The organism is Pseudomonas defluvii (assembly GCF_001695625.1).
In the GTDB taxonomy this organism is placed as follows: domain Bacteria; phylum Pseudomonadota; class Gammaproteobacteria; order Pseudomonadales; family Pseudomonadaceae; genus Aquipseudomonas; species Aquipseudomonas defluvii.
Genome location: NZ_MBPN01000006.1, coordinates 56,629 through 98,220 on the forward strand (window position 1 = coordinate 56,629; position 41,592 = coordinate 98,220).

Annotated in this window: 45 protein-coding genes and 1 pseudogene (1 of these 46 only partly in view); 22 read left to right on the forward strand and 24 right to left on the reverse strand. The window is 60.2% G+C overall.

Features of this window, described 5'->3' with window-relative positions:
• Nucleotides 1-1,796, reverse strand: the 5' portion of a protein-coding gene (locus EKA13_RS02825) for a cytochrome c/FTR1 family iron permease (RefSeq protein ID WP_065758071.1). Its footprint begins 103 nt before the window's first position; only the first 1,796 of its 1,899 coding nucleotides appear in the window; it begins with the start codon at nt 1,794-1,796; its stop codon lies beyond the left edge, outside the window.
• 348 nt (nt 1,797-2,144) lie between these two features.
• Between EKA13_RS02825 and EKA13_RS02830 the strand changes: the two genes are divergently transcribed.
• The 4 genes from EKA13_RS02830 to EKA13_RS02845 are packed head-to-tail and all read left to right on the forward strand — an operon-like array spanning nt 2,145 to nt 5,282.
• Nucleotides 2,145-3,536, forward strand: coding sequence for a COG3014 family protein (locus EKA13_RS02830; RefSeq protein WP_065758027.1), 1,392 nt, complete (start codon nt 2,145-2,147; stop codon nt 3,534-3,536).
• A 15-nt stretch (nt 3,537-3,551) separates the two neighbouring features.
• Nucleotides 3,552-3,926 carry a YcfL family putative periplasmic lipoprotein gene (locus tag EKA13_RS02835; protein WP_065758028.1) on the forward strand — a complete coding sequence of 125 codons (375 nt, stop codon included), beginning with the start codon at nt 3,552-3,554 and terminating at the stop codon, nt 3,924-3,926.
• Nucleotides 3,927-3,950: 24 nt separating this feature from the next.
• Nucleotides 3,951-4,538, forward strand: coding sequence for a penicillin-binding protein activator LpoB (gene lpoB, locus EKA13_RS02840; protein ID WP_065758029.1), 588 nt, complete (start codon nt 3,951-3,953; stop codon nt 4,536-4,538).
• Between the two features lie 3 nt (nt 4,539-4,541).
• Nucleotides 4,542-5,282, forward strand: a complete 741-nt coding sequence (locus EKA13_RS02845; protein ID WP_065758030.1) for a penicillin-binding protein activator LpoB — start codon at nt 4,542-4,544, stop codon at nt 5,280-5,282.
• 65 nt (nt 5,283-5,347) lie between these two features.
• Here the strand turns inward: EKA13_RS02845 and EKA13_RS02850 are convergent, their stop codons facing one another.
• From EKA13_RS02850 to EKA13_RS02860, 3 genes are all read right to left on the reverse strand, one after another.
• The gene (locus EKA13_RS02850; RefSeq protein ID WP_065758031.1) at nt 5,348-5,980 is read right to left on the reverse strand and encodes a LysE family transporter; all 633 of its coding nucleotides are present in this window, start codon (nt 5,978-5,980) and stop codon (nt 5,348-5,350) included.
• Between the two features lie 83 nt (nt 5,981-6,063).
• On the reverse strand, nt 6,064-6,651 hold the full coding sequence (locus EKA13_RS02855; protein WP_065758032.1) for a mechanosensitive ion channel family protein: 588 nt from the start codon (nt 6,649-6,651) through the stop codon (nt 6,064-6,066).
• Nucleotides 6,651-8,561 carry an ATP-binding cassette domain-containing protein gene (locus EKA13_RS02860; RefSeq protein ID WP_065758072.1) on the reverse strand — a complete coding sequence of 637 codons (1,911 nt, stop codon included), beginning with the start codon at nt 8,559-8,561 and terminating at the stop codon, nt 6,651-6,653. The genes EKA13_RS02855 and EKA13_RS02860 overlap by 1 nt, the downstream gene beginning before the upstream one ends.
• 50 nt (nt 8,562-8,611) lie before the next feature.
• On the opposite strand from EKA13_RS02860, the gene EKA13_RS02865 reads away from it, so the two are divergent.
• Nucleotides 8,612-9,094 carry a TIGR02444 family protein gene (locus tag EKA13_RS02865; RefSeq protein WP_065758033.1) on the forward strand — a complete coding sequence of 161 codons (483 nt, stop codon included), beginning with the start codon at nt 8,612-8,614 and terminating at the stop codon, nt 9,092-9,094.
• Here EKA13_RS02865 and EKA13_RS02870 read toward each other — a convergent pair.
• Nucleotides 9,070-9,969: an AlgP family protein gene (locus tag EKA13_RS02870; RefSeq protein WP_065758034.1), complete on the reverse strand. Its 900-nt coding sequence runs from the start codon at nt 9,967-9,969 to the stop codon at nt 9,070-9,072. The genes EKA13_RS02865 and EKA13_RS02870 overlap by 25 nt on opposite strands.
• A 226-nt stretch (nt 9,970-10,195) precedes the next feature.
• On the opposite strand from EKA13_RS02870, the gene EKA13_RS02880 reads away from it, so the two are divergent.
• Nucleotides 10,196-10,861 carry an FKBP-type peptidyl-prolyl cis-trans isomerase gene (locus tag EKA13_RS02880; RefSeq protein ID WP_065758035.1) on the forward strand — a complete coding sequence of 222 codons (666 nt, stop codon included), beginning with the start codon at nt 10,196-10,198 and terminating at the stop codon, nt 10,859-10,861.
• Between the two features lie 4 nt (nt 10,862-10,865).
• On the opposite strand, the gene EKA13_RS02885 is transcribed toward EKA13_RS02880, so the two are convergent.
• From EKA13_RS02885 to EKA13_RS28255, 8 genes and pseudogenes are all read right to left on the reverse strand, one after another.
• Nucleotides 10,866-11,336, reverse strand: coding sequence for an Rsd/AlgQ family anti-sigma factor (locus EKA13_RS02885; RefSeq protein ID WP_065758036.1), 471 nt, complete (start codon nt 11,334-11,336; stop codon nt 10,866-10,868).
• A 264-nt stretch (nt 11,337-11,600) separates the two neighbouring features.
• Complete coding sequence (locus tag EKA13_RS02890) at nt 11,601-12,128, reverse strand: disulfide bond formation protein B (RefSeq protein ID WP_065758037.1); 528 nt, start codon at nt 12,126-12,128, stop codon at nt 11,601-11,603.
• 223 nt (nt 12,129-12,351) lie between these two features.
• Nucleotides 12,352-13,593 carry a heme biosynthesis HemY N-terminal domain-containing protein gene (locus EKA13_RS02895; protein ID WP_065758038.1) on the reverse strand — a complete coding sequence of 414 codons (1,242 nt, stop codon included), beginning with the start codon at nt 13,591-13,593 and terminating at the stop codon, nt 12,352-12,354.
• On the reverse strand, nt 13,590-14,711 hold the full coding sequence (locus EKA13_RS02900) for a uroporphyrinogen-III C-methyltransferase (protein WP_065758039.1): 1,122 nt from the start codon (nt 14,709-14,711) through the stop codon (nt 13,590-13,592). Before EKA13_RS02900 ends, EKA13_RS02895 begins: the two co-directional genes overlap by 4 nt.
• Before the next feature lie 46 nt (nt 14,712-14,757).
• On the reverse strand, nt 14,758-15,525 hold the full coding sequence (locus tag EKA13_RS02905) for a uroporphyrinogen-III synthase (protein WP_065758040.1): 768 nt from the start codon (nt 15,523-15,525) through the stop codon (nt 14,758-14,760).
• Nucleotides 15,522-16,463, reverse strand: a complete 942-nt coding sequence (hemC, locus tag EKA13_RS02910) for a hydroxymethylbilane synthase (protein WP_065758041.1) — start codon at nt 16,461-16,463, stop codon at nt 15,522-15,524. The genes EKA13_RS02905 and hemC overlap by 4 nt, the downstream gene beginning before the upstream one ends.
• Nucleotides 16,464-16,581: 118 nt before the next feature.
• Entirely contained in the window at nt 16,582-17,328 is a 747-nt protein-coding gene (locus EKA13_RS02915) for a LytR/AlgR family response regulator transcription factor (RefSeq protein ID WP_065758042.1), read from the reverse strand.
• Nucleotides 17,325-17,432 (reverse strand): annotated as a pseudogene (locus EKA13_RS28255) (sensor histidine kinase); the annotation flags it as partial. The pseudogene EKA13_RS28255 and the gene EKA13_RS02915, both read right to left, overlap by 4 nt.
• 221 nt (nt 17,433-17,653) lie before the next feature.
• On the opposite strand from EKA13_RS28255, the gene argH reads away from it, so the two are divergent.
• On the forward strand, nt 17,654-19,048 hold the full coding sequence (gene argH / locus EKA13_RS02920; protein ID WP_065758043.1) for an argininosuccinate lyase: 1,395 nt from the start codon (nt 17,654-17,656) through the stop codon (nt 19,046-19,048).
• A gap of 45 nt (nt 19,049-19,093) precedes the next feature.
• Here argH and EKA13_RS02925 read toward each other — a convergent pair whose 3' ends face one another.
• Nucleotides 19,094-19,756, reverse strand: a complete 663-nt coding sequence (locus EKA13_RS02925) for a glutathione S-transferase family protein (protein WP_065758044.1) — start codon at nt 19,754-19,756, stop codon at nt 19,094-19,096.
• 144 nt (nt 19,757-19,900) lie between these two features.
• On the opposite strand from EKA13_RS02925, the gene EKA13_RS02930 reads away from it, so the two are divergent.
• From EKA13_RS02930 to EKA13_RS02940, 3 genes are all read left to right on the forward strand, one after another.
• Entirely contained in the window at nt 19,901-20,188 is a 288-nt protein-coding gene (locus tag EKA13_RS02930; protein ID WP_065758045.1) for a hypothetical protein, read from the forward strand.
• Nucleotides 20,189-20,257: 69 nt separating this feature from the next.
• Nucleotides 20,258-20,506, forward strand: a complete 249-nt coding sequence (locus EKA13_RS02935) for a TIGR02647 family protein (protein ID WP_065758046.1) — start codon at nt 20,258-20,260, stop codon at nt 20,504-20,506.
• Nucleotides 20,507-20,706: 200 nt separating this feature from the next.
• A complete protein-coding gene (locus EKA13_RS02940; protein ID WP_065758047.1) occupies nt 20,707-23,544 on the forward strand; it encodes a class I adenylate cyclase in 2,838 nt (945 codons plus the stop codon).
• A gap of 7 nt (nt 23,545-23,551) precedes the next feature.
• Here EKA13_RS02940 and rnk read toward each other — a convergent pair whose 3' ends face one another.
• From rnk to cyaY, 3 genes are all read right to left on the reverse strand, one after another.
• Entirely contained in the window at nt 23,552-23,962 is a 411-nt protein-coding gene (rnk, locus tag EKA13_RS02945) for a nucleoside diphosphate kinase regulator (protein WP_065758048.1), read from the reverse strand.
• A 144-nt stretch (nt 23,963-24,106) separates the two neighbouring features.
• Nucleotides 24,107-24,328, reverse strand: a complete 222-nt coding sequence (locus EKA13_RS02950) for a DUF1289 domain-containing protein (RefSeq protein ID WP_065758049.1) — start codon at nt 24,326-24,328, stop codon at nt 24,107-24,109.
• A gap of 1 nt (nt 24,329) precedes the next feature.
• Nucleotides 24,330-24,662 (reverse strand): iron donor protein CyaY, encoded by a 333-nt coding sequence (gene cyaY / locus EKA13_RS02955; protein ID WP_065758050.1) that lies wholly within the window; start codon nt 24,660-24,662, stop codon nt 24,330-24,332.
• Between the two features lie 177 nt (nt 24,663-24,839).
• On the opposite strand from cyaY, the gene lptM reads away from it, so the two are divergent.
• From lptM to EKA13_RS02985, 6 genes are read left to right on the forward strand one after another with little or no spacing between them, the layout of a single operon-like run.
• Nucleotides 24,840-24,977: an LPS translocon maturation chaperone LptM gene (gene lptM / locus EKA13_RS02960; protein ID WP_009395706.1), complete on the forward strand. Its 138-nt coding sequence runs from the start codon at nt 24,840-24,842 to the stop codon at nt 24,975-24,977.
• A gap of 9 nt (nt 24,978-24,986) precedes the next feature.
• Nucleotides 24,987-26,234, forward strand: coding sequence for a diaminopimelate decarboxylase (gene lysA / locus EKA13_RS02965; protein WP_065758051.1), 1,248 nt, complete (start codon nt 24,987-24,989; stop codon nt 26,232-26,234).
• A 4-nt stretch (nt 26,235-26,238) separates the two neighbouring features.
• Complete coding sequence (gene dapF, locus EKA13_RS02970) at nt 26,239-27,069, forward strand: diaminopimelate epimerase (RefSeq protein ID WP_065758052.1); 831 nt, start codon at nt 26,239-26,241, stop codon at nt 27,067-27,069.
• A gap of 13 nt (nt 27,070-27,082) precedes the next feature.
• On the forward strand, nt 27,083-27,817 hold the full coding sequence (locus EKA13_RS02975; protein WP_065758053.1) for a DUF484 family protein: 735 nt from the start codon (nt 27,083-27,085) through the stop codon (nt 27,815-27,817).
• Between the two features lie 2 nt (nt 27,818-27,819).
• Entirely contained in the window at nt 27,820-28,719 is a 900-nt protein-coding gene (gene xerC / locus EKA13_RS02980) for a tyrosine recombinase XerC (RefSeq protein WP_065758054.1), read from the forward strand.
• The gene (locus tag EKA13_RS02985; protein WP_065758055.1) at nt 28,716-29,411 is read left to right on the forward strand and encodes an HAD family hydrolase; all 696 of its coding nucleotides are present in this window, start codon (nt 28,716-28,718) and stop codon (nt 29,409-29,411) included. The genes xerC and EKA13_RS02985 overlap by 4 nt, the downstream gene beginning before the upstream one ends.
• Before the next feature lie 56 nt (nt 29,412-29,467).
• On the opposite strand, the gene sutA is transcribed toward EKA13_RS02985, so the two are convergent.
• The 3 genes from sutA to glnK form a co-directional block, all read right to left on the reverse strand.
• On the reverse strand, nt 29,468-29,788 hold the full coding sequence (sutA, locus tag EKA13_RS02990; RefSeq protein WP_065758056.1) for a transcriptional regulator SutA: 321 nt from the start codon (nt 29,786-29,788) through the stop codon (nt 29,468-29,470).
• A 467-nt stretch (nt 29,789-30,255) separates the two neighbouring features.
• Complete coding sequence (locus tag EKA13_RS02995; protein ID WP_065758057.1) at nt 30,256-31,587, reverse strand: ammonium transporter; 1,332 nt, start codon at nt 31,585-31,587, stop codon at nt 30,256-30,258.
• 41 nt (nt 31,588-31,628) lie between these two features.
• Nucleotides 31,629-31,967: a P-II family nitrogen regulator gene (gene glnK, locus EKA13_RS03000; protein ID WP_002555808.1), complete on the reverse strand. Its 339-nt coding sequence runs from the start codon at nt 31,965-31,967 to the stop codon at nt 31,629-31,631.
• 408 nt (nt 31,968-32,375) lie between these two features.
• Here glnK and EKA13_RS03005 point away from each other — a divergent pair, with 408 nt between their 5' ends.
• From EKA13_RS03005 to EKA13_RS03015, 3 genes are all read left to right on the forward strand, one after another.
• Nucleotides 32,376-32,651: an accessory factor UbiK family protein gene (locus EKA13_RS03005; protein ID WP_065758058.1), complete on the forward strand. Its 276-nt coding sequence runs from the start codon at nt 32,376-32,378 to the stop codon at nt 32,649-32,651.
• A 267-nt stretch (nt 32,652-32,918) separates the two neighbouring features.
• Complete coding sequence (locus EKA13_RS03010) at nt 32,919-33,167, forward strand: hypothetical protein (protein WP_065758059.1); 249 nt, start codon at nt 32,919-32,921, stop codon at nt 33,165-33,167.
• Nucleotides 33,164-33,895 (forward strand): ATPase, encoded by a 732-nt coding sequence (locus EKA13_RS03015; RefSeq protein WP_065758060.1) that lies wholly within the window; start codon nt 33,164-33,166, stop codon nt 33,893-33,895. Before EKA13_RS03010 ends, EKA13_RS03015 begins: the two co-directional genes overlap by 4 nt.
• Before the next feature lie 103 nt (nt 33,896-33,998).
• Here the strand turns inward: EKA13_RS03015 and EKA13_RS03020 are convergent, their stop codons facing one another.
• The 3 genes from EKA13_RS03020 to EKA13_RS03030 form a co-directional block, all read right to left on the reverse strand.
• Nucleotides 33,999-34,484, reverse strand: a complete 486-nt coding sequence (locus EKA13_RS03020; RefSeq protein ID WP_065758061.1) for an ester cyclase — start codon at nt 34,482-34,484, stop codon at nt 33,999-34,001.
• Nucleotides 34,485-34,562: 78 nt separating this feature from the next.
• On the reverse strand, nt 34,563-35,288 hold the full coding sequence (locus EKA13_RS03025) for a cache domain-containing protein (protein ID WP_065758062.1): 726 nt from the start codon (nt 35,286-35,288) through the stop codon (nt 34,563-34,565).
• On the reverse strand, nt 35,285-36,040 hold the full coding sequence (locus tag EKA13_RS03030) for a FadR/GntR family transcriptional regulator (protein ID WP_065758063.1): 756 nt from the start codon (nt 36,038-36,040) through the stop codon (nt 35,285-35,287). The genes EKA13_RS03025 and EKA13_RS03030 overlap by 4 nt, the downstream gene beginning before the upstream one ends.
• Nucleotides 36,041-36,284: 244 nt before the next feature.
• On the opposite strand from EKA13_RS03030, the gene EKA13_RS03035 reads away from it, so the two are divergent.
• The 3 genes from EKA13_RS03035 to EKA13_RS03045 all read left to right on the forward strand — a co-directional run bounded on the left by EKA13_RS03035 (nt 36,285) and on the right by EKA13_RS03045 (nt 40,999).
• Complete coding sequence (locus EKA13_RS03035; protein ID WP_065758064.1) at nt 36,285-37,778, forward strand: aldehyde dehydrogenase; 1,494 nt, start codon at nt 36,285-36,287, stop codon at nt 37,776-37,778.
• Nucleotides 37,779-37,833: 55 nt separating this feature from the next.
• On the forward strand, nt 37,834-39,312 hold the full coding sequence (locus tag EKA13_RS03040; RefSeq protein ID WP_065758065.1) for an APC family permease: 1,479 nt from the start codon (nt 37,834-37,836) through the stop codon (nt 39,310-39,312).
• A 193-nt stretch (nt 39,313-39,505) separates the two neighbouring features.
• Complete coding sequence (locus tag EKA13_RS03045; RefSeq protein ID WP_065758066.1) at nt 39,506-40,999, forward strand: YifB family Mg chelatase-like AAA ATPase; 1,494 nt, start codon at nt 39,506-39,508, stop codon at nt 40,997-40,999.
• 213 nt (nt 41,000-41,212) lie between these two features.
• On the opposite strand, the gene EKA13_RS03050 is transcribed toward EKA13_RS03045, so the two are convergent.
• The coding region (locus tag EKA13_RS03050) for a Na+/H+ antiporter NhaA (RefSeq protein ID WP_245704298.1) at nt 41,213-41,592 on the reverse strand (380 nt) is incomplete at its 5' end.

Here is a 41,592-nt window from a genome sequence, read left to right on the forward strand (position 1 = left end):
GCGTGAATGCCCAGCCAGTCGAACTCAAAGAACGCCACAGGCCGAGTACCGAAGACACCGGCCTCTTGCAGCGCCTTGACCCCATGCCCGGCAAACACCACCGAAAGGGCGCAGAGCAGGCCGGCATTGATGCTGAAGAACAGCGCCAACGGCAGCTTCGCCGAGCCACGCAGAATCACCCAGGCCAAACCAACCAACAGCACCAGTGCCGTGGCCCCACCAGCCAGCACCGCGTTGTGGCCCGCCGGGCCCGCTTGCAGCCAGAGGGTTTCGTAAAACAGCACGACCTCAAACAGCTCGCGGTAAACCGAAAAGAATGCCAGCAAGGCAAAGCCAAAACGCCCACCGCCACTGACCAGGCTGCTCTTGATGTAATCCTGCCAGGCCGCCGCATGACGACGATCATGCATCCACACGCCAAGCCAGAGCACCATCACACTGGCAAACAGTGCCGTGCAGCCTTCAAGCAGTTCGCGCTGGGCACCGCTGACATCAATCACATAGGCGGCCAATGCCCAGGTTGCCAACCCTGCCAGCAACGCCAGCCCCCAACCCATGTTCACCCCGCGCACCGCTGCGGCCTGGCCGGTGTTGCGCAAAAAGGCAATGACCGAGGCCAACACCAGAATGGCCTCCAGGCCCTCGCGCAGCAGAATCAACAGACCGGAAACAAAGCTCAACGACTGGCTCAGGCCGCCGCCACCGAGCAGTTCTTCGGCTTTGGCCAGCTTGCTCTTGGCAACCTCAAGCTTCTGGGCAGCCTGAGCCACTGGCAAACCGTCCTGCAGCGACTGCCGGTAAGCCATCAACGCCCGCTCGGTGTCCTTGCGCGCGTTGGTGTCGAGGTTATCAAGCGAGCTTTCGACCAGTTCGAAGCCCTCCAGGTAGGCGGCAACGGAAAGGTCGTAGGCCTGTTCGCGATCACCGGCCCGGTAAGCTGCCAGGCTCTTGTCCAGCGTACTGGCGGTATAGCCCAACAGCTGAGAGGCGCCACGCTGCACCTGCGGCGGCTGGGCTCGCTGGGCGCGGAACACGGCGACGGCCTCAGCCCCTTCGTTGGCCTGGACCTCCAGAGGGGTATGCCGCGCCAGATCAGCGAGGTTGAATTTCCTGTCACTCTTGGCCTTGGCCGGGTCGGCGGTGAAGCCTGCGATGTAGGCAGCCAAATCCCAACGCTGACGCTCATCAAGCTGATCGGCAAACGACGGCATGTCCGTGCCTTCGATACCCAGGCCGAGGGTGTTGTAGAGGTCAAACAGGCTCAAGCGATCCAGCCGTTCGCTGCTGGTCAGGTTGGCAGGCGGCGGCGTCAGGCCTACACCTGCCGGGCCGTCACCCACACCGTTGTCACCATGACAGACAGCACAATGCTGGGCATACAACGGGGCGCCACGAACAGGGTCAGGCGTGATGACCGGTGCCTGGCTTACCTCGTACGCCGCCGCCAACTGAGCCCCCAATTGCCGGGCCTGAGTGGCCACCACGGTTGCTTCCTCACGCTGGCTGACCGCCTCACGCAATTGCGCCACACCCTGCTCCAGTGCCTGGCGCTCAGGACGCTGCGGCAGCGCACTGATCAAACCCTGCAACACCCCCAGGAATTCAAGCTGCTCACGGTACTCAGAAGGGTCAACCACCTTCCCTGCCTCAACGGTTGCCGGGTAATCGGCGCCAATGTAATCGAGCAGGTGCAATGCCTGGGCGGCGCCCTCAACCGTACCGGCAAACAGAGAGGTGCTGCTCAACGCCAACACTGGCCAAAGCAGCCAGGCAAGTAAACGGAAGCGGGAAGTCATGAGCGAATCTCGAACAAGAATGCGTGGCATTACATTGTTCACTTCCATTGATTCACACTCAAGGCTTGCGAAGGTCTGCCTTGAAAAAAATTGTCACAAAATCAGGGGTAAACGCCCTGCGTGTAATCCGCCGCCCGTCGAGTCGTATTCTCTGATGGCAAAACAGGAAGACCCCGAGTCAAAACGCCATTAATTAGCCAGCAAATTGCGCTTATAATGCCGCGCCATTTCATATAGCGAATGGAAATTTAGGCTCCTCTGTTAATGAGGATTTGGAACTAGCCGTTCAAAGGGATAACAGCCTCCCGCCTGTTGTGGCTCTTCATTGATCAGGGAAGAAGGTTTCAGATGGCATCCCGTGTCCTTACCGTCGCATCACTCTGTGCGATCGTCCAACTCACTGGTTGCGCGGCTTTTCGCAACTACGACAGTGAACTCCAACAAACCAACCAACACTTGAGCAGTGGCAACGTCGATGCGGCCCTCGCTTTGTTGGAAAAAAACAATAAAGGCGAAGACAAGGACCTGCTCTACTACTTCGAGAAAGGCGAACTGCTGCGCTCCAAAGGCGATCTGGCGGCCAGCCAACAGGCGTGGCACCAGGCCGACAATGTCGTGTTCAAATGGGAAGAGTCGGTAAAGCTGGACACCGGCAAGTACCTGGCCCAGTTCGGCAGCTACCTGGTCAATGACAAGGTGCGCCGTTATGAAGGCTACGACTACGAAAAAGTCATGCTCAGCACCCAGATGGCGCTGAACCTGCTGGCCCTGAATGACTTCGATGCTGCCCGTACCGAAATCAAGAAGACCCATGAGCGTGAAGCGGTCATTGCCGAACTGCGCGACAAGGAATACCTCAAGCGCGAAGAAGACGCCGAGAAAGAAGGCATCAAGACCGAGTACAAAGACCTGCAGGGTTATCCGGTTGCCGCGCTCGACGCGCCAGAAGTGGTCGGTTTGAAAAACAGCTACCAGAGTGCCTTCAGCCACTACCTGTCCGGTTACGTCTATGAAGCCTTGGGCGAACGTGGTCTGGCCGCGCCTGGCTACCGCAAGGCTGCCGAATTGCGCCCGAACACCCCACTGTTGGAGCAGGCGCTTCTCGACCTGGACAAACCTGCGGCCAAAAACAACGACAGTGACGTGCTGATCGTGGTGCAAAGCGGTCTGGCGCCAGCCCGTGACTCGATTCGCGTGCCGTTGCCACTGCCCATCAGCGGTAATCTGGTGATCACCCCGCTCTCCTTCCCGATTATCAAGGAAGACACTTCCACTCCGCGGTTTTCGCAGATCGGGCTGGACAGCAACACCCTTGAGCTGACGGCCCTGAACAGCACCACCGCCATGTCTCGCCGCGCCCTGCGCGATGACATGCCCGGTATCATCCTGCGCACCAGCGTGCGTGCGATCAGCCGCGGTGTCGCCCAGAAGCAGCTCAACGACACCAACCCGCTGGCCGGCCTGGCCGTCGGCATCGCCTCGGCTGTCGTCGAAGGTGCCGACACCCGCACCTGGCGCACCCTGCCAGACGATACCCAAGTGGTCCGCGTACGCATGAGCCAGGGCGAGCATACCCTGAGCCTGCCTTCGAACCTGGGCGGCACACAGGTCAAGGTCAAAATCGAGCGGCCCTATCAGGTTGTGACTCTGCGCGTGGTCGGCAGCCAAGTCTACGCCGGCGGCCCTGCTACCCAAGTCATCCCGAACACCGCTGCCCAGGCTGTCGCCAGCATCAAGTAACCCAAAGGAAGCGCCATGCGAATCAAACTCCTCGCCGCCTTGACCACCGTTGCCCTGCTGGCCGGCTGCGCGACCCCGCCGCCACCAGCACCCGGCAGCGCCGCCAGTAAAGTCGTGGTCATGGGCAAGTTGAAAAACATTGAGGTCGGCCAGATGCGGGTTGCCCGCGAGAACGGCTTTCTCACCGTCAAGGTGTCACTGAACAACACCAGTAGCAGCAACAAGGCGATGTTCTACCGCTTTGCCTGGCTGGGTAACGATGGCTTCCCTGTAGCCGACGAAGAAGGCTGGAAAACCCTGACCCTGTACGGGTCGCAATCCAGCATTCTGCCGGCCATCGCGCCCGTGCCACAAGCCACCGACTTCCGTCTCGAAGTCCAGTCGCAGTAATTCGATTTTCAGGAGATCCATTTTATGTTCGCACGTTTTTCGATCCTCGCCGTTGTCGTCGCCCTGGCCAGCGGTTGCGCCAACAACTCCCCTGTTCTGGGTGGCAAGAACATTGGCTACGGTGACAGCAAGGCCGTCGAGCTGGTCACCAACGAGTTCGGCTCCACCGACTTGCAAATGATCGCCGAGAGCATGACCCGGTCACTGGCACAGTCCGGCATCCTTCAAGGCCGCCCTGTCGTGCAGGTCTACGATGTGAAGAACAAGACCAGCGAGTACATTGATACCCGCGAAATCACCACATCGATCAAGACCCAGCTGATGAAGTCCGGCACTGCACGCTTCGCCAGCGACAACACCCAGATGCAAAGCCAGGTCGACCAACTGAAACTGCAGAACCAGAGCGGCCTGTACAAGAAAAACACCGTGGCCAAGACCGGCAACATGATCGCGGCCAAGTACCGCCTGGAAGGCTCGATCAGCTCGATCGTCAAACGCAGCAGCGACTACAAGGACGTCTTCTACAAGTTCAGCCTGCAACTGATCGACGTCGAAAGCGGTCTGGCCGAATGGATGGACGAAAAAGAAATCCGTAAGACCACGGAGCGCTAAGCAATGCGTGCATGGATTGCAAGCCTCGGCCTGGCGTGTGCGTTCAGCGCACACGCGGCCCCTAAAGTCGCGGTCACCGACCTCGCCTATCAGGAACGTGTGGAGGAATACATCCACACCGTTTCCGCGCAACAGAGCTCCAACGCAAGCATGTACTCGGCCAACAGCTCATCGAGCTACAACGAGTACGAGAGCAGCCAGAGCTACGTCGAGCAGACTGAACTGCGCAAGTTCAGCGGTGACATCAAGGGTGAGATTCTCAAGACCGGAATGTTTCAGCTGGTACAAGGCACACCCTATACCGCCAAGGCCAAGGAAGACGTCTACGACGTCATCAAACGGATCAAGAACGGTAATTTCAAGGGTGCTGACTATGTGCTGTTCGGCACCTTGTCGGACATCGACTTCCAGCGTGATATCACCTCGCTGGATCGCACTGACAGTTACTCCGCAGTGCTCGGCCTGACCCTGGTCGCCGACTTCAGCCTGATCAACACCAAAACCTTCGAAATTACCTCGGCGTTTACCGCCATGGGCGAAGGCCAGGACACCAAGCTGGTCAATGGTGACGATGTGCGGGTCACCCTGAACCGGCCACGTGTGGTCCGTGAAGTCTCCAAGGAGCTGGGCATGGATGTGGCTCGGCAACTGAGCGAGCAGCTTGGCCAGGCAATGCCGGAACACGAGCGGCGCCCGATGCGCAACAACCTGCCGCCGGACGAACCGGCGCAGATCCTGCGCTAAACAACAAGAAAGGCGACCCTGGGGTCGCCTTTCTTGTTTCTACCGGGGCAGTTGGCGCCCGGAACTCAGACCGGCGCCCGACGCAGGGTCGCCAGCAGCGCAGCAGCGCCCACGAACAAGCCGGCAAAGGTACGGTTCATGCGCCGCTGCTGCTTCGGAGTACGCAGCAAACGCAGCACCCGTGCCGCCAAGCCGGTGTAACCCGCCATGACCAGCAGGTCGACCGCCACCATGGTGGCCGTGATGATCAGGTACTGCGGCAGCAGGTCCAGGTGCGGGTTAATGAACTGTGGCAGTACCGCCAGCATGAAGACCAGCGCCTTGGGGTTGCTGATGTTCACCAGAAAGCCGCGGAACACCAGGCTCAGTGGCTTGCCAATCGGCCGCACGGCGGCGTTGTCACTGAGGTCGGCGGGCAACGCACGCCATTGTTTGACGGCCAGGTAGACCAGGTAGCAGACCCCGAACCACTTGATGAACTGGAAGGCCGTGGCGGATGCCGCCAGCACCGCCCCCACGCCCGCGGCGATGATCGCAATCTGCATGATCAACCCCAATTGCAGGCCCAGCGCATTCCAGTAGCCCCGCCAGAAGCCATACTGCAGGCCACAGGACATCGAGGCAATGGCGCCAGCGCCCGGAGACAGGCTAATCACCCAACATGCAACAAAGAACGCCAACCATGTTTCCAGCGACATGACACACCTCAGCGGGGACTCTAGTACAAAGCCCAACGCTAATGCGCCGCTGGAAAAAACGCCACGGTTTTTTTGACCGCCGATCAGTTGCCCTTCGGCGCGTCCTCACCCACCAACGGTAGTGCATCAGCGCCGCGCCAACGCCGTACCGACTTCTGGAAGAACTGGCTGTTGGGCACCTGCACCAGTGCACCGCCGGTCTCGGGCAGCTCGACCAGCGTGGTGAACAACAAGTTGATGGCAATGACACGGCCTTTGACACCCGGCTTGTCAGTGGTATCCACCAGCTCGACCACATCACCCAGACGGAACGGCCCAACAGTGAAGATCAGCACCGCGCAGAGCAGGTTGGACAGCACACTCCACATGGCAAAGAACGCGACTGCTGCGACGGCGACAAACCCCGACAGTGCGGTCCAGAGCACGGTGGCCGACACCCCCAGACGCTCCAGCACGACAATCAGTGCGCTGCCCATGATCAGCCAGCGCAGGCCACCGCGCAGCGGCATTATCAACTCTGGCGGCAACGGGTAGCGTTGCGCCAGTCGGCTCAAACAGCGTGCGACCACACGCTGCAGGAAAAAGGCCGCGACCAGGATCAGCAGGATCTGCAAACCGAGCCACAAGGGCTCGATCCACTCCACCGGCAGTAACTGTCGCAACGCCGCCATCACGACAGTGCCTCCAGCTCCGCCTGCATGGTCTCCAGCACTTCCAGCGCCTCCATCCAGGCCTCCTCCAGCTCGGCCTCACGGCCCTTGAGCTGGGCCTGGCGGGCCAGCAGCTCACGCAACTCATCCTTGCGGGCAGCTTCGTAAAGGGCACTGTCGCCGAGGCTGGCTTCGACTTTCGCCAACTGCTCATGCACGGTGCCCAGCTCACGCTCGAGCTTTTCCGCTTCGCGCTTGTGCGGCGCCAACTGCTGGCGCAGCGCTGCCGCCGCCTGACGCTGGGCTTTTTTGTCGCTCTTGTCGGCGTTGGCCGGTGCACTGCTGACCGGGGCATTACGCTGACGGTACTCCGCCAGCCAGCGGGTGTAGTCGTCCAGGTCTCCATCGAAGGTGTCGACCTTGCCGTCGGCCACCAGCAGGAACTCGTCGGTGGTGCTCTTGAGCAGGTGACGGTCGTGGGATACAACCAACACTGCACCGCTGAACTCCTGCAACGCCATGGTCAACGCCAGGCGCATTTCCAGGTCCAAATGGTTGGTCGGTTCGTCGAGCAGCAGGAGGTTCGGCCGCTCCCAGGCAATCAACGCCAGCGCCAAGCGGGCTTTCTCGCCACCGGAAAAATTCAGTACCGGCTCGTCGAGTCGACCACCACGGAAGTCGAAACCACCCAAGAAGTCGCGCAAGGTCTGCTCACGCTCGGTCGGTGCCAGGCGTTGCAGGTGCAGCAATGGGCTGGCTTTGCTGTCCAGCGAGTCGAGTTGGTGCTGGGCGAAGTAGCCCACCACCAGGTTCTCACCGCGCACCAGGCGTCCAGCCAGCGGCTCAAGCTCGCCTGCGAGGTTCTTGATCAGGGTCGACTTGCCCGCACCGTTAGGGCCAAGCAAGCCGATGCGCGCGCCTGGCGTCAACTGCAGCTTGACCTTCTCCAGAATGGTTTTATCGCCATAGCCCAGCCGCGCTTCAGAAAGGTCGAGCAAGGGGCTGGAGATTTTCTCTGATTCGCGGAAGGTGAAGTCGAACGGCGAGTCGACATGGGCCGCCGACAACTCCTCCATCCGCTCCAGGGCCTTGATCCGGCTTTGTGCCTGACGAGCCTTGGTGGCCTGTGCCTTGAATCGGGCGATGTACTTCTCCATGTGCGCACGTTGGGCCTGTTGCTTCTCATAGGCCTGCTGTTGCTGCGCCAGGCGTTCGGCACGGGCACGCTCGAACGCGCTGTAACCACCCCGGTAGAGGGTCAGTTTGCACTGCTCGACGTGGGCTACATGGTCGACCACCGCATCAAGGAAATCGCGGTCGTGGGAGATCAACAGCAAGGTGCCAGGGTAACCCTTGAGCCAGTCTTCCAGCCAAAGGATTGCATCCAGGTCAAGGTGGTTGGTCGGTTCGTCGAGCAGCAACAGGTCAGACGGACACATCAGCGCCTGCGCCAGGTTCAGGCGCATCCGCCAGCCGCCGGAAAAGTCACCTACCCGGCGTTCCATCTGCTCATTGCTGAAGCCAAGGCCCGCCAGCAACTTGCGGGCACGGGCATCAGCCGTGTAACCGTCGGCACTGTCGAGTTCGATATGCAGGCGGGCCACTGCTGTACCGTCGTGAGCCGACTCCGCTACCTCCAGATCGCGCTGGATGGTGCGCAGGCGCTCATCACCATCGAGCACATAGTCCACGGCCAGGCGCTCGAGGGTATCGACCTCCTGACGCATATGCGCGATACGCCAATCGCCTGGCAGCTGACAGTTACCGGCGTCGGGCGTCAGCTCACCGCGCAGCAATGCGAACAGGCTGGATTTACCGGCACCATTGGCGCCGATCAGGCCGGCTTTCTGGCCGGGGTGCAGCGTGAGCTCAGCGCCTTCTAGCAGGCGCTGTGGACCACGCTGTAAAGTGAGGTTCGATAGTCTGATCATAATGGCCGCGAAGTCTACCAGCTTCGCCGCCAACTGGCGCGAGTGGGACCATGTACACCGACCTGTGGAATTTTGCCGTGAACCTCTATGCCCGTCCAAGGGTGGAAGCGGCCTGCCTGAGCCTGCAGCACCAGGGGGGGAATGTCTGCCTGCTGCTCTGTGCTACCTGGCTGGAAGCCCGTGGTGTAAAGCCCGATGCCTCACGCGTGGCACAGTTGCAACAGTTGGCCGAACCCTGGCACCGTCAAGTGGTGACGCCACTACGCTCACTGCGCCAGCAATGGCGCGAAGCGGCAAGCCTGGACCCAGCGCAGGCTCGCCTGCGCGAACAACTCAAGGCACTGGAGTTGGCCGCTGAACGCGAGCTGCTAGAGCGCCTGCAAGCGGCCTCGCTGGCGTGGCCAGTCGCAGAAGTGACTGAGTCGGATTGGCTGGAACGACTGTCGCCGGATGGCGTTAAGGCGTACCGCGACGCGTTGCAGAAGCTACGCGTCGCGGCAGCAAGCACTCAAGACGCGGTCGACGGCGACTGAGCAGCAGGGGCTACCGGGCTTGCAGGTGCAGCCGGTTGTGCAGCGGCGGCTGGTGCTGGCGTGGCCGGACTTGCAGGCTTGGCAGCGACAGGCTTGGCTGGGGCTTTGGCAGCAGGTTTCGCAGCCGCTCGAACTGGAGCCTTGGCCGCGGCTGGTTTGGCGGCAGGCTTGGCTGGGGCTTTCGCAGCGGCAGCTGGTTTGGCAGCAGCCTTGACTGGCGCCTTGGCGGCGGCAGGTTTAGCGGCAGGCTTGGCAGCAGCGCGAGCGGGGGCTTTGACCGCAGCAGGCTTGGCAGCAGCAGTTTTAGCGGCAGGTTTGGCCGGGGCCTTCACCGCTGTGGCTGGCTTGGCTGCAGCTCGGGCAGGTGCCTTGGCGGTCGCAGGTTTGGCCGGCGCTTTGGTTGCAGCCGGTTTGGCAACTGCTTTGGCAGTGGTCGGTTTGCTGGCGGCGGTAGCGGTAACCGCTGCCTTGTCGCTACGCAGGGTCAGGACTTTGCTGGCAGCCTCTTTTACTTTACCCACGCCCTGGGCAAGCTTCAGGCTTTCCTGAGCATCGCGCTTGAGCTCAAGGATATAGGTGCGGGTTTGTGCCTGACGCTCCTTCAATGCATCGAGCAATTCCTCAAGCTCCGCTACGGCATTCTTGGCCTTGTTCTGTGCCTTGGCCTTGCCTGCAGTGGCAGCGTCCTGAAGTTTGAGGCGCGCTTTATGAAGTTTTTCCTGTGCCTTGCCACGTTGTTTTTCCAACTTGGCCAACAGTTTTTCTGCATCAGCCAGCGCTTGCGAGCAGGCGTTTTCCAAATGCTCAAGCAGGCTGCTGGAGAGTTGATGGAGCAGGTGTAACGGCGTACTTACTGGCTTCTTATTGGCCGACATGGCTTACCTCCTGGCTGATGTAGTTGCGGCTCATACTAGTCTTCTGCTGCTATCGCCGCTAGGGCATGTTGACCGTAATGGATGCGCCGCGTTGCATGCCTGGGCAAAGTGCGTATCGTTGCCGCTGGAGGCAAGTGTAGATGCTGCTGGAAACACTGCCGATAAAGCCTTGGACAATACCTTCAGGCTGGCATAATTGTGCTTCTCCGAAACCTGGACCCTTGCCATGCCGCGCTACTTTCTACTGCCGTTTCTTGTCTTGCTGTCACCGGCCATGGCGCAGGCAGATGGCAATGCCAACGACGCTCATGACCTTGCTTACAGCCTGGGCGCCAGCCTCGGAGAACGCCTGCGCGAAGAAGTCCCGGACCTGCAACTCAAGGCATTGATCGACGGCCTGCAACAGGCCTATCAGAACAAGCCACTGGCCCTGAGTAAAACGCGTATGGAGGCACTGCTCAGCCAGCACGATGCCCAGGCCAACGACGCCGCAGAACAGGCGCAGAGTGAACAGCTACTCGGTGTTGAACGCCGCTTCATGGCCACTGAACGTGCCAGGGCCGGCGTACGAGAGTTGCCGGAAGGTGTCCTGGTCAGCGAGCTGGTAGCAGGCACTGGGGCCAAGCCCACCAGCGGCGGCAAGGTTCAGGTTCGCTATGTCGGCACACTTCCAGACGGTACGGTCTTCGACCAAAGCGAACAACCGCAGTGGTTCAGCCTGAACAGCGTGATTGAAGGGTGGCAGGTGAGCTTGCCGCAGATGGCGACAGGCTCAAAATGGCGGCTGGTCATTCCTTCAGCGCTCGCATATGGCGCTGAAGGTGCCGGGGACTTGATTGCGCCGTACACGCCTCTGACGTTCGAGATTGAACTGCTCGGCGTAGCAAATTGACGGTTCAGGCCTGAACCGCGCCCTCTTCCTTGTGCGCGTTGTGCAGCACCTCGATCAGGCAGTCTTCCAGCTCAAAACGCTCATGCAACAGGCCGCCCAGTTCCTGGAGTTTCTTGGCGAAACGCTCGGGGTCGTTGCAGTTGCCTTTGTCGCAGTGATCGTTAAAGGCAAGGGCAATCTGGGTAATGTCGTCGATACGCGGGCTGATCTGTTCGGCCAACTCCAGGCTGCGGTTATCACCAAAAGCCTTGGCCTCGCTGACCAGTTGCTCCTGCACCTCGAAGTGCCAGGCCGACACATAGTCCACCAGCACCGCACAGAAATCCCGATTCATGTCCTTGTCGGCGAAGGCCGGCTTTGCATCGCGCAGCTTACGGAAGGCTTCCACCAGTTCCGCCCGCTCCTCCAGCCAGCGGTCAATCAGCCGATGAACCCCACCCCAGCGTTCCTGAGCATTCTGACAACTGTCGAGCATGGCGATCTCTTCCCTTCAGGGTCGTGCTGCACTACACCGCGTCACGCATTGTTGTGACCGGTTGAAAGCAGCAAACCGGCATAGCGTAGTTTTTTTGTCTGCGTGCTGGGGAGATTATTCCCGTGCGCCCATGCCTTCAAGGTACGCAGGCGACAAAGTTCATACAAGTGTTTAATCCTGCGACGTAGCGCCGCTCATCTACAAAGCTGTTCCAGGTCAATCGAATCAGCGACTTGCGATACTGCCGAGCATGCTGCCAAGGGGTCAGAGGCGTGCCATTCGCCTACGGACCATCCGTATACGCAGGCCAACAAACGTCACGGTCAGGGTAAAAAGCGTCAAGACCATGAACGCCAGCAGGCTCCATTCAGGAACACTCAGGTCCATGAAGGTCCAACTGATTCGCACGCAGTCCGGGCTCCCCAGCAGCATGGCCTCCAGTACCTGACTCCAGGACCGTGTGTAGACCAGGTAGCCCAAGGGCGGATGACACTCCATTTCAGGCACGAATGAAGCACTTTGCAGCCAGATATGCCGGGCCGCCAGCAAGACCCCGAGCACGGCACACACCAAGGCCACAGCAGCGTAGCGACACAGCCCACGCAGTCGTGGTCGCTGCAGTAACGCGCCCAGACAGATAATGGCGAACAACGACAGCAGGATGCGCTGGCTCAGGCACAAGGGGCACGGCACCAGGCCGAGACCTAACTCCAGGTAGAACGTCCCCCCCAATATGGCCAGCGATGCCACAAAGGCCAGGAGGAACAAGGAGCGCAAACGAACCAACGGCATGAAGAATTCCAAGGGCGGAATGAAGGGGCATCAACGGTAGAGGAAAGCCACAACCCCTTTCAATACGAGCCCTTCGGGACTCTTCGCCAACAAAAAGCAGAAAGTACGGCAAACCAGAAGGGACTGACGAGAGGCCGCCGAAGGCACAATAAACCACACGCCGTAGGAACAATTACCCAGTCGTACAGACCCGCCGTGCCAGGCGGGCCTGCACACAGTGTTGCTAGCTGCGAACACCCTCAGGCAAGGGTAGCGCCAGCAGACGCTCGTCCAGCAGCACCAAGCCTTCCTGAAACAACTGATTGCTGCGCTCGGTATCACCCAACCCCGCCAGCAAACGCGCCAGCTCGGCACAGGTCTCGGGGTTACGCTGCAGGTTCAGGCTGCTTTCCAGGTAGTCACGTGCCTTGCCCCACAGGCGGTTTTGCAGGCACAGACGACCGAGGGTCAACAACAGGCTTGGGTCATCGGGGTGCAGCTTCAACCAGCCTTCGGCTGTCTGCAACTGACGTACAGGATCTTCACCCCGGACCAGCCCATAAAGACGGGCGAGATGGCTCTCGTACTGACGTTTGAGTGCCGTACGCAACGCCTTTTCAGCCTGAGCCTCGGCACCCAACTGGCGCAGTTGCTCGGCGTAGGCCAGCACCAGTTGCGGCTCCTGCCGCTGCGCCGAGGTCAACTGTTCCCAGGCACGCGCCAATGATTGAAGCCCGGTCTGGTCGTCGTTTTCACGGCGGGCTGCCAGTGACAGGTTCTCACCCCAGGCGCGCTGCTCCAACTCGCTCAGCTCGGCAGCCGGCAGGGCTTTTTCCTTGCGCAAGGCCGGAAACAAACGGATCAAAGCAGACCAGTCGCCGCGCTGTCGATGCAGGCCTTGCAACTGGCGCAGCACCTGAACACTGTGCGGATGGCGATCATGCATGGCTTGCAGGGTCTCCAGCGCTCCATCGAGGTCGCCACGGTCGGTTTGCAACTGGGCATGACTCAGGGCGATGGCCAGTTCGGCCTGGGGCTGACGCTCCAGGGCACGCTCCAGCAGGTTGTCGCAGTCTTCGGTACGGCCAAGTTCGTTGGCAGCACGGGCAGCACCGAGGTAGTAGAGCAAGGGCTGACGCTCAGCTTCGGCGGCACGGTGCAGGTTGCGCTGGGCGCTGGCCCAACGGCCTTCGGCCAGATCCAGTTGGCCCTGTTCGATGGCCAGGCGAGTACGCCGGTCGCGGTTGCGCCGAGACCATGGGTTGACCACCCCACCAGAGACGAACACCACACTGATCAGGTAGCGAACAAGCAAAAACAGCAGCCACACCCCAAGCAACACCGCCAGCGTTGCCCACACACTGGACTCATAGCGGAAGAAGTTGCCGTAGGAAATCAACACGTAGCCACTGTGGTGTGCCATGCCGATACCTACCAGCGCGGCCACCGCAATCGCCACGACCGTCAACAGGTAGACACGCTTCATGGGCGCGCCTCCTCAGCTGCCTTGCCGGCTGGCACTTCTTCGGCAGGCAGATGACGACGCTCGATATACGCCTGAACCGCACTCAGGCTTTGCGCCAGATCCGGCGTGACAACCGATACCGGCGCGTCAGCCAAGGCCTGCAAACGCTCAAGCATGATCCGGCTTTGTGCATGATCAGGGTTGAAGTTGGCCAGCAGCACGCTGCGCGCTTCTGCCAGCGCCTGGGCATACACTTTCGGCTCACCATTGAGCGCAGCCCACTGGGCTTGCTCAAGCGTCAGGCTCAAGGCCAGACGAACCTGATTCAGCGCCTGCCCGGCCAACAATGGCCGGATGTTTTCATCGGCATTGAAATCGATGCGAATGTAGCGGGAAATCTTGTCCCACCACTGCGACCAACGGCTTGCGCCATCACCATCGGCGATCAAGGCTGAATCGCCTTCAGCCTTGACCTGGAAGTCTGGGGCCAGTGCGCTCAACTGCACCACTTGATCACGCAGCGCGGCCAATTGCAGGAACAACCCAGTGCGGTCTGGCTGCTCTACGCTGTGCAGTGCGGCCAGGCTATTGGCCAACTGCTCGCGGGCAGCGAAAGCACCCGGGTCGCTTTGCTCACGCAGAATGTCATCAGCACCCTGAACCAGGGCGCGGGCACTGGCAATGTCCTGCAGCGCCGACAAACGCAGGCTGGCCAGACGCAACAGGTGCTCAGCCTCTGCCAGCCGCCAGTCTTTGCGGCTCGCCCCCAACACACTTTCCAGGCGCTGACTCAAGCGTTGCTGGTCGCCCTGCAACTGCGCGACCAGGCGGCGACGGTCTTCCAGCTCGGCGGCCGGTGGCAGGCCGGCAAGCTGCGCCGAAAGCTGCTGCTCACGTGTTTGCAGAGCCTCGGCCAAGGTGTTCAGCGCTTGCAAGTGTTCGCCCTGGGCCTGATCGGCGCCTTGAAGCTGACGTACTTGCCATACGCCCCAGCCCCCCACGGCTACACCCGCGGCACCCAGCAACAGCGCGAGAATCGCCAAACCATTACCGCCGCGCTTTGCCGCCGCGGCAGGCGTTTGTTCTGGCGCCTCGGGCGCCGACTGCACTTCATCGTTGGGCAAGACAGTTTCGCTCACGTATCCATCCTTTGCATTGAGGCACGTCGCCAATCAGCTTAGCGCCTTAGAGGGCAGGTGCAGGAGTTTCCCGCAACGCCGCCAGCAAGGCCGCGGCATTGGCACCGCGACAATCTATTACATTCAGGGCACCGGCTGCACGGGCCTGGGCTGCCACCCGAGGGCTCGGCACAAAAATAGGCAACCGCGCCAACTGCGGCCAGTCCTCGCCGGCCAATTGCTGCAAATGTTCAAACCCTTGGCCGCTGCTGACCACCAGGCCATTCAAACGCTCTTCCTCGACACGCTGCTGCAATGTCGACGGCGGGTAGACAGGCAGGCAACGTCGGTACAATTCGAGGTAGTCGACACTAGCACCTTGTTCGGCCAAACGCTCGGCCAACAACTCACGCCCGCCCTCACCGCGCATGATCAATACACGCGCATCGGGCCGGTTAATCGCCTCATGCAAGGCGGGCAACTGCAAAAGTGCCTCGCTGTCATCGCCAGTGCGGGGGTAATGCACCTCCCGGCCATGCGCTTCCAGAATCTGCGCCGAAGCAGCGCCGACCGTGAACCAGGCTTGCTGCGGCGGTTGTGGCCAGTAGTGATCCAGCTGCGCCAAGCCCAGGCGCGCCGCCGGTTTGCTCACGACGATAACCGCACAGTAGCGATCCAGGTGAGCCACCGTGCTGCGCTGCGCGGCATCAAGCGCCAGTGGTTCGATTTCCAGCAAAGGCAAACTGCTGCTGAAGACGCCGCTCTGCGCAAGCGTTTGCGCCAGCGCTGCACCGTCTTCGGCCGGCCGCGTAAGCAGCAGACGCCAGCTGCTCACGGGTGACCGGCCTCGCCATAAACAGCCTTGAGGATCTCACCGGCCCCCTGCTTGAGCAGGTCTTCGGCGACCCGAACACCCAGCGCCTCGGCATCGGCGCGTGGCGCACGCGCTTCGGCGTTGAGCAACGTGCCACCGCTGGGTTGACCTACCAGGCCGCGCAGCCATAGCTGATCACCTTCAAGCACGGCATAACAGGCAATCGGTACCTGACAACCGCCGTTGAGGTGCTTGTTCAACGCCCGCTCGGCGCTGACACGGTCGGCGGTGTCGCGATGGTGCAGCGGCGCCAGCAACGCATGGATTTCACTGTCGGCACTGCGGCATTCGATACCTACGGCACCTTGGCCGCCGGCGGGCAGGCTGTCATCGACACTGATGGTAGAGCTGATACGGTCTTCAAAGCCGAGGCGGATCAAGCCGGCAGCCGCCAGGATGATCGCGTCGTACTCACCCGCATCGAGCTTGGCCAGGCGGGTATTGACGTTGCCCCGCAGGAAGCGGATTTGCAGGTCGGGGCGACGCGCCAGCAACTGTGCCTGACGGCGCAGGCTGGAGGTACCGACCACGCTGCCCGCCGGCAGGCTTTCGAGGTTTGGGAAGGTATTGGAAACAAACGCGTCGCGCGGGTCTTCGCGCTCGCAGATGCAATACAGGCCCAGGCCTTCGGGGAAGTCCATGGGCACGTCTTTCATCGAGTGCACCGCAATGTCGGCTTCGCGCTCAAGCAGTGCAGTTTCCAGTTCCTTGACGAACAGGCCCTTGCCGCCAATCTTCGACAGCGGCGAGTCAAGCAGCTTGTCACCGCGGCTGACCATTGGCACCAGCGTCACCAGCAGGCCGGGATGGGCTTCCTCTAGACGGGCTTTGACATATTCAGCCTGCCAGAGGGCAAGGGCACTTTTGCGGGTGGCAATGCGGATTTCGCGAGTGGACATGGAACGATCCGTACGAGAGAGTTGCTACGGATGATAACAGCTCAGTCCAACGCGCTAGCAGATCTAAATCATCGGATAAGGTCGCCGTCCTTGGCACGATTCGCTCCAGCACTGTCCTTTAGAGCTGCTGCATCATCTTGCGCACGCCCGCCACATGCCGACGGCTGACCACCAGCGCATCGCCATTGAGCCCTTTCAGATAAAGCTGGAAATGCCCTAGCGGCGTGCGCTGCAGGCGTTCGATACGGTTACGCGCGACCAACGCATTGCGGTGGATACGGACAAAGCGGTCACCGAACTCATCCTCAAGGGCCTTGAGTGGTTCATCCAGCAAGACTTCGCCGGACTCATGGCGCAGGGTGACGTATTTGTGATCGGCGATGAAGTAAATGACTTGATCCAGCGGGATCATTTCGATGCCTTTGCGGGTTCTCGCACTGATATGACTGCGAGGCCCGATGCCGCTCTCAGCGGCCGGGCGCGTCAACGCCGCCAACTGCACCCGGCTGGGACGCTCGGCCCTGCGCAAGCTGTCCCGCAACTCCTCGGCGCGTACCGGCTTGATCAGGCAGCCCAGGGTACTGTCTTTGAATACGTTTACCGCGAACTCATCATCCGCCGTACAGAACACCACCGCCGGTGGTGCTTCACGCTCGCACAAGCGACCTGCCACCTGCAGGCCATCCAGGCCTGGCATACGAATGTCGAGCAGGACGACATCAGGTTTAAGGCTGTCGATCAGTGCCAGGGCCTCTTCACCATTGGTGGCGCTAGGCTCCAGCACGGTATAGCCCTCAAGCTCGCCGAGCATGCGGCTCAAGCGTTCGCGGGCTTGGGGTTCGTCATCAACGATCAGGACATTCATATTGCGCTGGATTCCTGCGTGAGTCTCGCACAAGGATAGCGTAGACAGGTGAAGTGACGACCGTCACGGCGATCCACGCTCAGACTCGCACGATGGCTAAAAATTCACTGGGTCGGCAGTAAAGATGCCAATCCTCAGTCCAACTGTAGACGGTTGCCGGAACGCTGCCGTTCATTCGCCAAATATCCTGTCAAGAACACACCTTCAACGGCGACAGCCAGAACCTCGATCACCCATTTATGCCGACCGCCGAACGCCGTCAATGCTGCCAATCCTGCTATTATCGGCGCCACTTTTCCCGTTCACGCCTTCAACGAGCGAATCCATGAGCACTGACAAGACCAACCAGTCCTGGGGCGGCCGCTTCAGTGAGCCCGTCGACGCTTTCGTCGCCCGCTTCACCGCTTCCGTCAACTTCGACCAGCGCCTGTATCGCCACGACATCATGGGTTCGATCGCCCACGCCACCATGTTGGCGAAGGTCGGCGTTCTCACCGATGCCGAGCGCGACAGCATCATCGACGGGCTGAAAACCATCCAGAGCGAAATCGAAGCCGGCAACTTCGACTGGCGCATCGACCTCGAAGACGTTCACATGAACATCGAGGCGCGCCTGACCGATCGCATCGGGATCACCGGCAAGAAGCTGCACACCGGGCGTAGCCGTAACGACCAGGTTGCCACCGATATCCGCCTGTGGCTGCGTGACGAAATCGACCTGATCCTCGCTGAGATCACCCGCCTGCAACAAGGCCTGCTGGAGCAAGCCGAGCGCGAAGCGGAAACCATCATGCCGGGCTTCACGCACCTGCAGACCGCGCAACCAGTGACCTTCGGCCACCACCTGCTGGCCTGGTTCGAGATGCTCAGCCGTGACTACGAGCGCCTGGTCGACTGCCGCAAGCGCACCAACCGCATGCCGCTGGGCAGTGCCGCACTGGCCGGTACCACCTACCCGATCGACCGTGAACTGACCTGCCAACTGCTGGGCTTTGAAGCCGTGGCCGGCAACTCGCTGGACGGCGTCTCTGACCGCGACTTCGCCATTGAATTCTGCGCTGCCGCCAGCCTGGCGATGATGCACCTGTCGCGCTTCTCCGAAGAGCTGGTGCTGTGGACCAGTGCGCAATTCCAGTTCATCGACCTGCCTGACCGCTTCTGCACCGGCAGCTCGATCATGCCGCAAAAGAAAAACCCGGACGTGCCAGAGCTGGTGCGCGGTAAGAGCGGCCGTGTATTCGGCGCCCTGACCGGCCTGCTGACCCTGATGAAAGGCCAGCCACTGGCCTACAACAAGGACAACCAGGAAGACAAAGAGCCGCTGTTCGACGCCGCCGACACCCTGCGCGACTCGCTGCGGGCCTTCGCCGACATGATCCCGGCCATCAAGCCGCGTCATGCGATCATGCGCGAAGCCGCACTGCGCGGCTTCTCCACCGCCACCGACCTGGCTGATTACCTGGTACGGCGCGGCCTGCCGTTCCGTGACTGCCACGAAATCGTCGGCCATGCAGTGAAATACGGCGTCGACACCGGCAAGGACCTGGCGGAAATGAGCCTGGACGAACTGCGCCAGTTCAGCGACCAGATCGAGCAAGACGTATTTGCCGTCCTGACCCTGGAAGGCTCGGTCAACGCCCGTAACCACATTGGCGGTACCGCTCCAGCCCAGGTACGGGCTGCGGTGCAACGCGGCAAGGCCCTGCTGGCCAGCCGTTAAGCCTCGATACAGGCTCACCGGGCAGCACGGCGAGCCTGTTTCAACTCAGCGCTTGCCGCTGCGAATCATCTCGAGGAAGGCGGGCATCTGCGCTTCCTTGTCCGCTGCGATCTTCTGCACATGCGGGCTCTCCTTGAGCCGGGCGAACAGCGCCTTGGCCTGCGGGAAGTCTTCCAGCAAGTCCTGACCAAATATCTTGAGGCCGACACCGCGCGCCAGATCGACACTGTAGAAGAAATACAGGTCGGCCAGGGTCAGCGTGTTACCAGCAACGTAAGGCGAGAACACGCCGTTGCGCTTGAGGGTATCGAGCCCCGCCAACAGTTCGCGCTTGGCCTTTTCCTTGATGACCGCATCCACCTGCATGCCGAAAAACGCCTCGGGGTAACAAGCTCGCGCCGGCAGTTCGATATACAGCTCGATTTCCTTGGCCAGCTCGCGCACCTTGGCACGCGCATAGGCCTCGGCAGGCAGCAAGGCATGCTCAGGATGCACCTGCTCGATGTACTCGAGGATCACGCTGGTCTCACTGATAAAGCCGTGCTCGGTTTCCAGTACCGGGACCTTGCCGCATGGGCTGATCTGCAGAGCGTCATCGCTCTGGCCGCCGTTGAACAGTACCTCGTCAAAGGGCAGGCCCTTTTCCAGCAGTGCCAGTTTGACCATGTTGTAGTAGTTGCTGACTGCAAAACCATGAAGCTTGAGCATGAAAACAGCCTCCAGGCCGTAAGGAGTTGGCGCGGGGTGTTATAGAACGATTGGCCCGGGCTGACCAGCATCATGGATAGTGTCGATACTGCGACATGACCTGTGCGCTCATGGCAAACTGCAGGCTCAACGCGAGGAATCACCATGAGCGAACAGAACAAAATCGACAGCGACGACGAAGAAACCTTCGCCGAAGCCACCCTGACCCAAGCCATCGAGAACCAGATCGAGTCCGGTGAGCCGCCGGCCGCCAAGGCGGCTTTCAACAAGCTGACACTGGTGGGCTATGAGCGCGAAGACATCCTCAACCTGATGGCTCATGTGCTGGCTGTCGAGATTGACGCCATGCTCGATGAAGACCGTGCATTCAACACCGAATGGTACGAAACTGCACTGCGCGCACTGCCCGAACTACCGCCGGAAAAAGACTGAACTACACTCCAAATCCAGGCATCAGTTACCAAGGTGCCAACCGCAAATTCAGGAAATGTCGGAGTACCTATGTCATTTACCCCCGAGTTGGTTGCCGAACTGGAAATACTTGCACTGTTCAACCTGGCCAATACCCAGGAAGGCCTGAAAATTCACACCAAGACGGCAGCGCCTCAAGCCATTGCCGCCGCGAAACGCCTGCATGACAAGGAACTGATCACCCAACCCGATGGCGGTTACCTGACCAGCCTGGGCCTGGACGCCGCCGAGCATGCACAGCAGCTGCTGACCATCCTTAACGTGACCGAAACAGCCTGAATACCCGCCGACACCTTCACCGGCAAGCCTCACGCGCCAGCGTCTTGCACGACCTTCGGGCCGTACACGACGCTGCACCGCCCACGAAAAAATGGCGTCAAAAACCAAATACGGCTTAAACCGACTGCATTACTAGGGCTAAACTCGCCAGTGCTAACTGACGTTCCCTTGTCGAGCCTGTAGGCCGGTTTGAATCCATAATGAACCACCCCTATGAAATCCGCCCGGACCTGGATGCAGGCATCGACCGCAAGGTGCTCAATCAGTTGCGCGCGCGTTTTCTGCGCCTGAACGAAGGTCGCCTGGCACGCGCAATGGACGGTTTGTCGAGCAGACAGCAACTCGTCCTTAACCTGCTACCGCTGCTCTTCCACGTCAATCACCCACTGTTTCCCGGCTATGTCTCAGGCTCTACCCCAGCGGGTGTCTCCGGTTACGAGCCCGATGCACAGCAGCTGACTGAAGCGCAGCGCCTGACGCGCTCGTTCAGCTACCGGCCTCGCCACGGCAACCCGCCACGCCCCATTCATGGGCTATTCCTGATGGGCAGCCTCGGCACCCTGGCCCAAGCCGAACAAAGCGACATGGATGTGTGGGTATGCCACGCTTGCGACCTGGACGACACCGCCCTGGCCGAGCTGCGCAAGAAGTGCACGTTGCTGGAGATCTGGGCCGCCAGCCAGGGCGCCGAAGCACACATGTTCCTGATCGACCCGCAGCGATTTGTTCAGGGCGAACGCAACACCAGGCTCAGTTCGGAAGATTGCGGCACCACTCAGCATTACCTGCTACTTGATGAGTTCTACCGCACCGCCATCTGGCTGGCCGGCCGCACACCGCTTTGGTGGCTGGTACCTGTGCACGAAGAAGCGCGCTATGCCGAATTCACCCGCACGCTGCTGTCCAAACGGTTTGTCCGCGAAGAAGAGGTTCTGGATCTTGGCCATCTGGCCCATATCCCGGCCGGCGAGTTCATCGGTGCCGGGCTCTGGCAGTTGTACAAAGGGATTGAGTCGCCCTACAAATCTGTACTTAAACTGCTACTGACCGAAGCCTATGCCAGCGAGCATCCACAGGTACACTGCCTCAGCCTGCAGTTCAAACAGGCCGTGTTCGCCAACCGCCTGGACCCAGACGAACTCGACCCCTACGTGATGGTTTACCGGCGCATCGAGCGCTACCTGAAGGCCAGCGGCGACAGCCAACGGCTGGAGCTGGTGCGACGCAGCCTGTACCTGAAGGTCAACAAGAAACTCAGCAACCTGGCACGCCAGCGCGTGAGTGGCTGGCAACGCGAGCAGCTTGCACGCCTTTGCCAGGAATGGGGTTGGGACGAACGCCAATTGGCCCTGCTCGACAGCCGCAGCCAATGGAAAGTTCGTCAGGTCGAGAGCGAGCGGCGGGTGCTGGTCGATGAGTTGAACTACGGCTACCGCTTTCTCAACCAGTTCGCACGCAGCCAACAGGCGAGCAATCGCATCGACCAACGCGACCTCAACGTGCTTGGCCGACGCTTGCATGCAGCTTTCGGGCGCCGGGCCGGCAAAGTCGACTTCATCAACCCAGGCGTGGCCCCTGACCTGGCCGAAGACACCCTGACGCTGGTCCAATCAAGTACCGGCAACGCACCGGAGCGGGTTCAATGGACACTCTACAGCGGCAACCTCGGCCCACAGGAGTGGGAGCACTTCGCCCCGATCAAACGGTGCCGCGGGTTGCTTGAACTGCTGACCTGGGCCCATCGCAATGGCGTGATCGACAGCAGTACGCGGCTAGCGCTGTATCCAGGCAGCAGCGACCTGAGCGAGTACGAGCTGTTCAACCTGCTCGGCAGCCTGCAGCACAGCGTAGCCCTGCCACTGCCCCGTGTCAGTGAGGAACGCCTGCTGCAACCCAGCGTAGCCGAGGAGGTACTGTTGCTGGTGAATGTCGGCATCGACCCACTGCGCCAACACCGCGACCTGAACATCCTGATGACCACCGAGCGTACCGACTCGCTGAGCTACGCTGGCGTGCGCGAGAACCTGGTACTGACCCTCGACCAGGTCACACTCAACAGTTGGAACGAAGTGCAGGTTCAACGCTATGACGGCGAACATGCCCTGCTGCGCTGCCTGCGCGATTACCTGAGCAGCCTTGAGCGCGGCGCACCTGCGCCACGCTTGAGGGTACGCTGCTTCTGTCATAACCGGGCCCAGGCCATTGCCCTGCGTGTCGAAGAAGTGTTCATGAGCGCTCAGGCACTCCTTGAGCAACCCCTCGAGTACCGCTACCTGATTCAGGTTCAGCAGCATACCCACGTGCTCAACCTGCAACCTGGCGCAACCGAAATAGCCACACTGAACGACCACGCGGCCCTTATGGCGTATCTGGGCCAGGAGCGGAGCAGTTACAGCCACCTGCACCTGGATGCCAATGCACTGCAGGAGCATGACCTGGCACAAGTGCTTGCGCTTGGCCAGCCGCACGCCCTTCAGGTGTTCTACCGCCTGTGGGATGACTGGGCCGATGTCTACGTGCTGGATGAGCATAACGTGTTGTGGCAGCAACGCCTGCCGATGCATGACGAGAGCAGCCTGCTGCTGCCCTTGCAGCGCTTTTTGCAGGCGGTGGTTTTTCGTCAGAACGCGCGTCGGCCACTGGCGCAAGGCTCGCTGGCAATCCATTACTACCAGATTATGCCCTCGGGCGGAGGCCGCGCGCGCCGGGTCGAACCCCGCCCCGCGCCACAGGACAGCAGCGGCAGGTTTTTCTACGACGTACAGGCGATCCTACAGACGAGCGCAACCGAGTCAGCCCACGTCACGCTGTACTGTAATCAAAAGGAATTTTCAGCGCTCGACCATGGCGACCAACTGTATGCCATGGTTGCGCGCGAGATCGTCGAGCAGCGCCGTGAAGCTGCGCCCTACCGCTGCTACATCACTGACCTGGACCTCTCCGACCTGCTCGCTGAAAGCCCAGGTTCAAGCATCCGCTACCTGCGCTACAAGGACGAACTGGAGGCGCGCCTGAACGACGCCATGGCCCTGCTCTAAGACAGGCTCAGAGGTCAAAGTCACCAGCGGCTTCCGGCTGGTACTCAACCTCCAGCAGCTTGAGCTTGAGGGTCTTGCCGCCCGGTGCTGGCCAATCGATCTGCTCGCCGACCGACAGGCCCAGCAATGCGCAGCCAATCGGCGCCAGGATCGATACGCTGCCTTCGGCACCCGCATCCTTCGGGTAGACCAGGGTCAGGTGATAGTCCTTGCCACTGGCTTCCTCACGGCAATGCACGCGGGAGTTCATGGTCACCACACCGGCCGGGACCTCCTCGTGACCGACCACCTGCTCGGCGCGGTCCAGCTCGTCCTGCAAGGCGAGCACACCCGGCACGTTTTCGTCGAGGCTATCGATCAAACGCTCAAGACGTTGTACGTCCAATCGGGTGAGGATAAGGGAAGGCTTGGTGCTCATGATCCAGTCAGACTCCTTTTTCTAGGCGATATAAAGAAAAACCCCGCCCAAGGGCGGGGTTTTCAGGAATTCGGCAGTGCCGATATACGTTCGACACTACCACAGCCCGGCAAATACACAAGAGGGGAGGCAGGCAGCCCTGGCTCAGCGAGCCTCGGCCTGGGTGCGCCGGGCACCTGCTTCGCGGCAAATCTGACGACGCTGCTCGTCATCCGCCGAACGCCACTGGCGAATATCCTCGACATGCCGGAAACAACCCAGGCAGACCTTCTGCTCATCGAGCCGGCACAGGCTGATACACGGCGAAGGCACCGCCGGGCTGACATTGCTGTACAGCGGCTTGGCCGGTTTGCTGGCAACACTCATTTCAAATCTCGTCGAAGTCGAGCTTCTCGCCAGACTGCTCAAAGACGATGCGCACCAGCATTTCGCCCAACAGTTCGTCAGTGGTATCGCACATCCACTTCTTGCTTTCCGGGTCGTAGTCGAAATGGAAACCGCCGCTACGGGCAGCCAGCCACAGCTGACGCAAAGGCTCCTGCCGGCTGAAGATCAACTGGCTGCCATTATCGAACTTGATGGTCAGGACACCGGCCGAATTTTCCATGTCCAGGTCCAGGCCGCTTTCGTCGAACAGGTCTTCCAGCGCCTGCTGGGTGGCATCGACCAGGTCATGAAAACGTGCTTCGCTCAAACTCATTGCAAGAACCTCGAAATTTTCTGCTCACGCGCAAGCCGGGCACGATACGAGGCCAGCGCGACGAATGCAAAGGATACCGACCACCGCCCCTGTCCGATGGCGGGCAAGCCACATAGGCAAGGCGCTGGGCGCTCGGTATACTCGGGCGCAATACTGCTTATTTCAAAGGATTTCGCCATGAAGCGCCTGATCTCCTCCCTCGCGGCGCTCGTCGCGGTTGCCTGCCTCGTCTCCGCCTGTGGTCAAAAGGGTCCTCTGTACCTGCCTGACGACAGCAAAGATGGCAAAAAATCGCAATCGCACCAGCACCAATAAGGGAATCCCATGGACGCTTTCAGCTACCGCGAAGGTGAACTGTTCGCGGAAGACGTAGCGCTGTCAGCCATCGCCGCGCGCTTCGCAACGCCGACGTACGTTTACTCGCGCGCCCATATCGAAGAGCGCTACCGCAGCTATACCGATGCCCTGGAAGGCGTATCGCACCTGGTCTGCTTTGCAGTCAAGGCGAACTCCAACCTGGCCGTGCTGAACGTGCTCGCCCGCTTGGGCGCAGGCTTCGACATCGTCTCCGGCGGTGAGCTGGAACGCGTCCTGGCCGCTGGCGGACGCGCCGACCGCGTGGTGTTCTCCGGCGTCGGCAAGACCCGTGAAGACATGCGTCGGGCCCTGGAAGTCGGCGTACACTGCTTCAACGTCGAGTCCACTGACGAACTGGAACGCCTGCAGGTCATCGCCGCCGAGATGGGCGTACGCGCGCCGATTTCGCTGCGGGTCAACCCTGACGTCGATGCCGGTACCCACCCGTACATTTCCACCGGGCTGAAAGAGAACAAGTTCGGCATTGCCATCGCCGATGCCGAGGCCGTCTATCTGCGCGCAGCTCAACTGCCGAACCTGGAAGTGGTGGGTGTCGACTGCCATATCGGTTCGCAGCTGACCACCCTCGCCCCGTTCCTCGACGCACTCGACCGCCTGCTGGCGCTGATCGACCGCCTGGCCGAATGTGGCATCCACCTGCGTCACCTGGACCTGGGTGGTGGTGTTGGTGTGCGTTACAACGACGAACAGCCACCGCTTATTGCCGACTACATCAAGGCCGTACGCGAGCGTGTCGGCGAACGTGACCTGACCCTGGTCTTCGAGCCGGGTCGTTACATCGTCGCCAATGCCGGCGTGCTGCTGACCCGTGTCGAGTATCTCAAGCACACGGAACACAAGGATTTCGCCATCGTCGATGCGGCGATGAACGACCTGATCCGCCCAGCTCTGTATCAAGCCTGGATGGACGTGACGGCCGTGCAGCCGCGTGCGGGCGAGCCACGCACCTATGACGTGGTCGGACCGATCTGCGAAACCGGCGACTTCCTGGCCAAAGCGCGTCAACTGAACCTGGCCGAGGGCGACCTGCTGGCTGTGCATTCAGCGGGTGCCTATGGCTTTGTAATGAGCTCGAACTACAACACCCGTGGCCGCTGCGCCGAAGTTCTGGTCGATGGCGACAAGGCCTTTGAAGTGCGTCGTCGCGAGACCGTAGCCGAACTGTTCGCAGGCGAAAGCCAGTTGCCGGAGTAACCCCATGCTGCTGCGTTTTACCAAAATGCATGGCCTGGGCAATGACTTCATGGTCCTCGACCTGGTCAGCCAGCATGCACACATTCTGCCCAAGCACGCCAAGCAATGGGGCGACCGGCATACCGGTATCGGCTTCGATCAGTTACTGATCGTCGAAGCACCGAGCAATCCGGACGTGGACTTTCGCTACCGGATCTTCAACGCCGACGGCTCCGAAGTAGAACAGTGCGGTAACGGTGCACGTTGCTTCGCCCGCTTCGTGCTGGACAAACGCCTGACCGCCAAGAAACAGATCCGCGTCGAAACCCGTAGCGGCGTCATTGAGCTCAATGTCCGTAGCGATGGGCAGATCTGTGTCGACATGGGCCCACCACGGCTGGTCCCGGCCGATATTCCGTTCCAGGCCCCCGAACAAGCCCTGAGCTATTCGGTGGATGTGGACGGCCAGCAGGTCGAAATGGCCGCCGTCTCCATGGGCAACCCGCACGCCGTGCTGCGTGTCGATGACATCAACCAGGCACCGGTACATACCCTGGGGCCGAAGATCGAACACCACCCACGCTTCCCGCAACGTGTGAATGTCGGCTTTATCCAGGTCATTGATCGGCACCGCGCACAACTGCGGGTCTGGGAACGTGGCGCCGGGGAAACCCAGGCCTGCGGTACCGGCGCCTGCGCTGCTGCAGTGGCCGCGATCAGCCAAGGCTGGATGGATTCACCCCTGCTTATCGACCTGCCAGGCGGGCGCCTGTCGATTGAATGGGCAGGACCTGGCCACCCGGTGATGATGACCGGGCCGGCCGTGCGCGTTTTCGAAGGACAGGTTCGTCTATGAGTGAGTATCAGCCATGACCGATCAGCCCCAGGCCCCCGTCGAACACCCCGCCCCGAGTGATCAGGGCATGACACCGGCCCTTGGGGCCGAGGCCGTGGCCGCCTACTTGCGCGCCAACCCGGCATTTTTCACCGAGCATGATGAACTGCTGGTGGAACTGCACGTCCCTCACCAGCGTGGCGATAGCGTCTCGCTGGTCGAGCGCCAGCTCAAGCTCCTGCGTGATCGCAACATCGAGATGCGCCATCGCCTGTCACAGCTGATGGACGTCGCCCGCGACAATGACCGCCTGTTCGACAAGACCCGCCGCTTGATCCTCGACCTGCTCGATGCCAACAGCCTCGAGGAAGTGGTCATGGCCGTCGAAGACAGCCTGCGCCAGGAGTTCAAGGTGCCGTTTGTCAGTCTCATACTGTTCAGTGACAACGCCACTTCGGTGGGCCGCTGGGTCAACAGTACCGAGGCCCAACAAGCCATTGGCAGCTTGCTCTGCGGCGGCAAGACCGTCAGCGGCTCGCTGCGCGACCATGAGCTGGACTTCCTGTTCGGTGAAGAGCAGCGTAAAGAAGTCGGCTCCAGCGCCGTCGCCGTACTCAACCATCAGGGCCTGCATGGCGTGCTGGCGATCGGCAGCCGAGATCCGCAGCACTACAAGAGCAGTGTCGGCACCCTGTTCCTGGGCTACATTGCCGAAGTCCTGGGCCGTGTCGTTCCACGCTTCACGCAAACCCTGCGTTCGGTGCGCTAACCATGCAACGCCAGTTGGACGCGTTCTGTGCATACCTGCGTAACGAACGTCAGGTGTCACCGCATACCCAACTGGCCTACCGGAGCGACCTCGACAATGTCCTGGCGTACTGCGCCAAGGCCGGCATCAACAGCTGGAACGACCTGCAGATCCAACAGCTGCGTCAGTTCGTTGCCCGTCAGCATCAACACGGGCAGTCCTCACGTAGCCTGGCCCGCATGCTCTCGGCCGTGCGCGGTTTCTATCGCTACCTCAACCGTGAAGGGTTATGCAGCCACGACCCGGCCACCGGTCTGTCGGCCCCCAAAGGCGAGCGGCGCCTGCCCAAGACCCTGGACACCGACCGCGCCCTGCAATTGCTCGACGGAGCCGTTGAAGACGACTTCATCGGCCGGCGCGATCAGGCCATCCTGGAGTTGTTCTACTCCTCCGGGCTGCGCCTGTCGGAGCTGACCAGCCTGAACATGGAGCAACTGGACCTCGCCGCAGGCCTGGTACAGGTGCATGGCAAAGGCAGCAAGACCCGCGTACTGCCGGTGGGCCGCAAAGCCCGCGAGGCCCTGCAACAGTGGTTCAAATTGCGCGGCATGAGCGCGCCTGAAGATGGCGCGGTGTTTGTCACCCGCCAGGGCCGTCGCCTTGGCCGTCGGGCGATCCAACTGCGGGTACAGGCCGCCGGCGTAAGGGAGCTGGGGCAAAACCTACACCCACACATGTTACGGCACTCTTTTGCCAGCCACCTGCTGGAGTCCTCCCAAGACCTGCGCGCCGTCCAGGAAATGCTCGGCCATGCCGACATCGCCACCACGCAGATCTACACTCACCTGGACTTCCAACACTTGGCTGCGGTTTACGACAGCGCCCATCCACGGGCCAAGCGCAGTAAGGACAGCGACACATGAGTATCGAGCTGATCACCTTCGACCTGGACGACACCCTGTGGGACACCGCCCCGGTTATTGTCAGCGCCGAAGCCGTACTGCGAGACTGGCTGGCGGCCAATGCCCCCAACCTGGGCCCCGTGCCGGTCGAGCACCTGTATGCCATTCGCGAGCGCCTGGTACAGGCCGAACCGGGGCTCAAGCACCGCATCAGCGCACTACGGCGTCGGGTGCTGTTCCATGCACTGGAAGAGGTTGGCTACAGTGAGGCGCACGCCCGGGAGCTGGCCAACGAGGGCTTTGAAGTCTTCCTACATGCCCGCCATCAGATCGACATTTTCCCGGAAGTGCAGCCGGTACTGGAATTGCTCTGCCGTCACTACAGCTTGGGCGTCGTCACCAACGGCAACGCCGATGTGCGCCGCCTGGGGCTGGCTGACTATTTCAAGTTCACCTTGTGCGCAGAAGACCTGGGCATCGGCAAACCCGACCCGCAGCCCTTCCAGGAAGCCCTTCGCCGTGGCCAGGTAGAAGCCAGTGCGGCGGTACATATTGGCGATCACCCCGGCGACGACATCGCGGGCGCCCAACAAGCAGGCCTGCGGGCGATCTGGTTCAACCCTCAAGGCAAGACCTGGGAGGCCGAACAACACCCGGATGCCGAAATTCAGCGCCTGTCGCAGCTTCCTGAAATCCTGTCCCGCTGGCGCTAAAACAGCGCACACAAAAAAGCCCGCAGCGACAGCGGGCTTTTTGTTACGACAACCACTCAGATAGGGCGGCTACCGTATTTGTTGTCCGGCTTCTTGGGCGGGTCAGCGACCACATTCGGCTCAACTTCCTGCACCTTGCCACCGCGAGCCAGGAACTCTTCCATGGCCTTGGCCAAGGCATCACGCTCTTTCTGCTTGGCTTCCATGCTTGGCATCTCGTCAACCGAGACAGCCGCCTTGGATTTGCCTTTGGCGACCGGTACGGGACTGTCGTCACTGTCGTCTGCCACGTCTTCGGCAGCGGCTTCCAGGCCTTCGTCGCCTTCGTCTTCGTCGCCTACTTCGAGGTCATCATTTTCCAGATCGTCGTCGCTCATGTTCTACCTCATGACTTGCGAAAAGCACATTAGTTATGGACCCGCGGCGCAAATAGCGCAGCCGCCGGGCAAAATTCAAAGGTGATGAAGCCCCATCACCTGCAACGCTCGCCCTACCGGCAAGCGCCATGCGAGCCCGACACACACCGAGCCCGACAAAAAGTAAAGAGCCACCGGCGACACCGAGCCGGCCCACCCTGGCGTCATGGGCATGCCCATTGACAAGCCTAGCAAAGGGTACCGAAGTGTGCGGACCACTGATAAGCACCCTTCGGCGCGCATTCTAGCGTGCTGTGGGAAAAAACAAAGTGTCTAAATATCCTTGTTGCCTGTAAGTCTTGTGCTTAAGGGCAAACGCTTCAGGGCAGTACCTGCGCAAGTATTTGAGGAAACCGTTTGCGTGTAATTTCCGGCTCAAATCGCAGGCAAAAAAATGCCCGGCGAACCGGGCAGTTTTTTTCTGGCGATTACAGTGCGTAACCACGCTCGTTGTGCTGAGCCAGGTCGAGGCCGACCGACTCTTCTTCTTCGTTGACCCGCAGACCCATGACCAGGTCCAGAACCTTGAGGATCACGTAGGTGGCGATTGCGGTGTAAATCACGGTAAAGCCAACGCCCTTGGCCTGAATCCAGACTTGCGCAGCAATGTCCTCAACAGTGCCGAAACCACCCAGGGAAGGCGCGGCAAAAACACCGGTCAGGAGCGCGCCGACAATACCGCCGATACCGTGTACACCGAAGGCATCCAGCGAGTCGTCATAGCCCAGTTTGCGCTTGAGGCTGGTAGCGCAGAAGAAGCAGATCACCGAAGCCACCAGGCCGATCACCAGCGCCCCCATCGGGCCTACGGTGCCAGCGGCCGGGGTAATGGCTACCAAGCCTGCAACCACACCCGAAGCGATACCCAGAGCGCTTGGTTTACCGTGTGTCAGCCACTCGGCAAGCATCCAGCCCAGCGCAGCGGCGGCGGTGGCAATCTGGGTGACCAGCATGGCCATACCGGCGGTGCCATTGGCGGCGGCGGCAGAGCCGGCGTTGAAGCCGAACCAGCCGACCCAGAGCATGGCCGCACCCATCAGGGTGTAACCCAGGTTATGGGGCGCCATTGGGGTGATCGGGAAGCCTTTACGCTTGCCCAGCACCAGGCAAGCCACCAGGCCGGCGATACCGGCGTTGATATGCACCACGGTGCCGCCCGCGAAGTCCAGCACGCCCCAGTCCCACATCAGGCCGCCGCTGCCACTCCAGACCATGTGCGCAATCGGCGCATAGACCACGGTGAACCAGATGGCCATGAAGATCAGCATGGCCGAAAACTTCATGCGCTCGGCAAAGGCACCGACAATAAGAGCCGGCGTAATGATCGCGAAGGTCATCTGGAAGGTGATGAACACGGCTTCCGGAAACAACGCCGTCGCGGAGGTGAGGCTCGATGGCGTCACACCGGCGAGGAACGCCTTGGACATGCCGCCGACGAAAGAATTGAAGTTGACTACGCCCTGTTCCATACCGGTGGTATCGAACGCCATGCTGTAGCCATAAACGACCCAGAGAATGCTGATCAGGCCAGTGATCGCGAAACACTGCATCATCACCGACAGGACGTTCTTGGACCGCACCATGCCGCCGTAAAACAGCGCCAGGCCGGGGATGGTCATGAACAGCACCAAGGCTGTAGAGGTCAACATCCAGGCGGTATCGCCGGAGTTGAGCACAGGTGCTGCGTCCTCTGCCAGGGCCAGGCCAGGCATTACGAGGGACAAAAGGGCTCCTAGCCCTGCGAACTGACGCAGAGTCATGATGTTATCTCCTGGGGCGTTGGGTTTGGGGCGGCTTTTTGTTAGATCGCGTCGGTATCGGTTTCGCCGGTACGAATACGGATAGCCTGTTCCAGATTCACCACAAAGATCTTGCCGTCACCGATCTTGCCGGTATTGGCCGCCTTGGTGATGGCTTCGATGACCCGGTCCAGATCCTTGTCGTCAATGGCGACATCAATCTTCACTTTGGGCAGGAAATCGACCACATACTCCGCACCGCGATACAGCTCGGTGTGGCCTTTCTGCCGACCGAAACCTTTGACTTCGGTAACGGTAATGCCCTGCACGCCGATTTCAGACAACGACTCGCGCACGTCGTCCAATTTGAACGGCTTGATGATGGCAGTGACTAGCTTCATGAAACTTTCTCCCGAATTGGTGGACTTGCCCCAGGAAAACAAACCCGACTCAAGTCTAAGCGCAGCGCTTGGCTTTGTAACGCGTCGTCGACCACTCATCCTCAAGCCGACGCCACAAACCACGTCTTACGAAACACGTCCTTCGCTCCATTTGCGCACTGCATCGTCACAGCGACAGCATCGGTGCATGGGTCACAGTGGTCTAAGCAGAAACCTTGCCATGTCCGACAAATTCACCAATTACAACGACTTACGGCAACCCGGTCAGTTTGGCCATTCGCCAGCAAGGTTCGGACGCACAACGACGGTGCGCGGCATTGCGCCGCGATGCGCAAAAAGTGTGCAATGCGAGCCCGGTTTCCTTGCGTGATACACTGCCGGCCTTGTGGAATTTTCTGGATACTGCCCATGCTCGCGCCCAAAGCCTTTCTCGATGCCCTGAGCGACCAGGCCTCGCGCCTTTTCAGCAGCGACACCTCGCAGCCTCGCAGTGAACTGGAAAGCCAGTTCAAGGCGCTGCTGCAAAGCGGTTTCAGCAAGCTTGAACTGGTCAGCCGCGAAGAGTTCGACAGCCAGATGGTGGTACTGGCCCGTACCCGCGCCCGCCTGGAGGCGCTGGAAGCCAAAGTGCTGGAACTGGAAGCGCGGATGACCCCGCCGGTTGAAACCGCCACCGAGCAGTAATCACTCACGCGCAGCAGCTAATCGCCAGCAAGGCCGACACCTACAGGTGTGAGGTGCCTTGCCGGCGACTGCGCGACACCCCCAGTAACCCCAGCCATCCATTCACCAGCGCAGAAGGCGAGCGCAACATAACAACACCCCCGGATAGGGCATGCTTCAGAAGCGTCTGACAGCGAGTGGCAGTCTATACAGAGCCATGCTGTCAAAGCCTGAGACGCGGGGCTAAGATGATGAGCAGAGCACACGCCCTGACCATACGGAGCAGACATGAAAGCCGACAAAGCATTGAATGAAGACCTCCTGAACTGCCTTGAGGACAAGATCCCAGGTATGGCTGCGGGTGCTATCAGCTCTGCCTATATCAATGCTTTGGGTTCGGGTCGTGCTGTGGCTGAGGTAGTGGACGGCATGATCGTCGAGACCTCTGCGGACGGTGATCGAAAAGTGATCTGCTCAACCAAGCCCAAACATAAAGTGAGCGTTGGATCTGTAATTAACGTGCGCCGGGTTTCATGAAAATCCCTCGTCTGCGTGTCTTTGCCGGCCCCAACGGTTCCGGAAAAAGCACCATGAAGAGCGCGATTCCGCATCATCTGATTGGGATCTACATCAATCCTGACGAAATCGAGAAGACGGCAAACGAAAGTGGCCTCCTGTCATTTAGTGACTTTCAGCTAGAGGTCGAACCATCTGAGGTTCTGGATTTTTTTCTGAATCATCGACTGATCCTGAACGCCAATCTGACCGAACAGGCCAGCAAACTTACCTTCAGTAACAACTGCCTGGACTTTCGGTCTGTTCAGATAAACTCCTACTTTGCCTCCGTGGCGTCCGACTTCATCAGAAACAAACTCCTTCAGGCATGCCTCTCGTTTACATTCGAGACCGTGATGTCCTCAAAGGACAAAATCGAGTTCATGCTGAAGGCAAAAGCACTAGGGTATAGAACCTACCTTTACTTTGTGGCCACAGAAGACCCGTACATCAATATTAACCGGGTCAAGATCCGCGTAGACTCCGGTGGCCATAACGTTCCAAGGGACAAAATCATCCAGCGCTACTCACGCAGCCTGGATCTGCTGCCATCAGCAATAGCCGCAGCAAATCGTGCCTATATTTTCGACAACTCGGGCCCTGATCTGGTGTTACTTGCCGAGATTACAGACGGAACAGCTTTACAGTTCCGAACAGAAGAAATGCCGGACTGGTTCATGGCTGCCTATGTAGACAAAGTCTCGACCTAGCGCAGAAAAAGCCGGCGCAACAGAGCAACGACCCGCCAATCTTGTTCAGAAACGTCTGGCAGAAAACAGCGAACGGGGCTGACCAGCCCCGCTCGCGGCCCGCTTACCAGCCCAACTGTTTGTTGAACGACAACGCATCGTAGTAATCATGCTGCGTCGCGATCTTGCCATCCTTCAGGCGGATGAAGCTGACCCCTTTGAAACTCAACGGCTTGTTGGTCGCAGGGGTTTCAGGTGCCCAGGCACCGGTGTTATGGCCATCGAACTGCCATTCAAAGGCAATGTTGTCGCCTTCAATGATCGGCTCGCCAACCATTTGCCACTTCAAATCCGGCACGGCATCGATAAACAGCTTGATGACTTTATCCCGGGCCGTTTCCCGGCCGACTTGAGGGATCCCTACGGACGCATCCAGAAACTCCCCGTTTTCAGCAAAGTACTGCGCCGCCGCATTGGGGTCATGCTTGTTCCAGGCACTCATGTAAGCATCGATGATGCTCCGGGTGCTCTGTTTTTCCGCTGCAATCGACAACTGGGCGAACAAGAGCATGCAAAGGAGGCTAACGAGACGTATCGACAGTCGACGCATGGTATTTCCTCTTCGATTGTTGCTGTTGTGGTAGAAACGGAAACAGGTGTCAGTGGTGCGTTAAGGGTAGGCCACGGCCTATCGCGGCGTTGGCAGTTCAACCAATGACCACTCGATCGATAACGGTTCAAGCTTTCGCACGTTGGCGGCTGCAGGGCGGCTAGCAATGTTCCCCACGAACCAGTTGGCCGAATTGGCGGCAACGATTCGGCCCTCAGCATTGATGATGAACGCCTCGTTCTTCATCCGTAGCAGGCAACGAGTGAGCAACTGATCGAATTCGTGCAGGGCGATATCCGCTGCGGCAACGCCGACAAAATGCCCCTTGGCAACAATCGGAACGGAGAAGGCCAGTATGTAAAGCTCTGTACCGTACAGGTCCACGAATGGCCCCTCGACCGACGCTTCACCCGTCAGTTTAGGACGCGTAAACCAAGGCATGCCCTGATAGTTGTAGAAGCTCTCGCTTTGACGATTGAAGTTCAGCATCATCGGGGCGACTTTGCCGCTGGAAGGGCGGTAAAACCACTCAAGAAACAATTCTTGGTCCGCAAGCTCACCCGGTTCCAGCACCACCCCCGTCCCGTGGATATAGCTGTCGTTTGCCAACAGCCGCGCTTCAATGGTCGCCTGAAGAAAAGCGAGGTCTTTGGAGGTCGGCTTCCGGCCTTCGGCATCCAGCGCTTCCCAGACCGTTACCACTTCCCCGGCCAAGGTGTTCAATTGCTCGAACAGGGTGCAGAAGATCGCTTCCAATCGCTGGGCACACTGATGAAGCTCTTCGTTTTGTTCGACTGTGATCATGGTGATGTAGCCTCTTGCAGCTCAAGCAGTGCGTAGCGCAAATCCATCAGGCATTTTATGCCCTCTTTGACATGAGCCTCTGTCAGCGCACTGGCCAGATTAGACTCACCGGCCATCACGGCCTGCAGGATCGCCCGGTGCTCCGCAATGACCGTACTCTTGTGAGCGTCCGCAATAGAGATCCATAGCAACTCGCCCATTTGGGACTGAAGGCGCATTTCTGCGTGCGTCAATCGCACCGACTGCGCAGCAACCGCAACCTCGATATGAAATCGTGCATCCGCCCGGCGAAGCTCGCTTCGGGTCGTGGCCTCTTGGAGCGCCGTCACGAAATGCTCCAGCCTTTGATGCTGGGCACTGGTAGATCGGCTGGCCGCCAAGCCTGCGGCAGTAGCCGAAATAGCGATCTGCTCGTCGCACAGGTCGCGGAGCTCCAGCGAACTCATCGCACTGAGCCTGGCCTTGAGGAAGTCATCGGAAACCTCCACAGGGGCACAGACGAAACTGCCGCCGTTTCTGCCGCGCTTGGTTGCAACAACACCCCGCTGACGCAAAATCGCCAACGCGTCGCGCAATGTCACGGTCGCCACGCCGAAGCGCGTCGCCAGCTCACTCTCACTGGGCAACTGCTCACCCTCGCCAATCAGCCCCAGCTCAATGACCTCGATCAGTCGGCGAGCCACTTCCTCGGGCTTGCCCTCCTGGCTGACTTGCAACAGGGACAGGCGGTTCACTTTGTTCAGTTGAGTCATCTACTCGCCACTAAAAATATGAAACCAGTTTTCTTTTAGCCATATCGGCTTAAAAACTCAACAGGAATGCACAAGCCAAACAAAAATCAGTCGCTCAAATGTCGTTTTTAGGCAAAAACGACAGGTCAATTGGCAGGCTCAAATTCATAAGATATGGTTTTAAATGTTTACTAGGCAGCCCGGCTCCGCGACTCACCGATAGCGCTGAGGGGCCATTGGCATCGACACAGAGGAATGGCAGATCATGACGAATCCAACGCTAAGCACATGGGAAACCCGGGCACGAGAACTGAAGATAGAAGGGCGGGCCTTTGTCGGTGGGGAATACACCCACGCGATCGAAGGCGGAACGTTTGACTGCCTGAGCCCGGTCGACGGTCGACTGCTGACCAAAGTCGCCAGTTGCACGGCCGCCGACGCCGACCATGCTGTCAGCGTTGCTCGCGCCACGTTCAATTCTGGCGTCTGGTCGCGCATGGCGCCAGCGGACAGGAAGCAGATCATGGTGCGCTTCGCCGACCTGCTGATGGCCAACGCCGACGAGTTGGCGCTGTTGGAAACCCTGGACATGGGCAAGCCGATCAGCGACTCACTGGCGGTCGATGTGCCGCAAGCAGCGCAAGCGCTGAGCTGGAGCGGCGAAGCGATCGACAAGATCTACGACGAAGTGGCGGCAACCCCCCATGATCAATTGGGCCTGGTAACACGCGAACCGGTCGGTGTCGTGGTCGCCATCGTGCCGTGGAACTTCCCGTTGATGATGGCCTGCTGGAAACTGGGCCCGGCCTTGGCCACCGGCAACTCGGTAATCCTCAAACCCTCGGAAAAATCACCGCTGACCGCCATTCGCATTGCCCAGCTGGCGATTGACGCAGGCATTCCGGCGGGCGTGCTGAACGTATTACCAGGCTTCGGCCACACCGTCGGCAAGGCGCTGGCCCTGCACATGGACGTCGACACACTGGTGTTCACCGGCTCAACCAAAATCGCCAAGCAACTGATGATCTATGCTGGCGAATCCAACATGAAACGCGTCTGGCTCGAAGCCGGCGGCAAAAGCCCGAACATCGTCTTCGCCGATACCCCGGACCTGCAAGCCGCTGCCGAGTCTGCTGCCGCGGCCATCGCCTTCAACCAAGGCGAAGTGTGCACCGCCGGCTCGCGCCTGCTGGTAGAACGTTCGATCAAGGACGCCTTCCTGCCACGGGTGATCGAGGCCCTCCAGTACTGGAAGCCAGGCAACCCACTGGACCCGGCGACCACCGTTGGCGCGCTGGTCGACACCCAGCAGATGAACACCGTGCTCTCGTACATCGAGTCGGGCCATACCGAGGGCGCCAAACTGGTAGCCGGCGGCAAGCGCATCTTGCAGGAAACCGGTGGTACCTACGTTGAACCGACCATCTTCGACGGCGTCAGCAACGCCATGAAGATCGCTCAGGAAGAGATCTTTGGCCCCGTGCTGTCGGTGATCGCCTTCGACAACGTCGACGATGCCATCCGGATCGCCAATGACACCCCGTACGGCCTGGCCGCGGCCATCTGGACCGCCGATATCTCCAAAGCCCACCTGACCGCCAAGGCCTTGCGCGCCGGTAGCGTCTGGATCAACCAATACGACGGCGGCGATATGACCGCGCCCTTCGGTGGTTTCAAACAGTCGGGCAATGGCCGTGACAAGTCACTGCATGCCTTCGACAAGTACACCGAACTGAAGGCCACCTGGATCAAGTTGTAAGGCAGCAAGACAACAGCAAAAACAGCCGGCAGGACACACTTTTCAGGACAACAACATGAACAGCTCTGAATTTTCCATGGCTGATAGCGATGCCGCCCAGTTAAGGGCGCTTGGCTACACGTCCAACTTTGAAAGAAGCATGAGCCTCTGGGAAAACTTTGCCCTGGGCTTCACCTACCTCTCCCCGGTGGTCGGCGTCTATACGCTGTTCGGCCTGTGTTTGGCGGCGGGTGGGCCGCCAATGTTCTGGTCGTACTTACTGGTCGGTCTCGGGCAAATGCTGGTGTGCCTGATCTTCTGCGAAGTCGTTTCGCAATTCCCGATCTCCGGTGGCGTTTATCCGTGGGCGCGTCGCCTGGTGGGCAAGCGCTGGGCCTGGATGGTGGGCTGGATCTATTCCGTCTCATTGTGCGTGACCATTGCTGCCGTATCGCTGGGCGCAGGGCCCTACATAGCCGCCATGCTGGGCTTCGAGCCCAGCCCGGTGACCAACACCCTGATCGCACTGGCGCTCACCGCAATGGCCACCGTGCTGAACCTGAGCGGGACCAGCCTCTTGGCAAAAGTGGCCATGTTCGGCTTTATCTGCGAACTGCTGGGCGCCATTGTCATCGGTGGCTACCTGCTGATCTTCGAGCGTCACCAGCCGTTCTCGGTGCTGTTCAATACCTTCGACATCAGCATCGACGGCAGCTACTGGCCCGCATTCCTGACTGCATCGCTGGCAGGCATGTTCCTCTACTACGGCTTTGAAGCGTGCGGCGACGTCGCGGAAGAAACCCCCAACCCGAGCAAACGCATTCCCAAGGCCATGCGCATGACCATCTACATTGGTGGTGGTGCCGCGATTTTTGCGGCACTGGCACTGATTCTGGCGGTCCCGGACATCGCCAAAGTGCTCTCCGGCGATGACAAAGACCCGATGTCCACCATCATGGCCAATGCGTTCGGACCAACCGGATGGCGCGTCGTGACGGCGGTCATCACCATCTCCTTCGTGTCGTGCGTACTGAGCTTGCAGGCTGCCGCCAGCCGGTTGCTCTACTCCTTTGCACGGGACGAGATGGTCATGGGCAGCAATGTACTCAAGCGTCTTTCGCCGACGACACGTGTGCCAACGGCTGCACTGATCACCTGCGGTGTGATCCCGGCATTCATCGTCTGCGCAGGCTTCTTCCTGGAGAACGCCATCGCGATCGTCGTCAGCTTCGCAGCCATTGGCATTTACCTGTCCTTCCAGATGATCGTGGGCGGAGCGCTGTTCGCTCGAATCCGCGGCTGGAAACCAGCAGGTCAATTCACCCTTGGCGGTTGGGGCTGGATCGTGAACATCCTGGCGCTGGTCTACGGCTTGCTGGCGGTCGCCAACATGTCGTGGCCGCGTACCCCGGAGGCGCCTTGGTACAGCAACTACGGCATCTTGCTGACCGCCGCCGTCGTGATCGTCTTCGGCTTGCTCTACATGACCCTGTTCAAGCCATACGACAAAGGCACGGCACCGTTTGCTGATGCGTGGGAGCTACACAAAAAGTAGCGCCTTGGTACGCTTAAAAAACGAAGGCCTTGCAGCAATGCACGGCCTTCTTTGTTTTTCGGGGCCAGTATCAGACGTGACCTGCTACCTGCCTCGCAATCTCCAGCATCACTCTCCCTCCAGCATCCCTGCCCTGCCCCACTATCCTTGCCTTAGCCGCAGGACGCGGCCCCGTACTGATCATGGAGCGAACATGTCTCTTGCTATCGTTCACAGCCGCGCCCAGGTTGGCGTGCTGGCCCCGGCCGTTACCGTCGAGGCGCACCTGGCCAACGGCCTGCCCACGCTCACCCTGGTTGGGCTACCCGAAGCCACGGTCAAGGAAAGCAAAGACCGGGTACGCAGTGCGATACTCAACTCCAGCCTGGAGTTTCCCGCCCGACGAATCACGCTCAACCTCGCCCCTGCCGACCTGCCCAAGGATGGCGGACGCTTCGACCTGGCCATCGCGCTGGGCATTCTTGCTGCCAACGGGCAGATCCCCATCATGGCGCTACATGACGTTGAATGCCTTGGCGAACTGGCGCTGTCCGGGGCGATTCGCCCGGTGCAGGGTGTGTTGCCAGCAGCGCTGGCCGCACGCGATGCCGGACGGGCGCTGGTGGTGCCGAAGGAAAATGCCGAAGAAGCCTGCATGGCCTCCGGGCTCACCGTATTCGCCGTCGAACACCTGCTGGAACTGGTCGGGCATTTCAACGCTCAGGAGCCACTCTCGCCTTACCGCGCCAACGGCCTGATCCTGCAAAGCCGGCCCTACCCCGACCTGAGTGAAGTGCAAGGCCAGATTGCCGCCAAACGCGCATTGCTGGTAGCCGCAGCCGGGGCGCATAACCTGTTGTTCAGCGGCCCGCCCGGCACTGGCAAGACGCTCCTCGCCAGCCGCTTGCCCGGCCTGTTGCCACCACTGGACGAGCGGGAAGCGCTGGAGGTAGCGGCGATCCAGTCGGTGGCCAGCCCGGTACCGCTGAACAGCTGGCCTCAGCGCCCGTTTCGCCACCCACATCACTCGGCCTCGGGGGCGGCACTGGTGGGCGGTGGCAGCCGACCGCAACCCGGTGAAATTACCCTGGCCCATCATGGCGTGCTGTTTCTCGATGAACTGCCGGAGTTCGAGCGGCGTGTACTTGAGGTGCTGCGCGAACCCCTGGAATCGGGCGAAATCGTGATCGCCCGGGCTCGTGACAAAATCCGTTTCCCGGCGCGCTTCCAACTGGTGGCGGCGATGAACCCCTGCCCCTGCGGCTACCTGGGCGACCCGAACGGGCGCTGCCGCTGCAGCAGCGAGCAGGTCCAGCGTTACCGCAACAAACTCTCCGGCCCGCTGCTGGACCGTATTGACCTGCACCTGACTGTTGCCCGCGAAGCTACGGCGCTGGCCCCAACCACCCACAGTGACGACAACAGCGCCAACGCTGCCGCCCAGGTCGCCGCAGCCCGCGCGCTGCAGCAACAACGCCAAGGCTGCGCCAATGCCTTCCTCGACCTGCCCGGCCTGCGCATGCATTGCCCGTTATCCACCACCGACGAACGCTGGCTGGAAAGCGCCTGCGAACGCCTGACCTTGTCATTACGCTCGGCCCACCGCTTGCTCAAAGTGGCGCGCACCCTCGCGGACCTGGAGCAGGCCGAGCAGATCAGCCGCGCGCACCTGGCCGAAGCCCTGCAGTATCGTCCGGCAATGCAGTAAGGCCAGATTGCGGCCAAGCACGCATTGCTGGTGGCCGCAGCCGGGGCGCGTTGGCGTGTATCGGTGACTACCACCGGCAGTGGCTCATCGCCTAACCCGTCGGTGGCCATTAATTCGGCATTCGGGAGGAGCATCACCGCCCCGATTAGCAACCGATGAACGTTATTTTGAGCTACAGGGGAGTGGATAGGAGGTTGATTCGAGAGCACGCCATCAGAACTTTATCTTCCCCCAGATCAATCCGAAAATTGCAGCCACGGCTGAAGCAGCAAGAACACTAAGTTTTGCCGAAGACAGTAATGCCGGATCAGAAAACGCCAACGATGAAATAAAGATGGACATCGTAAACCCTATACCGGCCAGCAATCCCACAAGTCCGATACCACTCCATGTCACACCCTCAGGCAACTGGCAGACGTTGAGTTTTACGAGGGCGAAGCTCGCAAGAAAGATTCCGATCGGCTTGCCGAGCACAAGCGCTGAAATCACACCCACGAAGATATTCCGAGAAACATCTATAGTGGATCCACCTTTTGAGACAGTGACTACGGGGTAGTTTAAGCTGTCGTCCTCGAAAGGATGACAGCAAATGG

Coding starts and splice junctions, on each gene's coding strand:
- EKA13_RS02975 (WP_065758053.1), top strand. CDS start 27,083: ATGACCGATCAGCCCCAGGCCCCCGTCGAACACCCCGCCCCGAGTGAT.
- EKA13_RS02835 (WP_065758028.1), top strand. CDS start 3,552: ATGCGAATCAAACTCCTCGCCGCCTTGACCACCGTTGCCCTGCTGGCC.
- EKA13_RS02860 (WP_065758072.1), bottom strand. CDS start 8,561: ATGATCAGACTATCGAACCTCACTTTACAGCGTGGTCCACAGCGCCTG.
- EKA13_RS02895 (WP_065758038.1), bottom strand. CDS start 13,593: ATGAAGCGTGTCTACCTGTTGACGGTCGTGGCGATTGCGGTGGCCGCG.
- EKA13_RS02845 (WP_065758030.1), top strand. CDS start 4,542: ATGCGTGCATGGATTGCAAGCCTCGGCCTGGCGTGTGCGTTCAGCGCA.
- EKA13_RS03015 (WP_065758060.1), top strand. CDS start 33,164: ATGAAAATCCCTCGTCTGCGTGTCTTTGCCGGCCCCAACGGTTCCGGA.
- EKA13_RS02855 (WP_065758032.1), bottom strand. CDS start 6,651: ATGGCGGCGTTGCGACAGTTACTGCCGGTGGAGTGGATCGAGCCCTTG.
- EKA13_RS03030 (WP_065758063.1), bottom strand. CDS start 36,040: ATGACTCAACTGAACAAAGTGAACCGCCTGTCCCTGTTGCAAGTCAGC.
- EKA13_RS02995 (WP_065758057.1), bottom strand. CDS start 31,587: ATGACTCTGCGTCAGTTCGCAGGGCTAGGAGCCCTTTTGTCCCTCGTA.
- EKA13_RS02865 (WP_065758033.1), top strand. CDS start 8,612: ATGTACACCGACCTGTGGAATTTTGCCGTGAACCTCTATGCCCGTCCA.
- EKA13_RS02950 (WP_065758049.1), bottom strand. CDS start 24,328: ATGAGTGTTGCCAGCAAACCGGCCAAGCCGCTGTACAGCAATGTCAGC.
- cyaY (WP_065758050.1), bottom strand. CDS start 24,662: ATGAGTTTGAGCGAAGCACGTTTTCATGACCTGGTCGATGCCACCCAG.
- xerC (WP_065758054.1), top strand. CDS start 27,820: ATGCAACGCCAGTTGGACGCGTTCTGTGCATACCTGCGTAACGAACGT.
- EKA13_RS03040 (WP_065758065.1), top strand. CDS start 37,834: ATGAACAGCTCTGAATTTTCCATGGCTGATAGCGATGCCGCCCAGTTA.
- lysA (WP_065758051.1), top strand. CDS start 24,987: ATGGACGCTTTCAGCTACCGCGAAGGTGAACTGTTCGCGGAAGACGTA.
- argH (WP_065758043.1), top strand. CDS start 17,654: ATGAGCACTGACAAGACCAACCAGTCCTGGGGCGGCCGCTTCAGTGAG.
- EKA13_RS03010 (WP_065758059.1), top strand. CDS start 32,919: ATGAAAGCCGACAAAGCATTGAATGAAGACCTCCTGAACTGCCTTGAG.
- EKA13_RS02915 (WP_065758042.1), bottom strand. CDS start 17,328: ATGAATGTCCTGATCGTTGATGACGAACCCCAAGCCCGCGAACGCTTG.
- rnk (WP_065758048.1), bottom strand. CDS start 23,962: ATGAGCACCAAGCCTTCCCTTATCCTCACCCGATTGGACGTACAACGT.
- EKA13_RS03005 (WP_065758058.1), top strand. CDS start 32,376: ATGCTCGCGCCCAAAGCCTTTCTCGATGCCCTGAGCGACCAGGCCTCG.
- EKA13_RS02940 (WP_065758047.1), top strand. CDS start 20,707: ATGAACCACCCCTATGAAATCCGCCCGGACCTGGATGCAGGCATCGAC.
- lpoB (WP_065758029.1), top strand. CDS start 3,951: ATGTTCGCACGTTTTTCGATCCTCGCCGTTGTCGTCGCCCTGGCCAGC.
- EKA13_RS02935 (WP_065758046.1), top strand. CDS start 20,258: ATGTCATTTACCCCCGAGTTGGTTGCCGAACTGGAAATACTTGCACTG.
- EKA13_RS02870 (WP_065758034.1), bottom strand. CDS start 9,969: ATGTCGGCCAATAAGAAGCCAGTAAGTACGCCGTTACACCTGCTCCAT.
- EKA13_RS03035 (WP_065758064.1), top strand. CDS start 36,285: ATGACGAATCCAACGCTAAGCACATGGGAAACCCGGGCACGAGAACTG.
- EKA13_RS03020 (WP_065758061.1), bottom strand. CDS start 34,484: ATGCGTCGACTGTCGATACGTCTCGTTAGCCTCCTTTGCATGCTCTTG.
- EKA13_RS02925 (WP_065758044.1), bottom strand. CDS start 19,756: ATGCTCAAGCTTCATGGTTTTGCAGTCAGCAACTACTACAACATGGTC.
- lptM (WP_009395706.1), top strand. CDS start 24,840: ATGAAGCGCCTGATCTCCTCCCTCGCGGCGCTCGTCGCGGTTGCCTGC.
- EKA13_RS02930 (WP_065758045.1), top strand. CDS start 19,901: ATGAGCGAACAGAACAAAATCGACAGCGACGACGAAGAAACCTTCGCC.
- EKA13_RS02985 (WP_065758055.1), top strand. CDS start 28,716: ATGAGTATCGAGCTGATCACCTTCGACCTGGACGACACCCTGTGGGAC.
- sutA (WP_065758056.1), bottom strand. CDS start 29,788: ATGAGCGACGACGATCTGGAAAATGATGACCTCGAAGTAGGCGACGAA.
- EKA13_RS02830 (WP_065758027.1), top strand. CDS start 2,145: ATGGCATCCCGTGTCCTTACCGTCGCATCACTCTGTGCGATCGTCCAA.
- EKA13_RS03045 (WP_065758066.1), top strand. CDS start 39,506: ATGTCTCTTGCTATCGTTCACAGCCGCGCCCAGGTTGGCGTGCTGGCC.
- glnK (WP_002555808.1), bottom strand. CDS start 31,967: ATGAAGCTAGTCACTGCCATCATCAAGCCGTTCAAATTGGACGACGTG.
- EKA13_RS03025 (WP_065758062.1), bottom strand. CDS start 35,288: ATGATCACAGTCGAACAAAACGAAGAGCTTCATCAGTGTGCCCAGCGA.
- EKA13_RS02885 (WP_065758036.1), bottom strand. CDS start 11,336: ATGCTCGACAGTTGTCAGAATGCTCAGGAACGCTGGGGTGGGGTTCAT.
- EKA13_RS02890 (WP_065758037.1), bottom strand. CDS start 12,128: ATGCCGTTGGTTCGTTTGCGCTCCTTGTTCCTCCTGGCCTTTGTGGCA.
- hemC (WP_065758041.1), bottom strand. CDS start 16,463: ATGTCCACTCGCGAAATCCGCATTGCCACCCGCAAAAGTGCCCTTGCC.
- EKA13_RS02880 (WP_065758035.1), top strand. CDS start 10,196: ATGCCGCGCTACTTTCTACTGCCGTTTCTTGTCTTGCTGTCACCGGCC.
- dapF (WP_065758052.1), top strand. CDS start 26,239: ATGCTGCTGCGTTTTACCAAAATGCATGGCCTGGGCAATGACTTCATG.
- EKA13_RS02850 (WP_065758031.1), bottom strand. CDS start 5,980: ATGTCGCTGGAAACATGGTTGGCGTTCTTTGTTGCATGTTGGGTGATT.